The following is a 57671-nucleotide window of genomic DNA, read 5'->3' on the forward strand; positions in this document are numbered from 1 at the left end:
TCCTTTTTGGACGGGCGGGACGCCCATCCCACAATAACAATTAAAATTGTAAGTTATTTAATTCGCGATCCTTAGCTGAGTTAGGGACACGGCACTGCTGTGTCATTGCAGATAGTCGATACAGATCGGCATCGCGATCGCCCCCCGCAGCTTAAAACTTAAAATAGTGTGCAGAATAACGGACTTGTACCCAAAGACAGAGGAAAATATCGCTACCCCAACATAAATGCTTTGTCTATGCAGCCAATTCGCACATTTAACGTTTCCCCGTCGCTACCGACAATTCTCGAACCCCTACGCAAGCTTGCCTACAACTTGCACTGGGACTGGAACGTCGATACCAAAGACCTCTTCCGCCGCCTTGATCGAGACCTGTGGGACTCCAGCAACCAAAACCCGGTGCTGATGCTCGGAACCATATCTCAAGAGCGACTGCAAGAAATGGCAGAAGACGAAGGCTTCATTGCCCAAATGAACCGAGCAGCCCAGCAGTTAGACGATTATCTCAAAAACCGCGCCTGGTACCGCAAACAGCGCGGCACCGAGCAGCAAGAATGCTACGCTTACTTTTCGATGGAATTCGGCTTAGTTAAAGCCCTACCGATCTATTCGGGCGGTTTGGGTGTGCTCGCAGGCGACCACCTCAAATCAGCTAGCGATTTGGGCTTGCCCTTAGTCGGTGTCGGCCTGCTTTACCAAGAAGGCTATTTTTCGCAGTATCTCAACGCCGACGGCTGGCAGCAAGAACGCTATCCGCTCAACGATTTCTACAATATGCCGCTGCACCCAGAACGCAATCCCGACGGTTCGGAATTGCGGATTGAGGTAGACTATCCCGGCCGCAAGGTGTACGCCCGGATTTGGCGGGTACAAGTGGGAACGGTTCCTTTGTACCTAATGGATACAAATATTGAACCTAATAGTCGCTACGACCAAGATATTACCGACCAACTGTATGGCGGTGATAAAACTCTGCGGATGCACCAAGAAATCATGCTGGGTATTGGCGGCGTGAAAATGCTCAAGGCATTGGGGCTGACAGTTACGGCTTATCACATGAATGAAGGCCACGCGGCTTTCATGGCTTTGGAACGCATTCGGATGCTGATGGAGGAATATCACCTGAGTTTCGTAGAAGCGGAACAGGTGGTGGTTTCGAGCAGTATGTTTACGACTCACACGCCGGTGCCGGCTGGGTTTGACTTGTTCGAGCCGGATATGGTGATGCACTATTTAGGTCAGTATCCCAAGATGTTTGGCTTGTCGCAAGATGAGTTTCTGGGATTGGGCCGGGAGAATACTGGCGATTTGTCCGCACCTCTGAATATGGCAATTTTGGCAATTAAAATGTCGAGTTTTGTCAACGGGGTGGCGGCTTTGCATGGTGTGGTGTCGCGCCCGATGTTTCAGGGTTTGTGGCCGGGTTTGCCGCAGGAAGAAGTACCGATTACTTCGATTACCAACGGGGTACACGCTCGCAGTTGTGTGGCGAAGTCTACTCAGGAGTTATACGATCGATACCTTGGCCCGGACTGGGAAATGACCGGTAAGGACGATCGTCTCTGGGACAGGCTTTCGTCGATTCCTGATGAGGAATTGTGGCGCAATCACGAACGCTGTCGATCGGAGTTGGTGGTGTTCGCACGGGAGTGGCTGCAAAAGACTTTGCGCGAGCGCGGTGCGGCCCAAACGGAAATCGAACACGCGCGGGAGGCTCTCAATCCGAAGGTGCTGACGATCGGGTTTGCACGCCGCTTTGCTACTTACAAGCGGGCGACGCTGTTTTTGCGCGATGTCGATCGAATTATGCGGATCATGCGGGATCAAAATCGCCCGGTGCAGTTTGTGATTGCTGGGAAGGCTCACCCGATGGATATTCCGGGTAAGGAATTGATTCGAGATATCGTTCACTTCATCCGCGAGCACGAGACGATGAGCTCGATGGTGTTTTTACCGAACTACGACATTAACGTTGCTCGGATGATGGTGTCTGGCTGCGATGTGTGGCTGAATACGCCGCGCCGCCCGCGTGAGGCTTCGGGTACTTCCGGGATGAAAGCTTCGATGAATGGTTTGCCGAATCTGAGCATTCTAGACGGATGGTGGGATGAGGCTGATTATGTTCGTACCGGTTGGCCGATCGGACATGGGGAATTTTACGAAGATACTAAGTATCAGGATGATGTCGAGGCGAATGCTTTGTACGACTTGATGGAAAAGGAAGTTGTACCGCTGTTTTACAACCGGGATGCTGATGGCATTCCCCGCGGTTGGACGGAGAAAATGAAGGATTCTATTCGCTTGAACTGTCCTTTCTTCAATACTGCTCGGATGGTGAAGGATTACGCGCGGCGGGCTTATTTCCCGGTGAGCGATCGATTCTTCACGATGACTTCTGATAATTGCGCTCCGGCCAAGGAGTTGTCTCACTGGAAGAAGCACGTTCTCGCGAAGTGGCACGATATTAAGATTGAGGCTGTTGATATTTCGCAGGATAAAGAAGTTAAAGTCAATCAGTCGATATCTGTTAAATCTCGGATTAATCTGAAGGGATTGACTCCTGCAGACGTGCAAGTCGAACTTTATCAAGGTTCGGTTGATGCTAACGGCGATATCATTGGTGGCGTGCCGGTGGTGATGGAGTATTTGGGAGAAGATTCTCACAATGCTAGCCTTTATACGGCTGACATTACTTATACTTCTAGCGGTTTGCAAGGCTTGTCGTTGCGGGTTTTGCCCAAGCACGATAATCTCAGCAGTCCTTATGAAGCTGGTGTGATTCTCTGGGCACATTAAAGGAAGGAGGAAGGAAGAGGGAAGAATGGCACGACACGGATTCGGACACGGATACACGGATGAATTTAACTGTGTTTCCCAATTCTCCCCCTCTCCCCCTCTCCCTCTCGCTGTCTCCCCCTCTCTCTCGCACTCTTTATGAAAGTTGGGGTTCGAGGATTGATCAATATCTACAATATACTGGCAGAGTTTCATCAATTCTAGTTGACATTCTGCCAGTTTTCCGTTTTTGTGGCGTTGCTGAATACAGGTATCAATTCCCGATTTCGGAGTTTTTATAAGCCAAGTCTGGTGTTAATCGGTAGGGTGCGTCGCTCCTTCATATTTGATAAAGATTGCACATTGACGGGTGGCGACGCACCAAACAGCAGGCGATCGCTCTTCTTGTGTGTACCACATATACATGGAATATGCTGTATATCCCTCAATAGGAAAGCTGCAGAACAAAATAGTGGTTTCACAATAGTCACACTTTTTCATCCTGCTATTCCATAAAATTGAAGGCAGCTTTGAAACACCTCTAGTTGAGGTTATTTTCCTACACCAGCCGGCTGCTGACGGTTTCGCACTTCCAGAAAAATCAACAAAGCATTAACATCAGCCGGATTCACCCCGCCAATTCTCGCTGCTTGGCCAATCGTCAGTGGTCTTACCTTAGCCAATTTTTCCCGCGATTCCTTCGAGAGAGTTGTAATTGCCATGTAATCCAAATCCGCAGGCAATTGTCGGCGTTCGTGTTTGGCAATGTCATCAATTTGATTTTGCTGTCTTTGCAGGTAGCCGGAATATTTGATGTCAATTTCTGCACCATCTTTCTCAGCCAACTTCAGACTAGAATTGCCTAAATTGTAGCGTTCCAAATCCACATAATGAAAACCAGGACGACGCAACAAATCAGCCAGAGTAATTGAACCTTTAATCGCTTGTTGAGTGTCAGCAAAAATTGCCTTGCCTACTTCCTCGTGTTCTTTCACCCGCGTCGAGTACAAGCGTTCCTTCTCTGCCACAATATTAGCTTGTTTGCGATCGAACAACTCCCACCGGCGATCGTCAATCAAACCAATTTCCCGTCCCAGCGGCGTCAAGCGTTGATCCGCATTGTCCGATCGCAATAATAGCCGATATTCCGATCGCGAAGTCAACATCCGGTAAGGTTCCCGCAAATCCTTCGTGCACAAATCATCGATCAAAGTGCCGATATAACTTTGCTCGCGAGGAAACACAATCATCTCCTGATTTTTCGCAAACCTCGCGGCATTAATCCCCGCCACAATCCCCTGTGCAGCCGCCTCCTCATATCCAGTTGTACCGTTCACCTGACCCGCGCAAAACAGCCCTTCGATCTTCTTAGTCATCAGCGTTGGAAAGCACTGAGTAGCCGGCAAATAATCATACTCCACAGCATAAGCAGGGCGCATCATCTCGCACTTTTCCAAACCCGGAAGAGTCCGCAGCATTTGCAACTGCAAATTTTCTGGTAAACCAGTAGAAAATCCTTGGATATAAAGTTCAGGAATATCTCTACCTTCGGGTTCAATAAAAATCTGGTGACTTTCCTTATCCGCAAACCGCACAATCTTATCTTCAATACTCGGACAATAGCGCGGCCCCTTAGCATCAACCCAGCCGCCGTAGACTGGAGAAAGGTGCAAATTGTCTCTAATTAACTGATGAGTAGCTGGCGTAGTTCGAGTTAAATAACAAGGCATTTGTTCCCGTTCGATCCAAACTTCTGGATCGAAACTAAACCAGCGAACCTCTGTATCTCCCGGCTGCGGTTCTAGGTTGGTGTAATCGAGAGTACGTTTGTCAACTCTTGCCGGAGTTCCAGTCTTCAATCTGCCAGTTTCAAAGCCCAAACGGTTGAGAGTTTCCGTCAAACCAACGGCGGCAAATTCTCCCGCACGTCCGGCGGGCATCGACTTATTGCCTACCCAAATCGTGCCACCTAAAAAAGTGCCTGTGGTGAGAATTACTGCTTTGCATTCAAAAGCGACGCCGAAGTATGTTTCGACTCCGATAACTTCTTCATTTTTGCCCAAAACTAAGTCTGTTACCATCGCTTCGCGGATGGTTAAATTCTCTTGATTTTCAACAATATTATTCATCACAGCGGCGTATTCCCGCTTGTCTGTTTGTGCTCTCAGCGCCCACACTGCGGGGCCTCTCGATGCGTTGAGGACGCGCTTTTGTAAGTAGGTGCGATCGGCCATTTTGCCAATTTCCCCGCCTAACGCATCAACTTCGTTAGTAAGTTGGGTTTTAGCCGGGCCGCCGACAGCCGGATTGCAAGGTTGCCACGCAATTTTGTCGAGGTTGAGGGTGAGGAGAAGGGTGCGACAGCCGAGGCGAGAAGTGGCGAGGGCGGCTTCGCAGCCGGAGTGTCCGCCACCTACTACGATGATGTCGAAACTGTCTTGGAATTGTACTGGTGTTTGTGCGGTCATTCGATTTTAGATTTTAGATTTTAGATTTTAGATTGAATAATAGACATCTGGCAAAATTAGGTTTTAGTCCGGGTAGGACTAGGGCGTGTTTTCTTTCCCTAGAATTGGCTTAAATTGTAGGTTGGGTTGAGGAACGAAACCCAACATTCCAAAAATCGTCAAATCCTCTCCCCCTCTAATATCATAGATAATCTAGATGCACAACAGCTTAAAATCGATGTACGGTAAGTCCCTATACCCTCACCCCACTAACACCATGACACAGATCGCCCTTTCCGACCTTCCCGAAACCATCCAAGCCCTACTCACCCAAGCCATACAAACCGGCGAACCCCTCACCATCGCCCAAAACGATCGGGCTGTTGCCATTATCTCCCCCATCAAAAAAAGTAAACGAGCAGCCTTCGGATCTGTCAAAGATAGCGGCAAAATTATCGGAGATATCATCGAGCCAACCTCTAACATCGTAACTTGGGATGTCCTGTCATGAAACTCTTACTAGATACCCACATTTGGCTTTGGTATCGTCTTGGGAATCCTCGCCTATCAACCACTTTACAAACGGCGATTGCTAACGAAGAAAACGAACTTTGGTTAAGTCCCATTAGCATTTGGGAAACCCTACTACTCGCCGAAAAAGGAAGATTAACCCTAGAACCCACACCAGAAAAATGGATTCAAAAAAGCCTACAAGAACTCGACACAAAAGAAGCAATCCTCACCAATGAAATTGCGATTCTGAGCCGTCAACTAGATATAATACACCAAGACCCCGCAGATAGATTCATTGCCGCCACCGCCGTTCATTACGAACTAACCCTCGCCACCGTCGATCCCAACCTAACCCAAGCTACTTGCCTAAATACTCTCAGCTAATCCAACATTTTGCACACCGCAAACGACTTTGAAGACTCGATCGCTCTCACTAAAAAAACGGTGTTCCTCAATTAAAACTCTTCCTCTCCATTAGTGTAGCTGCTTTCTTCAAACATCAATGTTAATCCAGTAATTTTTACGGGGGGTCGATCTTTGAATTCTACGACAAATGACAACTCCCCACCCATTGCCGCGATATAACTTTGCAAAGTAGATACCAACAAATCCGCACGGCGTTCTAGCCGCGAGACATTTTCTTGACGCATATTTAATAATTCTGCCATGCGAATCTGAGTAAATTTCCTTGCTTTTCGTAAGTCTTGCAAGGTCATTTCTTCAGCCATTAATTCAACCGATCGCTTTTCGACTATTGCTCGTTGTTCGGGAGGCAAATTCTCCATAATAGTCTTCAGGCTAATTGTCATCTGTTTCTTGCTCGATTAACTTATTCTAATGATCGGTAAATCTACTATCTGCTATCTTAATTTGAGTAAATTATGCCTTACATAGCATATTATAGGCAATAGTCGATCGAATAACCATATTTAATATGCACCCTTCGCGCCTTCGCAGTTCGATAGTTCCGTACAATTGCAGTTTTGCGTTATGTTAGACAAAAAAATCTCAACAAGCGTACACAAGTGAAATACTTCTTCTTATCCGACGGCTGGAAAGTTGGGCGCGTCTGGGGCGTAGGTGGCGAGTGGAGTCACGCCGCCTGGAGGCGGGCGCCAGACATCCAACAGCTCAACCTCTGTCTTTCCGATCGCAACGAAAAAATGTGGCTCTACCGCGTAGAAGACGCCGTACTCATGGTAGAAGTCCAACCCGCAGTCCGTCCCGATCCTGCCGATCCCGCCAAAAATATCGGCAACGTCACCCTCACCAGACTGATCGATGCCGAGCAAGTCCTCGAACGCCTCGGGACGATCGCCGCCCGCTGCGAAATGGGCAACCCGCAACTAATGTAATGCTCAACATATTGCAATCGGTTCTAACACTCGATACACTTCTTTAAATAACTTTCATTTTTATGCCTCCACCTTTGAAGGTAGATGGCAGTCGGCAAAAGGCAGAGTTTAAACCCTGCAGGTAACTGCTGGGGATTCAAAATCTGATTTTTCCGTAAAAATAGACATCATCACTTACACCTTGGAGAACCGCAGTCAATGGGACTACCCTGGTATCGCGTACACACAGTCGTCTTAAATGACCCAGGCCGATTGATTTCTGTACACTTAATGCACACTGCCCTCGTGGCAGGTTGGGCCGGCTCAATGGCCCTTTATGAACTAGCAGTTTTTGATCCCACAGACCCAGTTCTGAACCCAATGTGGCGTCAAGGGATGTTCGTGTTGCCCTTCATGACTCGCTTGGGAGTTACGGGTTCTTGGGGCGGTTGGAGCATCACTGGCGAAGGTAACGTCGATCCGGGCTTCTGGTCCTTTGAAGGCGTCGCCGTCGCTCACATCGTCCTCTCTGGCCTGCTGTTCTTAGCAGCAGTTTGGCACTGGGTATTTTGGGACTTAGAACTTTTCAGAGACCCTCGCACCGGTGAACCAGCCCTTGACTTGCCAAAAATGTTTGGCATTCACCTGTTCCTCTCCGGCTTGCTTTGCTTCGGCTTCGGCGCATTTCACCTTTCGGGACTTTTTGGGCCGGGAATGTGGGTGTCCGACCCCTACGGCCTGACCGGTCACGTCCAGCCAGTGGCGCCTTCTTGGGGCCCTGAAGGCTTCGATCCGTTCAATCCGGGCGGCATCGTGGCTCACCACATTGCAGCGGGCGTAGTCGGCGTAATTGCCGGTTTGTTCCACTTGACAGTGCGGCCGCCGGAACGTCTTTACAAAGCCCTGCGGATGGGGAATATCGAAACTGTACTTTCTAGCAGTATCGCTGCTGTGTTCTTTGCAGCCTTTGTGGTTGCGGGTACGATGTGGTACGGTTCTGCTGCAACTCCGATCGAACTTTTTGGCCCGACTCGCTATCAGTGGGACGGCGGCTATTTCCAACAAGAAATCGATCGCAGAGCTCAAGCTAGCTTGGCCGGTGGCCAAAGCTTCCAAGAAGCTTACGAACAAATTCCTGAAAAATTGGCTTTCTACGACTACGTGGGCAACTCTCCTGCTAAAGGCGGTTTGTTCCGGGCCGGCGCGATGGTCAATGGCGACGGTATTGCTAAATCTTGGCTGGGCCATCCAGTATTTACTGACAGCGAAGGTCGGGTATTGTCGGTTCGCCGCCTCCCCAACTTCTTTGAAACTTTCCCAGTAATTTTGACGGACAAAGATGGGGTCGTTCGCGCTGACATCCCCTTCCGCCGTGCTGAATCAAAATACAGCTTTGAACAAAGCGGAGTTACCGTCAGCTTCTACGGTGGTGAACTTAACGGTCAAACCTTTAATAATCCTCTAGATGTTAAGAAGTTTGCTCGCGCTGCTCAAAAGGGTGAAGTGTTTGAATTCGATCGCGAAACCTTGAACTCGGACGGCGTTTTCCGCACTTCGACTCGCGGTTGGTTCACATTCGGACACGTTTGCTTTGCTTTGCTATTCTTCTTCGGCCATATCTGGCACGGTTCTCGGACTATTTTCCGCGACGTGTTTGCTGGAGTTGAGGCTGACTTGGAAGAACAAGTCGAGTGGGGCCTGTTCCAAAAACTGGGCGACGTAACCACCAGAAGACAAGAACCTCTCTAAATTTTGCCAGCCTCTGGGTAGGGGGGAAACTTCCCCGCTACACAAAAACCCGGTTTCTTCAAGAAACCGGGTTTTTTTAGTTAAGAATAAAACCAGCAATTAACTACCAGCCGGGAAGTCCCGAACGTATATTTAGAGGGGATTAATCTGAGCGCTCGGCCCCGTACCCCGTTGGGAATTACTCCTTGGGATGAAAGGTTTGTTGGGTTTTGGTACCGAAACCGACAATTATTCTTTTAAACCCCAAGATGATCGGGAAATACTCTGATACTATATTAGCAAGTGGGGGTGGAACTACCTCACTATAAAAAGCCTTTGAAAAAAAGGAAAAAGAAGCCTGCGGTCTAACTGTACTCAGTTGACCGTCAGGTTTGTTCACGATAAAATAATACGGCAAGGGAAGATAGGGAAAATTTAACATGGAAAGTGTTGCTTACATTTTGATTCTGGCTTTAGCCATAGGCGTACTATTTTTTGCGATCGCCTTTCGGGAACCTCCCCGGATTGGCAAATAATTAGCTATACGCCTGCGGTAAGTCCAAAATATCCTGAACCGGACTGCGGTTAGCCCGCATCATAGTGATCTAATTTGGTGCGGGACTCTTTCACCGCTGTGTGCTAAGTGATTTTTCTAGTCCAGCCATTCATCAGACCCCAAGGGGTTAGATGAATGGCAATTTGCTGGCAATGCCTGTTAAACTCAGCAATCATGCGCTGTTCCTCCTGCCAACACACAAATAGCCGCGTTCTAGAATCGCGTTCAGCCGAATCAGGTCAAAGCATCCGTCGGCGGCGTGAGTGTTTGAACTGCCAGCACCGCTTCACAACCTACGAACGCATAGAATTTGTGCCGATTACGGTGATCAAGCGGGACGGCAAGCGCGAATCTTTTGACAGGTCAAAATTAGTCAGGGGATTGATTCGGGCCTGCGAAAAAACAGGTTTGTCTTCGGGGCATCTCGAAACTCTGGCTGAAGAAATTGAAGCGCAACTTCAAGGTCGATCGCTCCGAGAAATCGCCAGTTCAGAAATAGGGGAACTGGTGCTGTTGCACCTGCGACCCCTCAGCGAAGTCGCTTATGTCCGTTTTGCCTCGGTATATCGGCAATTTCGAGGCATCCGAGATTTTGTAGATACCCTAAATCACCTTCAGAATCCCCTCAACGAAGCTGAAGATACAGAAACAGGGACAAATTTTGACGCAGATTTGCCGGATTCCGAAGCAGTCGATCGAGAAAGCCCAGCATCCTGCGCTAGTCCCAGCTAAGCTCGCTTAAATTAATTTATAGAAATATTTTGGGAGATTGAAAACCTTGTCGCGAGGAAGGCCGGGAGGAATAGCGACTCAAGGGACTCTCTTTCGAGCGAGTGTTCTTTTTTCTCAGTAATAGTGCTGGGTGTGATATGATCGTCATCGGTCTAAAATAGAGTATAACTAGACAACGTAAAAACTTAACTGGATTAGTTGAGTGCGTAGTCACACCTAACGGTGTTGCAGTTTAGGAAAGCTCGCATTTGAACAAAACCTAACTAAAGCTCGGTGACTAATTAAATACGGTAGGACATACCGAAATTTACGCTTCTGGAGAAACCGACCTCTACTTAGACTGGAGTAATCCTGTCGCCAGCAAGTCGGCTCGTTGAATGAAGAATCTCAGTTTATTTATACCTGAGAGTGTCAAAATAGTCTACTTGACTCGGAATGTTAAGATTCAACGTTTTAACACAGAGTATGGAGTAACAGTAATGGCAAGCGCTGGTGTGCAGTTGCACCCGGCAAAAGTTAGCAAAAACTGACTTTAGTAAAAGATTTGGAAAAAAGTTAATCGCTTTTTCACCAAAATCTCGAATATCTGCCGGCACAAACGAAAAACATGAAGGAGAGAAATCCTAGGAAACTATTCGCATGGTCAATCTCAAAACCACAGTCAAAGACATCGGCTTTACTCACGAAGATTTTGCAGCCCTACTTGATAAATATGACTATCACTTTAGCCCGGGCGATGTAGTAGCGGGTACAGTTTTTAGTATAGAACCGAGGGGCGCTCTGATTGATATCGGTGCTAAAACAGCAGCGTACATTCCCATTCAGGAAATGTCCATCAATCGAGTGGAAAGCCCTGAAGAGGTATTGCAATCAAACGAAACCAGAGAATTTTTCATTCTAACCGATGAAAATGAAGACGGACAGTTAACCCTGTCCATCCGGCGCATCGAGTATATGCGGGCGTGGGAAAGAGTGCGACAACTGCAAGCAGAAGATGCCACAGTACGATCGCAAGTATTTGCCACCAACCGCGGCGGCGCACTCGTGAGAATAGAAGGCTTGCGAGGCTTTATTCCCGGTTCTCACATCAGTACCCGCAAACCGAAGGAAGAATTAGTCGCCGAAGAATTACCATTAAAATTCTTAGAGGTAGACGAAGACCGCAACCGCCTAGTGTTGAGTCATCGTCGCGCCTTAGTTGAGCGCAAGATGAACCGCCTCGAAGTCGGGGAAGTCGTCATCGGTACAGTACGCGGTATCAAGCCTTACGGTGCCTTTATCGACATCGGCGGCGTCAGCGGCTTGCTGCACATCTCGGAAATTTCGCACGATCACATCGATACGCCTCATAGCGTTTTCAATGTTAACGACGAAGTGAAAGTGATGATCATTGACTTGGATGCCGAGAGAGGCCGGATTTCTCTCTCCACCAAGCAGTTGGAACCGGAGCCTGGAGCGATGGTCAAAAATCGCGAATTGGTATACGAAAAAGCTGAGGAAATGGCAGCTAAGTTCCGCGAGAAAATGCTGGCTCAAAAGCAAGCTAAAGCAGGCATAGACATTCCTGTAGACTCGATCGATGCTGATGATGACCTCTCCGACGAACTCGAAGATGTGCCCTCAGCAATGGAAGAGGATCTGCCGGAAGTAGCACCTGAAGTAGCACCCGAAGCAGCACCCGAAGCAGCACCCGAAGCAGCACCCGAAGCAGCACCTGAAGCAGCACCCGAAGCAGTATTAGATGTAGAGGAAGAAATCCCTCCTGCGACGGAAGAATAACATCACAGTTAGTGTTATTAAAAGAGGGAAAATTCCCTCTTTTTTTTTGCCTTAAACGTCCCAATTACCAATCATTAATTACCAATTAATATCAATTCTGAAAAGTACGCGCGCATTTGTAGGGAAACGGAATTGCCCATAGGTGTCAACTTAACGTTAAACCCATAGTCCGGCAAGGGTTGAAACCCCTGGCGGACTGACGGGATGACTAACGAACTTGGCGAGCTAACAGCTTAAGTTGACACCTATGGGCATTGCTGTCTCCCTACTTAGTGGTTGACAATTAGCAATTACCAATTAGCAATTACCAATTACCAACAATTTAATATGTTCCTGCTGGCAGATGCACCGATCGCACTTTAAATTAAAACAAGTGGCAGCGCGATCGATCTTCCTAAATAAACCTAGCCTTTATGCTGCTAATTTGTTAAGATTTACAAACATCAGGGACATCCGCACAAGTGCAAACTCATCAGCATTCTCAGGCAAAAACAAACTAGACAAGCAAATTACACAAAATAATACTTAGAAATTTCTTGCCATGAGGCTCAAAGGCAAGTGAGTCATGAAAATCGAACTATTAAAAGAAAAATTAGAACAGCTCAAAAAACGTCCCAATTCGAGCAAAGGAACGATCGACCAAATCGAAAACTGGTTAACAGGTTCCCACATTTTGCAGAGATTGAGAATTAATCCATACTACGTAGCAGGCGATACAGTCAAGAATGTTAAAAAAATTACTTCCGAATTTCTGCACGGAGTGAAAGCCGGTGCCTTCGACTTGCACTGGGATATTCACTGCCCCCACTGCAACATGATTACAGAAGAATTTAAAGATTTGGCAGACACATCAGAAATGTCTTTTTGCCCGATGTGCGATCGCGAGTTTAAAATTGATTTGCTCGATCGCGTGGAAGTTACCTTTTCCCTGAACAAAGAAATCGAAGATCCGCAACTGCGGCCCGTCTGCGCTCCCCCTCCCGTACTTCAGAGCAAACTGCAACTGGTAACGCCTTTATACTGCACCGAATCGGAGATTGTTACCTTAGAAAACGGTCGATATCGCTACTGCTGTCCCTTGACTTTAGCTAAAGGGATTTTAAAGGTTGAAGGCGAAGAAACAGAAACCATACAAGAAATTCAACTCCAGCAGTTGGCCGGCCCAGATTTTGACAAACAAGAGCTGGCCGTGCGTCCCGGAAAAGTCAAGATAGAATTAACTAATACGGAACACAATTTGTCGGGGCTGATTTTGCATTCCGATGAATTGCCAGATGAATTGACAGTAGAGCAACTGCCCCTGCGGCTGTCAGGAATGCAACTGCTTCATCACCCGGATTATAAGCGTTTGTTCGGCGATCGAGTAATCTCGGAAAGAGAGCGAGTCAAGATTCGGGCAATTACTATTATGTTTACTGATATTACCGGTTCTACCAGAATGTACGAAACACTGGGAGATACCAAAGCTTACAATATTGTGCGCGATCATTTTGAAATTTTCTTTGAGTCGATCGAGAAATTTGGCGGAAAAGTCATTAAAACCATTGGCGATGCCGTCATGGCTTCCTTTATCAGCAACGAACAAGCAATTATGGCTGCCGCTGGTGCTGTAGCCTGTTTGAGAGAGTATAACTCCACTCGCCAACAAGCAGAGTGGATTCAAGTCAGGATTGGCATTCACCGAGGTACGGCTTTGCTGGTAAATCTTAATAATTCGATCGACTATTTTGGCTCGACAGTCAACAAAGCCGCCCGCATTCAAAATCTTTCTAAAAGTGACGAAGTTTCGTTTTCCGAAGAAGTTTATCATGACCCAGCATTTTTAAGTGCATTAAAAGCTGCTGGAGTCTCCGAAATTCAAAAACGAGTAGAAGATTTAAAAGGAATACAAGGCGCACAAGTCGCTTATACTGCTAGAATTAATACGGAATCAGTAATCGCACTTTCTGCTACACTGGCGGGTGAAAAAAGCTAAGTAGGCAAGCAAATAAATACTACTTGGTTATTACCAGCCTCTAGTAGCGATCGCCCCAACAGGATATAGCATTGTTCGATCGCGCTCAGCTCGTGGCTCCCACAGTGTAGCTCATGCTTAAGGGAGTTGCGTTAGGATGGCAAGTTAACCGAGTATCAAAATAGTCTAAATTAATTAGTCGTACAGTTGCCAGATACGTAAGCTCCTAAATAACTGAAGTCCAGGACTTCACATTATGACTTCTCCTCAATTATCTCCAGAAAATACACCCGAATCGATCGCACCAGCCGCCCTCGACAGCGAACAATTAGCCGAAACCGATGCCCCCTTTCCCATTGTTGGGATTGCGGCCTCAGCAGGAGGGTTGGAAGCATTCACGCAGTTACTGAGCCATTTACCGAGCGATACGGGTATGGCGTTTGTGCTGATTCAGCATTTAGCCCCCGATCACAAAAGTCTGCTGAGCGAGATTCTCGCGAGAACGACGCAAATGCCTGTTAATGAGGTAAAAGACGGCATAGCTGTAGAGCCCAATCAAGTCTACGTTATTCCGCCCAACACCAAGATGGTGGTATCTAACGGCGCGCTGAAACTATCGCCTCGCGAGAAGATTTATGGCAAATATATGCCGGGAGATGCGTTTTTTACCTCATTGGCAGTCGATCGCGGGCACAAAGCAATCGCCGTAGTTTTATCCGGGGGAGACGGAGACGGTTCACTGGGGCTCAAGGCAATCAAAGCAGCCGGAGGCATGACTTTTGCTCAATGTCAAGACACAGCAAAAGTCGATAGTATGCCGAATACCGCTGTTGCCACAGGCAATGTCGATTTCGTTCTCCCACCGGAAAAAATTGCCGAGGAACTGGCAAACTATAGTCACAATCCCCTTCTCACTGGCCCGCTTCCCCTGACAAAAGTTGAAGAATCGCCCGAACAGGAAAATGCCCTGGCAAGTATTTTTGCGCTGCTGAAATCGACCACAGGCGTAGATTTTAGCCACTACAAACCCACCACGATCGCTCGACGCATTCAGCGACGGATGGTACTGTACAAGCTGGAAACCTTGAATGATTACGCCCAACATCTTCGACACCATTCGGCTGAAGTCACAGCCCTATATGAAGAAATCCTGATCCACGTTACCAGTTTCTTCCGCGATCCCGAAGCCTTTGAAAAGTTAACAGAACTGGTTTTCCCCAGGATTACCCAAAATAAATCGGCCGAAACTCCGATTCGGATTTGGGTGGCGGGATGTTCGACAGGTGAAGAAGTTTATTCGATCGCGATTTGCTTGTTAGAGTTTTTGGGGGATCGAGTCATCCAGCCATCGATCCAGATTTTTGCCACAGACATTAGCGAACAGGCAATTGGCAAAGCGAGGTCTGGCGTCTACTCAGAAAACCAGATGGTAGATGTTTCACCAGAACGACGTAGTGCCTACTTTATTGCCCAAGAAGAAGGTAGCTATAGAATCAGCAAGGCAGTCCGCGAACTGTGTGTATTTGCCCGACAGGACTTAGGTAGCGACCCGCCTTTTTCCAATCTCGATTTAGTTAGCTGTCGCAATGTCCTGATCTACTTGGGAGAGTCATTGCAAAAAAAAGTGATGCCCATTTTTCATTACAGTCTTAACCCAAATGGCTTTCTGTTGTTAGGCACTTCTGAGAGTACCGGAAAATTCTCATACTTGTTTACTTCAGTGGAAAAAAAATATAAAATTTATGCCAAAAACTTGACGGCGACTCGTCCGACTTTTTCGTTTACGCCTAGTTCCTATCCCGTAGCTAAAGCACGTGAACAGCAGGGAGTGAAGGAAAATTTGACAAATAGCTTTGATTTACAGCGAGAAACAGACCAACTGATTTTGAATCGCTATGCCCTAGCAGGTGTGGTTGTCAACGAGCTCATGAACATCCTGCAAGTACGGGGAGACATCAATCCTTACTTGAGACTGGCCTTCGGAACGGCCGACTTAAACTTGCTGACAATGGCAAGGGAAGGCTTGCTAGTTGAGCTTCGCACCGCCATTTATCAGGCACAAACGGAGAACGTGACCGTTAGGAAAGAAGGGGTATCGGTTGTTGAATCGGCCCGACGATCGACTATCGTCAATTTTGAGGTGATTCCGTTCCAGCCACAGGCGGTCGAAGGACGCTACTTTTTGGTGGTATTTGAAGAGGCTTCACCCCCGGTGCTTAACTTCAGCACTCTCCCTTCTGAAAGCTTCGATCAAGCTGATTTAGTGCGCGAAATTGAGCTGCTGAGGCAGGCACTTGCAACCGCTTACCAAGACAAAACTGCGGTGCAAGCGCAACTGCAAGCGGTGATCCAGGAACACGAAACTCTCAACCAAGACATCAAAATTGCCAACGAAGAAATCCTATCGAGCAATGAGGAGTTGCAAAGCACCAACGAGGAGTTAGAAACTGCCAAAGAAGAGATTCAAGCCACTAACGAGGAACTCACTACCACTAACGAGGAACTTCGCAGCCGAAATATTGAACAAAGCCGGGTCAATAACGATCTGATAAATTTGCTTTCCAGTATCAATATCCCTATTTTAATGCTGACAAACGATTTACAGATTCGACGCTTTACGCCAACGGCACAGCAAATTTTTAGTGTGATTCCCACAGATGTTGGACGACCTTTTAGCGACATCCGCTCAACTCTGAACGTTCCTGACTTGGAACAGATGATTTTGGAGGTGATTGATACTCTCCAGACGAAAGAACAAGAAATTCAAACTTTATCGGGATATTGGTACAACCTCCGCATTCGTCCTTACCGAACAACGGAAAACCAGATTGACGGTGTGGTGATGGTTTTGCTCGATATTGATGCTCTTAAACGCAGTGCCAGAACCTTGGAGGAGGCGCGAAATTATGCTGAAACCATTGTGGAAACGGTGCAAACGCCTTTAGTTGTCTTAGATGCTGATTTCCGAGTGAATAAAGCAAATCGATCGTTTTATGAATTGTTTCAGGTTTCACCGTCAGAAACAGCAAAATATTCGCTGTTTGAGCTAGGCAACGGGCAGTGGAATATTCCCCAATTGCGATGGATTTTGGAAGATATTCTGGTGAGTGATGTTAAGCTTGAAAACTTTGAGTTGGAGCACCTGTTTGAGCAGATCGGGCAGAAAATCCTGCTGCTGAATGCTTGTAAACTTGAACGAGAAGACCAAGCTTTAATGATTCTGTTGTCGATCGAGGATATCACGCAGCGCAAGCAGTTTGAGACAGTACGATCGCAGTTATTACTGCATGAACAGTTGGCCCGCCACCAGGCAGAAACAGCCAACCGTAGTAAAGATGAATTTCTGGCGAATCTCTCCCACGAATTACGCAATCCCCTGACTCCGATCCTGGGCTGGGCACAAATTCTGCGTTCCGGGAAACTGAAGGAACCAGCCGTTACTAAGGCTTTAGAGGTGATCGATCGCAGCGCGAGGGCGCAATCTCAGTTAATCGAAGATATTCTGGATATTTCCCGGATTACCAGTGGCAAGCTTCAACTGTGCATTTGTCCGATCGATCTGCGGTTAGTGGTGCAAGCCGCGCTGGAGGGGGTTCAATTATCAGCCGAAGCAAAAAACATTCAAATTGTTTCGGAGTTGATTTCTACAACTGTTTTAGGGGATATCAATCGCTTGCAGCAAGTTGTGTGGAATCTTCTGTCTAATTCGATTAAGTTTACTCCGGCGGGAGGACGAGTGGAAATCCTGCTATCGGCGATCGAGAATCATGCTCAACTTCGAGTCAGGGATACCGGAAAAGGCATTGAGGCACAATTTTTGCCGTATATTTTCGATCGTTTCCATCAAGGCGATTCCACCAGCACTAAGACTAATCAAGGGCTGGGATTGGGTTTGTCGATCGTGCGTCACCTGGTTGAATTGCACGGGGGAACGGTGCAAGCCGAAAGTCCGGGTGAGGAACAAGGAACTACAATGACTGTGAGATTGCCGTTGCGATCCCTACCGCCAGAGTTGACATCGGCGATCGATTTAAAGTCAACTGATTTGGTAGAGCCTTTAAACGCCTCTAGCGATCGCGTCCCCTCTCTCAAAGGTTTGCACATCTTAGCCGTAGACGATCTGATCGATACCCGCGACTTCTTACAATTTGTGCTTGAAGGCTACGGGGCGGAGGTTTTGGCTGTTGAATCTGCCAGAAGTGCGATCGCTGCTTTGACTGAAAATCCGGGCAGATATGACGTGCTCATCTCCGATATCGGAATGCCAGAGGAAGATGGGTATTTCTTAATTCGAGAAGTGCGAGCTCTGGCTGCGGAAGCCGGAGGAGAAATCCCAGCCGCGGCGCTGACTGCCTATGCGGGCGATAAAGAACGCGAAAGGGCGATCGAAGCTGGTTTTCAAAGACATATGGTTAAGCCCATCCAGCCGGTTGTACTAGGATTAATGGTGGCTAATTTAGTAGGAAGATTTTAAATATTTTGGAGTTGTGATTTATGATGTTTGAGATTAGATTAGGCAGTTAAACTCTTGTCCCCCGGAGATCCCCCTAAATCCCCCTTAAGAAGGGGAGTAGGGGTTGACTTTGAGAAGAGTCTTGTCCCCCCCTTCTTAAGGGGGGCTAGGGGGGATCTCCGGATCGAGATTAGGAGGATGATGATCAAATTAAACGACTCGAATTTCCACCTACCTTACAACCCAAAACTCATCCCTATCGCCAAGGAACTTCGGAAAAATCCAACTCCAGCCGAAAAGAAACTTTGGGAAGATTTTCTGAGAAATTTCCCTTTTAGAGTTTTGAGACAGCGACCCATCGACAATTTTATTGTAGATTTTTATTGTGCTGCTTTAAGATTGGTAATTGAGGTTGATGGCGAGAGTCATTTTACTGAACAGGGGAAACAATATGATGCGGAAAGAACAGGGATTTTCGAGGGGTATGGACTGCAAGTTGTCAGGTTTACGAATGTTGATGTGTTGCAGTGTTTTGAGGGAGTTTGTCAGGAGTTGTTGAGTGCGTGCGATCGTCATTCTTAGGGCCAGATATCCCCTAACCCTCCTTAATAAGGGGAGGACAAGAGTACGATATATCTCGTAATAGTTAAGGCCAGATCCCCCCTAGCCCCCCTTAATAAGGGGGGGACAAGAGAGTTATGTTGCGCTAAAAACAATTGCTAAAAATAGCGCAATATGGGAAGATAGAAAAAAATATAAAAATTACGGAGTTCAGATTCTTGGTAACTATTAAATGTCGGGGCATTACCTTCTCGAATATCCAAGCCGTAATCTTTGACAAAGACGGCACTCTAGAGGATTCTCAAGAATTTTTGAGATTGTTGGGAATTAAGCGATCGCGCCTCGCAGACGCTCAAATTCCGGGCGTTGGAGAGCCTTTACAAATGGCTTTCGGCATCGAAGCTGGCAGCATCGACCCCACGGGTTTGCTAGCCGTCGGTAGTCGCAGGGAAAATGAGATTGTGGCGGCGGGATACATCGCCGAAACCGGCCGGGGATGGCTGGAATCTTTAACTATTGCGCGCCGCGCTTTTGACGAAGCTGACGAAATGTTTAAAAAGAGTGCTGTTTCTCCTTTATTTGTCGGCAGTTTGGAAGTGCTGAAATATCTTTCGGAAGCGGGTTTAAAATTGGGAATTCTTTCGGCTGCTACAACAGAATCGGTGCAGAAATTTGTGAAACACCACGGCTTAGCCGAGTGGATTCAGTTAGAAATGGGAGTTGATTCAACGCTTCATAAACCCGATCCGAAATTGTTTTTGCAAGCTTGTGAGAAACTCGGAGTAAATCCCGCAGCAACTTTGATGGTGGGAGATTCAGCGGGCGATATTCAGATGGGTAAAAATGCGGGCGCGGCTGGCTGTATCGGGATTTGTTGGGGAAAGGCTGAGGTTAGTCATTTGGAAAATGCTGATGTGGCGATCGCATCTTTGGATGAAATTAAAATTTTAACAGATTGAGGTAGGGAAACGGCAATGCCGTTTCCTCCAAATTAGGACACGGCATTGCCGTTTCCCTACAAATCAAGACACGGTGTTGCCGTTTCTTCCAAATTAGGACACTCCAAGAGCCCATTGGTGACAACTTAACGTACAACCGATAGTCCGGCAGGGGTTGAAACCCCTGCCTCAAAGCTAAAGTCCTCTTAAGAGGACTGAGAAGAAAAATTTAAGATTCATTAGTCCTCTTAAGAGGACTTTCGCTATTAGACAGGGAATTCATTCCCTGGCGGACTGAGGGGCGGACGGAAGGATTGGGCGGACTGACAGTTTAAGTTGACACCAATTGGCATTGCCGTTTCCCTACAGCTAACAACGCAAACCCAGAATTACGACATCTCTTTCAACGCCGTCAAGTTCCGCAACTTGTGGCAGATATCCCCAGCGCTGAAAGCCAAATTTCTCAAACAATCTTACACTCGGCTGATTGTGAGCAAAAATTATTCCTATGAGAGTTTTAAGCTTCAATTCTGGACTCCGCACAATTGCCGATTGCAATAAATTTTGTCCGATTCCGCAGCGTTGGCGATCGGGTGCGACGTAGATGCTAACTTCTGCTGTATGCTGATAGGCAGCGCGTCCGTAGAAAATCTGCAAACTCAGCCAACCAACAATATTTTGTTCTGATTCCATTACCCAAATCGGCCAGGAATTGGGGGAGTGTTCTCTGTACCACGGGAGGCGGCTTTCGACTGAGACTGGTTTTAAATCTGCGGTGGCCATTCTGCCCGGTATTGCTGCGTTATATATTTGGACAATTGCTGGCAAATCGCTTTCTTCTGCGTCGCGGATTTTCATCGTTGGGTTAACTGTTGACTGTTGACGGTTAACTGATACCAATTTAAGGTGAAGTTGCACATATCTCGATCCCCCTAAATCCCCCTTAAGAAGGGGAGTAGGGGTTGACTTTGAGAAGAATCTTGTCCCCCCCTTATTAAGGGGGGCTAGGCAGGGTGGATTAATTGTCCCCAAGTAAATTATAATAGTCGAGCGCGAGCGGATCGAGTCCGCTCGCGCTCGACTATCCTACAGAGTGCATCAACAATGAATTTAATTGAAGCAATTAAATCAGTACCTGACCACCGACATCCGAGGGGGATTAGGCATCCCTTATGGCTGATACTCATGATAATTTTATTGGGCAGTTGTACGGGATATTGGGGATATAAGCCCTTAGCTGAATTTACGAAAAATCATCGCTCAACTCTGATAAAACTCTTTCACCTCCCACCAGATATTCGTTTTCCATGCGACTCTACTTTTAGAAACATCATTCTCTCATTAGATTTTGAGGTAATTGCCGTCCTTTTTAATATATGGGCAGGGGAAACATTATCGATAGCACCAGGAGAATTGATGGCAATTGATGGAAAAAGTATTAAAAGCACAAGTGTTGGCGGTAATAGTTCTTACCAAAATTTTGTGAGTCTAGTTTCTGCATACAGTCACGATCGCGGCTGGGTAGTCCGACATAAAGTAATGGAAAATCAGGAGCGAAGTGAAATCGAAGTTGTCGAAGAACTCGTGCAAGAACTTGCGGGTTCTCAAGTAGTAATTACTGCCGATGCACTGCACACTAAAAAAAAAACTATTCAGTTAATTATTGATGGAGGTAATGACTACATAATTACCATCAAAAAAAATCAATCTAGTTTGTTTAAAGTGGCTCAAAAATTAGTCGCATCTGTGGGCGCGATCGATTCAGCTCAAACCTCAGAACGCTTGCATGGCCGCACCACAACTCGCTCTACGACAATTTATCCCGTATCTACTCAGTTATTACCAGCGTGGGCGGGTGTCAAACATATAATTGCTATCAAAAGAACTGGCAGTAGGTGGGAAGGCAAAAAAAGTCGTCGTCGGTTAGTTGATTTCCATGAAACGCATTATTATTTAAGTAGTAAGGATTGGTCGGCAAGCCAATTTGCGTCGGCAATTCGAGGACATTGGTTAATAGAGAATCGGCTGCATTGGGTTAAAGATGTGACGTTAAATGAGGATAACTGCATCCATCGAGGTGGCAATGCACCTGCGAACTGGGCAATGGTCAGACAATTTTTACTATCTCTAGCTCGGATGCTCGGTACAAATACACTTCCTGAAGCTTTGAGATTTATGGCCAATCAACTTGAATATGTTAGCGAATTACTTTTCGGTTTATCTCATCAAGACAAACCAATTAAATCTGGCGCGTGCTCGTCAGCAAATAGCCTAGCCCCACTGGTTTACTCTTTTGACAATTAATCCACCCTGCTACTCCCCTTACTAAGGGGGATTTAGGGGGATCGAGATATGTGCAACTTCACATTAAATTGATATGAGATCGGGATTGCCGAATATATTGCGGATTGGTACACTTGTACAGTAAGTAGTACAAATGTCAAGTAGATGAATATTGTTTCTTTTAGCGAAGCGAGAAATAACCTCAAGGCTGTTTTAGACAGAGTAGTGGAAGATAGGGACTATACCATCATCACTAGGCGGGATGCGGAGGATGCCGTGGTGATGTCGCTAGAGTTCTTTAATAGTTTGCTGGAAACAGTTCATTTACTCAAATCTCCCGCCAATGCTGCCCATTTGGAGCGTTCTATTGCTCAGTTTAAGCAGGGGAAAGTGGTAGAGCGAAATTTGTTGGATGACTAGAAAGTTAGCATGGACGGATGAGGCTTGGGGCGATTATTTATATTGGCAAGGGCAAGACAAGAAAACGTTAAAACGAATTAACAAGCTAATTGAGGCAACCATCCGATTGCCGTTTGAGGGGATCGGAAAGCCAGAACCACTGAGGGAGAACTTGGCTGGTTTTTGGTCGCGGCGAATTGATGATACGAATCGATTAGTTTATGCTGTGGATGACGAGTATCTAACGATTATCTCTTGTCGATACCACTATTCTGATTGACCAAGAATGTCTTGATGGTACCCGCCACGTGATTTATCCGTGGAATCAATCCAAAATCTAAAATCTAAAATCCTCAAGAAAGAGCATTTATCTCGCGCAAGTCAATTCTTTAATCTAAAATCTAAAATCTAAAATCGATTGACATCCTCCTTAGCAGGCTGTAGCTAGGGTGCGGCGTTTTTGTTTAATAGGAAAGTCGGCGATTATTTGAGCAGTTTAATTGTAATTTAATGACGATAGCGAGTTGCTATTTAACGGGCGATCGTAACTTTTGTCACGCTATGTAAGTTTTGCAGGATAAACAGGGATGAGAGGGTACTCCTTTGCATGGCAATTGTTATGCAGTGATTGATTGTTTAGTAGTGCAGCCACAAAATAACGCGGACTTTTTATTTAAATTGCATATTCGTCGAGGCGGGCGGGACGCCCAACCCCTACTCCCCACAAGAGTTTTATTGTTTTTTGACATACAATTTAAATCCACAACAGCTTATCCCAACAGAATAGTTTTCAAAATACTCCTTGTAAACTGGATTCATGTTTTTTGGTAAGCTGCGTGGCTCTGACAGCGGAACTGGGAGCATCTCATATTTGTAAAAATACTTCTTCTGGCTCCTTCCTTCTTCCTTTTTCCTCCTGGCTCCCAACTCCAATTTCTAGCGGAGGGCTGCTTTCATTGAGATGCTCCCTATTTACGAACAGTTATTCTGGCATAGAAACTGGCTGAACGTATTGAGAATTAGCGCGCACATAACAGCCTTGTCTTGTCAGCATCCAGGGTTGACCGTTCGCCATCGTAATCGCATTTACTCCCCTGAGTTCAGCAGCAATTGTATCTCTATCCGCGCGGTAAAGTTGTTGAATTGCTCCGTTTGGGGTCTTGCGGCAGTTGAGTTGTCCATCTCGCGACGTGACTCGCCAAGCAGGCCAAGTTGCCGAGCCAGCAGTTTCAGTCAACCAAGTATTAGAATTGCTAGAAGTATAGTTGCCACTTGCATTAGGACGCGGTAAAGATTCGACTAAATTTACTTTAAATGTCTGGCCAATAGAAGGACAATTTTCTCCTGCTTTCACCTTCCAAGTAACTTCGGCTCCCAATTGGCTGCTCCTTCCAACTTGACGCCTAACAATGGTAATATCCCCAGAACAAACCATTTTTCGGCCAGGGCCCGTCGCACTGTCTTTGAAAGTCCCATTGTAATAGTAAGAGCCCGCTGCTCCTTCGGAACGGGTAATTTGAATATTGCCCAAAAATTCCCGATTGCCTACTTTGGTCAAGTAAAAACCTCTGCGATTGTTCCCTTTTTCTGACAGGTTTAAAGTAGTTTTACCGTTGGGATTAACATAAGTGGTAGCGCTAGCAGCCGCGCACCAAATTAATGACACAACTCCTGTGGATAACAAAATGGAAAGTTTTTTCACAGCAACACCTTGTATGATATGAATCTCTACTTTATTTGTAGCTGTTGGTGAAGATATTTGACCAGTCACTCAAATGAGTGACACTCATTTGAGTAACATTCTAACGACATACGGGCCATCCCCCATGATTACCACTACAAATTCGGCAACTACGGGGGATTGGCACTACTGCGTAATTCCGAAATATCAACTCTGCATAACTTCACCTTGTTTCACCTTGTTTCACCTTGTTTCAACTCTCTTCACTTGTATGCACCTGCATCACCATGCCTGCAAGCTTCCACTTCTGACTCATTGCAAGTTCCAATAATTAGCAGCAGAATAAATTTAGATACGTAAGTAAGGGAGTTCCAATCACCGCTAAATACTGTAGATTTTACGGGTACTTCCCGGTGAGTCAAGTTGGGATTCCAAACACTAGGGCGATGTTTACAGATAGCAGATTTCACATCTAAGAAGGTTTGTAAAGAAATGTAAAAGCTCCTGATCGCCGATTGGTTTGACAGAAAGTAAGCTTTTTAAGCTGAGTCGGGAAAAAAAATCGTCTTGATTCAGCGCAAAAATGAACTTGACAAACACAAATTAATTGGCTCGAAACTTAAATCATTGTTGAAGGGAGAATGAATTATGGCTGACGGTCAATTAGGAGTTATATTAAAGATGGCTCAAACAATTAATCCTCAAATTGAGAGCGATCGACATTTTGAAATAGACTTGGCAAAATTGCGCCAACTGCCAGCAGGAACATTAGGGTGCGAAGTGGCGCGATTTCTAGACGAACAAGGCTTTGAGCCGATCGCATCGGGAGACTGGATTGGTGCGAAACCACGACGTGTGGCACGTTCTGACTGGTCTTTCAGCTTCAACAGAAGATGAATTGGTACTTCAAGCGTTTACTCGCGCTCAAGTATTTCGTCCTTCTTGTGCGATTTTAGTGTTAGTTGGACCCATCGGCGGGTTAAGTTGCGCGATCGGACAAACTATCAAAGGCTTAAAACACGGAAAATTAGCCACTCAGTTAATTAATTGGGACGTTGCATCTGATTGGGAAAATCCTTTATCTGAAGTTCGAGAAAAACTCGAAATTCTACCCTTAATTGATTAGATTTTAACTCGTTACCTGATTGCAAAAATATGCAAAGCAAAAGTTACAAACCGGAAATTAGCCTGAGCCCACGCGAAAGAGCGATCGCGCAATTAGTAGCCCAAGGCCTGCCCAACAAATGTATTGCCAAAAATTTAAATATCAGTCACTGGACGGTTGCTACTTACGTGAGGCGGATTTTTATCAAACTCGGTGTTTGTTCCAGAACTGCGATGATTGCACTGCTGATCCAAGAAAATTTGCTCTGGGACTGATCGATAAGTCAATACGCTTCAGTTAAGCCCGATCCCCCCTAGCCAAGGGCGGACACTCTTGGCACCGCCCCTAGGTCGGGGGGGACAAGAACTTACTCAAAGTCTCCCTTCTTAAGGGGGATTTAGGGGGCTCTGCGAGGAATAAACAGTTTTAACCCAAGCGTATTGATCAATAAGTAGGGTGCGTCAGATATTAAGAACGGGCCGGAGAGCCCGTTCTTATTTGCAAGCGTTAATTTTTTTCTATGCCAAAGCCACAGAAGAAGAAGAATGTCTCAGAAAACTCAGCAATTCTCGATTCACCGTTTGCGGCGCTTCCTGCTGAATCCAGTGACCGCAGTGAGGAACTAATTTCAACTTAAACGGAGCCGTAATTAATCTGTCTAAACCTTCTACAAGTTTGTGGCTCAAAAACGCATCTTCTTCTCCCCAAAGCACCAAAGTAGGCACTGTCACAGGTTCTAATTTCTGCCCCAAATTCCAAAGCCTCTGCGGGTGAAACATCTGCCGGTAATAATTGATAGCGGCGGCTAATACTCCCGGCTTTTCTAAAGCAGTCTGATAAATCTTAGTTTCCTCAGCGCTAAAAGATCCTTTGCGAACAGCTTGTCCTTGGAAAACATTGTGAACAAAATCTTTCAAGTTTTGCCGGATCAACAATTCCGGAATGCCGGGAACCTGAAATGCCAAAACGTACCAACTGCGGCGGATTTGATCTAAATTGCTCGCCATTTCCTGCATGAATCGCTGCGGGTGCGGAGCGTTTAAAATTGCCAAGCGGTTGAGTTGTTCAGGGAATTTTTGAGCTAAGTGCCACGCGATCGCCCCTCCCCAATCATGACCTACAACGTGAGCTTTTGTATAACCGAGGCTCGAAATCAAACCGCGAATATCCGCGCTCAGCGTATCTAAATCATAGCCGCTTTCCGGCTTGTCGGAATCGTTGTAGCCCCGCAAATCCGGCACTACCACCTTGAAATGACGCGCTAAGGCAGGGATTTGATGACGCCAAGAGTACCAAAACTCTGGAAACCCATGCAGGAGGAGAACGAGCTCGCCTTCTCCTTGAGAAACACAGTGCAGGCGGATGTTGTTGGTTTCGACAAAGATGTGTTGCTGTTGGGAATCTAAAGAATTCATAGTTGGAAAGTTAGACTTATTTTCGGGAAGTACAGAACCCGCCGACTGGTAGCAGGCTGAAACGGCCCAATGCTGTTAATTTTTCTACTTTTATTGTAGCTGCTTTTCCAGGCCAGCCGCTGCAATCTAATTAAACTTAAAACTTATCAGGTTTTGGGGTGTCCTGTGTTTTAGGCGTAACTACTGAGCTTAACTTTCTCACCTTAAATGTATTGTTTTAGCAGCGGCGCAGGCGATTCAATAATAGCACAATTTCGTCCGTTGCCGATCGCATTTTTGCAGTCGATAGGTCAGATTGATTGACGATAATGCTAAACACCAGCGGCTCGTAATTCGGAACTTCGATATATCCCGACAGCGCCGAAACTCCGCTCATAGTTCCTGTTTTTGCTTGCAAATTTACGCGGTTTGGTGTAATATTAAAGCGATTTTTCAAAGTGCCGCTCTCGCCAGCGATCGGCAGTGACTGGCGGTAAATAGATGCAGCAGGTGAATTGGCCATAAGTCTCAAAGTTTGCACCAAGGCTTCTGGAGTAATTAAATTGTGCCGAGACAAGCCGGAACCGTCGGCTAATCTGTAGCTGTTTGGATTTACTCCTAATTGAGTTAAAACTGTTTTTAACTCTTTCAAACCCATTTCACCTGTATCCTCTTGTGGCACAGGCATCTTGCCTGTGAGTGTTTGTGGCAGGGGCATCTTGTCTGTAACTTTCCCCAACAATCTCAATAAAACTTCTGCATAAAGATTGTTGCTTACTCGATTAGTTTCTCTCACCAATTCCGCCAGCGGTGGCGATTCAACAGTCGCTAATTCTTGATTTAAATTGCGAGAAGCCGATGCAACTAAAGCCTGTTTAACAGGAATTCCCTCAGCCGCCAGGGCTTGTTGAAAATACTGCAAAAAATTATTAGCGGGGTTGACAACTGCGACATAAGCTGATTCAGGTTCTGCACCAACTTTCAACTGTCCGCCCACTCGAATTATAGGTCGATCGAACTCCCGGCCAATTTCAATAAACTCGGATTCGTTTTGGGCGACTGTTACTGAATTGTTCTGAAGTTGCCACTGATTTGCCAGCTTTGCTTCGACAAAAGTAACTTTCAGAGGTTGCCCCAGAGCCTGTGGGGACAAGAGAAGGTCGATCGCGTTTTGATTGAAAATTAAACTGTTAATTGGCGCTCCGTAGCCAGCTTGCGCGTCTTCCCATTCCCAATTCGGATTGACTGCACTACCTTGAAAATAGCTGTCATCGCCAATCAACTGGTTAACTTGACTGATTCCCCGCTGCTTCAACTGCTGCGCCAAAGATTTCAACTGAGCCTCAGCAATGCTCGGATCTCCCCTGCCGGCAACGTACAAACTGCCATTTTCGCCGCTGTAAACCGATGTCTTAATCCGAAAATCTGCACCGAGTTTCTGCAAAGCAGCGGCTGTAGTTAGCAGCTTGGCATTTGATGCTGGAATAAAATATTTTTGGGCGTCGCGGCTGTAGAGAGTAGTAGTAGAAGATAGAGGTTGAATCAAAATGCCCCAGCGCGATCGGCTAAATTCGGGACGGTTGGCGATCGCATCTACTTGTGCCCCCAAATCCCCAGGACAAATATCCCCAGCAACCGCCTGGGTTTGAGCTGCAACCGCCGACGGACGCCCCAGAATTAGGACTAACAAACTAAGCGCAATTCCTTGGATTTTCAAAGTGCCAGTTCCTTAACAATAACTATTAAAATTAAATGCGCCCGATCTTGGAAGTTTCACCGAATCAAGTCAATATTAATAATAATAACGCATATGAATTCTCGGATTGAACAGCGCCTCTACAGGTTTTCCCCCTTTGAGATGCTCTTCCATAATCAACGGTACATCACTAGGTTTAACTCGACAATACCAAATTTCGTCCGGGGTAACTCGTACAGTCGGGCCAGTGGTGCACTGTCCCTGACAGCTACTGGCCTCAACTTTCACCCCTGCAACTTGTTGAGCTTCAAAAGCAGCTAGCACTGCTGCTGAACCATTTTTCAGGCAAGATTGATACTGGCAAACCAATACACAGCGCGCTTCTGGTTGGGAGTCTGGTTCTGTGGCTGGAGATTCTGGCATTGGTAAGGATTTATCCGCTCTTTAATATATCTTAACAATCTTTTGACATCCTCACCGGCCTGAAGGCGCGGTGATTCCCTACCAGTCGAACAGAGTTAACTGTTCGTACTTTAGACGGGTTGACAGTTCATCGGGAACTGCCTCAATTGAGGTCTTACACTCCCTCCCTGCCCATTTTGAGTCGTGGATATGCCCTACCCCGACTTGTTCTATATTTTTTGAGGCGTTGTCGTCTCTGTCGTGAAGAGTGCCGCAATTCATACAGACAATTTCTCTCACCGAAAGGTCTAACTTGCCCCAGCGGTAACCACAATCCGAACAAACTTGGCTGGTTGGTTCCCATCTGCTGATGACAACAAACTCACGTCCAACTTTCTCCGACTTAGACTCACACATTGTTCTGAATTCCCGCCATCCAGCGGAGCTGATTGCTCTGGATAATTTGCGGTTCTTCAGGAGTCCGGAGACGTTTAAATCTTCTAGGGCGATAACTTGGTTCTCGTTTATCACCTTAGTCGATAGTTTATGCAGAAAGTCCTTGCGGATATCTCGCAGTTTTGCTTTGAGTTTCGCCACCTTCAATCGCATCCGTTCACGCCGCTTTGATGTTTTAGAGCGTCGTGATAACTTGCGTTGAGAGCGTCGAATTTTACGGTCTAACTTTGAGTAGCTGGGGCTTGCCACTCGCTCTCCCGTGCTGAGCGCCGCAAAAATTTTTATGCCCAAATCAATACCCACTGCTGGGTTAGAAGCTAGCTTGGTTTCGGGCTGCACCTCAACAACAAAACTAAGGAAGTAGCGCCCTGCGGTGTCTTTAATAACGGTGACTGAACTTGGTTCAGACGGCAGAGGTCGCGACCATTTAGTCTTAATACACCCAATTTTGGCTAAGAAAACCTTGGCAGCTTTGATGCTAAATCCCCCTTTTCGGAAACGGGCTGACTGTCTGTTTGTCCGCTGCTTAAATTTAGGGGGATTAACCTTTTTGCCTTTTCTTTTTCCCTTAATAGATGCGAAAAAGTTGTTCCAAGCTACACCTAAATCAGCAATAGATTGCTGTAATGGGATATTAGAAACCTCGCTCAACCACTCACGCTCTTGGGTCTTTTTGGCTTGAGTAATGCATATTTTTTGCAAATCTCCATTGCTAGGTAGTTTCTCCGATTTCTTACACAGTGCCAGAGCGTCGTTCCATACGACTCTCACACAACCTTCATAGCCTTGCCAGGTCTTTGCGTTGTTGCTCGGATGGATAAATTCGGTACTGGTAGCGTGATTTCATGCTAGTATTGTACACCATATATCCGTACAAACTCATGAAAAAACGATTAGATTTTAGGCTCGAAGACTTTGAATTAGAGATACTTGAAAAATATTGTGTGGCGGTTGGCAGAACTAAGTCTGATGTTCTTAGAGAGTTAATTAGGAATTTGAAAACCAAGAAAAAGCCGTCCTAGAAGGACGGGGCTTGAATCCCATTAATTTTGGTCAGACCGATCGCTCGCCGGAGTCCGGCAAAGGGCAGAATTTTATAGTGCGATCGAAAAAAACAGCAAAATTCTGGCATTCAAGCTTTTTCCTTCCTTCTACTTTCTAACGAATCCCTTCAGCAGAGCTGCCTTTCTTCAGTCTGTGCCGCCCTTTCCCTATATGATCGATTTAGAGCAACAACTCAATCAACCCCTAATCATGCCAAAAACAGTAGCCGATGTAATGAGCCGCGACCCGATTTTGGCGCGACCCGAAATGCCCTTGAACGAAGCGATTAAAATTTTAGCCGATCGACGCATTAGCGGTCTTCCCGTCGTAGATGAGAATGACTTGTTGGTAGGAGTCATCTCCGAAACCGACTTGATGTGGCGGGAAACCGGCGTAACTCCGCCCGCTTATATCATGGTGCTCGACAGCGTGATTTATTTGGAAAATCCATCTCGTTACGAGCGAGAACTCCACAAGGCTTTAGGACAAACAGTAGGAGAAGCGATGAGTAAAGAACCCGTTACCATCGGGCCAGATCAATCTGTCCAAGAAGCTGCCAAACTGATGCACGATCGCAGCATCCACCGATTGCCGGTGCTTGATACTGCGGGCAAAGTAATCGGCATCCTCACTAGGGGAGATATTATTCGCTCGATGGCTGCCGAATCTTAAATTAACTGTTGCAGTTCCAGGAGTGTATCAGAAAATGAGTCGATCACTCCTTAAATCTCGCTTGCTTTTGGCAATTACCAATTACCAAATCTAAAATCTAAAATCTAAAATCTCAAATCCGATGAGCATTACCCCTGAGTCTGTCGAACAATTGCTGAATTCCGAGGATTTTGGCGAAAGACTGCGAGCAGTCAACCAACTGCGACAACTAGAACCCGCGAGCGCCTATAAACTAATTCAAATTGCGATCGGCGATAATAACGTCCGGGTTCGCTACGCAGCAGTCAGCCAATTATCAACCCTCGGCACGCAGAATCTACCGAACGCTTTAGAGGTACTGCGAAACAGCCTGAACAACGACCCCGAACCCGACGTGCAAGCAGCCGCCGCCGATGCTTTGGGCGCATTGAAATTAACCGATGCTTTAGAAGATTTGCAGCAAGTTTATAGCAGTACCTCTGAATGGCTGGTGCAAATGAGCATCGTTGCTGCTTTGGGAGAAATGGGAGATCCGAAAGCCTTTCCCATGTTAGAAAATGCCCTGACTTCTGAAAACGAATTGATCCAAACCATTGCGATCAGTGCATTAGGTGAATTGGGAGATAAACGGGCGCTGCCGCTGCTGCTTCCCTACACTTCCAATGCTGATTGGCAGATCCGTTACAGAGTAGCTCAAGCTTTGGGGCGGTTGGGCGGTGCAGAAGCACAGACAGCTTTGGAAATTCTCGCCAAAGATGAGGTTGAGCAAGTTGCTCAGGAGGCTAAAGCCGGACAGGAAAATAGTTTGAAATCTTGAGATTGCTTTCGTTCGCGAACAAGCCTGCGCGGTTGTGAATTTTGAATTAATTTAGAATTTTTTGTGAAGATTCTACTAAAAACTCTGTTCGCGATCGCACACAGAATTCAGAAACCCGGTTTCTTCCTATATTTGTCGTTCCTCTCTGCAAAACTCGTAGAAACCGGGTTTCTAGCCAGCCAGCCAGCGGGCTGGTTGCGTAGCGTAAACCATACTAATCAGGAAAAATCTAAAATCTAAAATCTAAAATTGTATTGATGCCAGGGGCGATCGCAAATTCCTTTGAAACTCTCCTTAAATTCGAGCGTACTCTTCCATTTCCCAATCATAGCCAGCCTCTTGACATCCCCAGTTTGAGAACAGCTATAATCAAAATAAATACAGCAGCGGCAGGGATTAACACAATTATTGAATTGTGCCGGGCCAGCTAGCGATCGGGGAAACTATCGTTAAGAGGGTAAGTCATCTACCAGCAAAAAAAACTCTTAAAACTCTTGAACGTCCCCATGCTTGAACAACTACAAAATTCCGGTTATCAGTCCTCTGACATTGTAATAGGAGAGCGATCGGTCTCTCAAGTTGCACCAACTTCAACCACCAATCAAAACTTTATTAATAGAGTTTTAGAACTTACCAACATCGAACGCAGCAAATTAGGTTTGTCCCCGCTAACCTTAAATACTCAGTTACTAAATGCGGCGGAAAATCACAGCCAAAACATGGCACTGCAAGACTTCTTTTCGCATACAGGCAAAGATGGTTCGTCATTCACCAGTCGCATTACTGCAACGGGCTATCAATTCTCAGCAGCAGCAGAAAACATCGCTGCGGGTTCTTCTACACCCGAACAAGTTGTATCATCTTGGATGAACAGCAGCGGCCACCGGGCTAATATTCTTAACCCCAATCTCAAAGAAATTGGGATTGGTTACTATTTCTTAGCCGACGATACAGGCACAGAAAATTTCAATCACTATTGGACGCAAGTTTTTGCGACTTCTCTTGACGGTAGTGTCAATCCCGCGCCGACACCGACACCGACTCCCACACCGACTCCCACACCAAACACTATATCTATTACTTCGCCAATACCCAATGCTACAGGGGACGGCAGCCCGACGACAGCACCCAAAAATACAGCCAGCGACGGCAATTATTTCCTCTCAGATAGTGCGGATAATCAAATACCGACAAATGCTGCGGGATTGCCAATTTTTGCCCTTTCCGGCAAAGACAATATCACGGGGGGAGAAGGTGTTGATAGCATTAATGGAATGCAAGGTGCGGATACAATTAATGGCGCAGGAGGCAATGACAGCTTATCCGGCGGCAAAGAATCCGATTTAATTGATGGCGGTGTTGGCGATGATTTTATCAGCGGCAACAACGATAACGATCGACTAATCGGATCTGACGGTAACGATACTATTCGCGGCGGCAAAGAAGATGATGTCTTGATTGGCGGTAACGGATCTGATTTGTTGGCGGGCGATCGCGGGCAAGATATTCTGACGGGCGGCGACGGAAATGATACGTTTATCTTGGCAGGAGGTTTGTCTGCTTCGGCTACTTTAATTAGTGCCGATGTAATTGTCGATTTGGGGGCTGGGGATAAAATTGGTTTGACTGACGGTATCGGGTTTGCAAACTTGACTTTGGAAGCTGTGAGTTTGCAGTTGGATGGAGGGGCAAGCATCGCTTCTACGGCGATTAAGTCTGGTAGTAATTATTTGGGAATCGTGCAGGGTGTAAGTGAAAGTCAGCTTACGGCGATCGTTTTTGTGAATGGGTAACGGGGAATCGGTAGTGTAAAATTTCACTTATGCAGCTTGTAAGGTGCGTCAGTTGGTAGGGGGATTTGATGGGTAGCCCAGATTGTCGAAGCTGACGCACCCTACTACTTCAGTTGTTATAGCAATTCTCCAAAGTCTTGCTACAAACTGCATGATTACTAAGAGGATTTTGTATGAAAAAAGTAGCCGTGTTTGGCAACGCTGGAGGCGGTAAATCAACTCTCAGCAAGAGATTATCAGAAATCACTGGTTTGCCACTTTACGCCTTGGATAAGATTAAATATCAATCTGGGGGCGCTGAGGTTCCAAATGAAGAATATAAGCGTACCCATGAGAAAATTTTGCCTACTGACCGATGGATTATAGACGGTTTTGGTTGCATGGAAACCGTCTGGGTTCGACTCAACGAGGCAGATACTCTGGTTTTTGTCGATCTGCCCCTATACGTGCATTTCTGGTGGGTGACTAAACGGCTGATTACAGGTAAGTTTATACCGCCAGAAGGCTGGCCCCAAAAGAGTCCGATCTTGAAGAGTTCAATTAATAGTTACCGCGTTCTTTGGTTGTGTCACAAGTATTTGACTCCCAGATATCGCGAGTATGTCGATCGCGCTCAAAATACCAAAAGTGTTTATCACATCAGATCCACTGAAGAGATTTCACAATTTTTTGCATCGATATCGCAAATGACAGTTGACGGTTGACAGTTGGCAGTTGGCAGTTGTTAATGACTAATGACTGCTGACTGCTGACTGCTGACTAATGACCAATCGATGCTACTGCCGATCGCAAATTGCCTTGAAACTCGCCCAAAATTCGATCGCACTCTTCCTTCTCCAAATTAGTCCAGTGCATCATCAAAGCTAACTTAACAGACTTGCCACTTTTTTCGAGCAAAAAACCCGCCTCATCCCGGTTCAAATCAGTCAAATCCTGCAACATCCGCACAGCCCGATCGCGCAATTTCTTATTAGTAACCGCCACGTCAACCATCCGATTGCCGTAAACCTTCCCCAGCTTCACCATTACCCCAGTCGAAATGATATTTAAAGCCATTTTTGTGACTGTACCGGCTTTCAAGCGCGTCGAACCCGCCACTACCTCCGGGCCAACCAACAACCGAATATCAACATCAGCCTCAAAATTCACTTGTTCGACGGGTACGCAAGCCATAAACACAGTTTTCGCCCCCCGCTGGCGCGCCGCCTGCAAAGCGCCCGCCACAAACGGCGTCGTACCCCCAGCCGTAATCCCGACAACCACATCTAAGTTGGTAATTTGACGGTGGGCGATCGCCTCAGCCCCATCCTCAGCCCGATCCTCCAAATCCTCCGAACTCCGCACCAAAGCCCCCGCACCCCCGGCAATTATGCCCTGTACGAGTTCTGGCGGCGTGCAGAAGGTGGGGGGACACTCGGCGGCATCCAGCACCCCCAAACGCCCGGAAGTACCCGCACCGACGTAAAACAGGCGGCCTCCTAGACGCAGAGACTCGGCTGCAATGTCGATCGCTTGGGCTAACTCTTCGCGGGCCTGGGCGATGGCGCTTAAGGTTTGGGCGTCTTCCCGGTTGAACAAGTCCACTAATTCGATCGAACTGAGTTGGTCTAAATTCTCGCTGTTGGTATTCACCTGTTCAGTCAGCAGATGGCCCCGTTCTTCCAAATTCTTCATGTTTTTTTATTAGTCATTAGTCATTGGTCATTAGTCATTGGTCATTAGTCAACAGTCAACAGTCATTAGGTGTACACAATAGGGTACGCATTGCCGGCCCGCTGGTTAGCTTGGTGAAGTCGTGACTCAAAAGCTCGAAATTTGCGCTTGCGGGCGATCGGCTAAATCTACTTCCGACAGAGAGGCAATTACCCATTACCCATTACCAATAACTGCTGACTAATGACTAATGGCTATTACAAAAGTCCTTCGAGTCGGCGGCGAATAGAATCCAGTTCGTTTTGGGAAACCTCAGAATCCGGATCGGAATCGGGTTCGGACTCCGGCTGCCACTGAGTCTGTGTTACATTGTTTTCTGGCGGAATCTCCAGCGCCCCCGCCGGTATCAGTTCCCAATCATAATCAACACTGTTACAGAACTCCTTAATTTCCTCATCGTCGATCGCCTCGACAGTGGGCTCGGGGAAATCCTGAGCTTCCAACATCACGCCAAAGCGGGTGGCGTCGTCTTCTGACTCAAACATCAGAACTTTATTGCGATCGCCGAGTTGAATGGTATGAATTCCCTCGTTCTCGGTGCGGGCATTGAAGAGTAAGACGAACACTCGCATAAGTTTTAAAGACCTTCTTAACCACCGTTTTTTTATCTTAGGAGCGATCGGGCGATTTTAGATTTTAGATTTTAGATTTTAGATTTTAGATTTTAGATTTGACCCCTGATCTTGCACGCGCGGGGATCGAGAGGATTTAGGGGAGTTGGAGGACTTGGTATTAGGTCTTGTTGCGTGTTTTGATTAAGTTTGGTAAAGGTTCTTGGACTCTGCCCCGCAGTGGGGGGCGTGAATCTTGAAATTCGATCCTGTGCGTTGGCGTAGCCCCCGTAGGGGCGGGCAACGCTAACGCCCGATCGGCACTTCCTACCTCACTTGTGAGTCTACCAAAGGCAGAAGCCACCCAGGCGGATCGCAGAAATTATACCTGTCTAAAATCGGCTGATTCCCTTAATTCCTGAATTCTCTGATTTCTGAGAAACACCCATGACTAACTCCGACGATAACAAAAATCAACTCGCACCCCGTCCCCACCGCCGCTGGTGGCGTCTGCTGCTGCTTAGCGGTACGGGATTGACCATTCTCGGCTTGGTTGGGGTTGCCGTAGCACAGGCGTGGGTGCGGGAAAAGTTAGCTCCTTTGGTGGAAACTGAAGTCAGTCAGTTGCTGAAGCGGCCTGTGCAACTCGGACGTTTGGAGAGATTTTCTCTGAGAAGTTTGCGGTTTGGCCGATCGACTTTACCTGCAACTCCTACAGATCCCGATTACGCTTCTACAGAAGCAGTGGAAGTGCAATTTTCAATTTGGCCGCTGCTGTTCAACCGCACTCTCAAATTAGATATTACTTTAGTTAAACCCAACGCTTATATCGAACAGGATGCTACAGGCCGCTGGGTTAATCTTCCCACTGCCGAGCGGAAATCTCCGGGTTTATTTAAAACTGAACTTGAGGCAATTCGAGCTGAAAATGCCGCCGCAGTTTTGGTGCCGAGTCCCGCAGTTGGACAGAAAACTTCGGCTCCGATTTCTGTGAATTTGAAAAATGGCAGTGCTCTATTTCGCGACCAAAATCAGCGCATTCTCTACGAACTAAACGGTCAGTTTACTAATAGCGATAATTTTATAGTGAAAGCAGATTCTCTGTTACCTGCGGCTCAAACTAACCTACAGTTGCAAGGTCAAAATTTGCCTTTGCCCGACCTCGATCGCTTGCTGAAATTTCCCGGTATTTATTTACAAAAAGGTCTGGCTAACGGCAATTTGACCGTGCAATTGCGAGACAATAAAGTATCGGGGATTACCGGAACGGCTAGTTTTGGAGGAGTGCAAGCGAGTATTTCTCCCTTAAAACAAATTATACAAAATAGCAGCGGTCAGTTGCGGTTTCAGGAAACTAATTTGATAGTCGATAGTCTGGCGGCTAATTACGGTTTAATTCCCCTGAGAATAGCAGGAACAGTTGCAACAGGAACTAATTTTAATCTCCAACAAGCTAGCTTCAATCTGACAACTAACGTGCAACCAGTCGCTTTGGCAAGTGTTGTCAGTGCGGTGGAAACAGAGTTAGGGAAGAAAGTAGTATTACCCGTGGCTGTGGCGGGGGAAGTGAAGGCGGATGCCAAGCTGACTGGAACAGTTGCAATGCCGGTGCTGACTGGTACGATCGCCTCGACAAAACCCGCTACAGTCGATCGACTGCAATTAAACAATATTAGCACTAATTTCAAATTGGAACGGGGGAGAATGGCTCAAACCCCAACTCCCAATTCTCAATCTTCTATTCCCCCGTTTTCCTCTTTAGCTTTGACTTTGAGCGATATTTTGGTAGTGCCGACGGCGGGGGGTAAAATTGGCGGCAAAGGTGAAGTCGATCTAGCTTTATCAAATGAGAATTCGCGATCGGGTTTAGTGTTTGACTTCCAAGCTGAAAACGTACCAGGAGACGCGATCGCCCAAATTTACGCTCTCCCAATTCCTGCTACTATTAATATTGGCAATGTCTCTGCAAAAGCTCAAATTTTCGGCCCGTTAGACAACATTCAAACGAGAGTTCAATGGCAAGCACCGCAAGGAACTTTCCCTGCTGCAGGCGAAATTCGAGCCGGAGGAAATTCGGCGGATTTGCAAAATACGGTTGTGAAAATTGGCGACGCTTCTGTGAACGTGGATGCTGCGTTAACAGGCCGTCAGTGGCAAGCTTTGATCGAGGGCAATGGTGTGGATCTCAACAGTTTGCAGCAAGTCCTGCCAGACCTTAATTTGCCTCCTGAACTGGCCGGTTTGTTCAGCGGAACCGCCGAAGCTGCGGGAACTCTGGACAATTTGAGTTTAAATGCGATCGCTGCGATGGGCAAAGGAAGGCTGAATATTGCTGACAGTATTGTTGATGTTGATGCCGAACTAGAATCGGGAAGGTGGCAAGTTTTTGGCAACACTGAAAAAGTTGCTGTCAATCAATTAATTGATATTGGCTTGCCGTTTTTAGCACGGGAAACGACCGCAAATCTAGACAATCTAAAATCCAAAATCGAAAATCTAAAATCGTTAGGCGGGCAGCTAGCAGGTGAATTTCAAATCGCGGGCAATGTTGACAATTTGACTGCCGGCGGAATCAATGTTAATGCCAACGGTAGACTCAATTTTGCCGACAGCAATGTCAATTTACAAGGAGAATTAGTAGCGGGAAACTGGCAAGCAACAGCACAAACCGATCGCACTTCCATCAGCCGCTTAGTAGATTTAGGATTGCCGATTTTAGATGTGGCTTCAGCATTCAATCCCGAAAATCAGCAATCTGCCAATCTCAACAATCTAAAATCTAAAATCCAAAATCTAAAATCGATCGACGGACTGCTATCGAGTCAATTTACAGCATCGGGAAGTCTTGACAATTTGACTGCTAGCAGCATCAATGCCAGCGGCAGCGGCAGACTCAATCTTGCCGACAGTGATGTTAATTTTAAAGGAGAATTGGCAGAGGGAAATTGGCAGGGAACAGCAGAAACCGATCGCACTTCGATCAGCCGCTTGGTAGATTTAGGATTGCCGCTGTTAGATGTTGGCTTAGCTTTCACTGCTGACAATCCCCAAACAGTCGCCAACCTCAACAATCTAAAATCCAAAATCCAAAATCTAAAATCGATTGACGGACAAATATCCAATCAAATTCAAGCCAGCGGCAATCTTGATAATTCAACCGCCGCCGATATTTCTGTCAACAGCAGCGGCCAACTCAATATAGGCGACGGTACTGTTGCTTTTAGAGGTAAATTAGAAGACAGACGCTGGCAAGCTTTCGCCGATGCCGATCGAGTTATTCTCAGTCGTTTAGAACAAACGGTTCGCAATCTCCAACTATTTCCGCTAACGGCGACTTTGCCTGAAGGATTTGACGGCAGAGTTAACGGCCAATTCCAAGCAGCGGGCAGTTTGGATAACTTGACAGCGAAGGGAATTAGTGCTAGCGGAGAAGGAGTGATTTTGGTCGATCGACTAGGGGCGATCGATACTACAGCCAAATTGGAAAACGGCAACTTGCAAGCATTGCTGGAAACGAACGGAATTGCCGTCAGTAATTTAGAACAAACCCTCAAACAAACAGGTTTGCTGACAGCGGATTTACCGCCAGAAATTAACGGAACCCTCGACGGCCAAGTCCGCATTTTGGGAACAGTAGATAATCTAACCGCCAACGGCATCACCGCCAACGGCGACGGACAAATTCGACTCGCCAACGGCGGAGGAATTGTCAATGCTAAAGGCAGCGCGGCATCGGGGAATTGGCGCGCGTCAATCGAGGGCGAGCAAATTGCTCTAAGTCGCTTCCAGCAAGCCTTTGAGTCGCAGCGACAAAGCTTGCAAACCGGAGGTGTAGTCTCTGGTTCCCAAAATCTCCCCCAGCTTGCAGGACTGTTTAACGGCAATATCAATTTATCCGGCCCGATTGGGACGGGCACGGGGGCGCCGCCCCTACAAAATGTTCGCGCTGGCGGCAGTTTCCGCATCTCGGAATTGCCGTTTCTGAAACAACCTTTTGAGGCAGTATTTAATTGGGACGGCAAACGGGTGGAAATTGAGAACGCCACAACTCCCGGTTTGACAGCAAACGGCTTTGTTAACGTCGAACTCGAAGGTAGAGGAGGGCCCTCAATTTCCAACTTAGATTTGGATGTCAGACTCGCCAACTTTAATCTGGAAGCTTTACCAGCAGAACAACTAGCATTTTTGAGACCAATTGGTCTCAAAAATGCTTCAGAGAATAATCTTCCCCTGCGCGGCAATGTCGATTTTACCGGCCGCCTCAGCGGAACCCTCGCCGCCCTCAGCTTAGTGGGCGACGTGGAAGTGCGGGATTTAGCAGTAAATCAAATCGCTTTTGACCCGGTACTGGCGGGGACTGTGAATGCGGATGCTGGGAAAAGTGTAGATTTGCGTTTGGCCGGCGCCAGCGACAGAATTGAAGTAGCTTTAAATCAATCTTTTCTGCCGACATCTTTCTTAATTCAACGCGGGGAATCCGTGGCTAGGGGCCAAACCGAGGGAGAAACTTTGCGAGTTAATTTAAGCGATTTTCCCCTCGCTGCTTTGAATCTATCACCCGGTAAAGAGGCGGGTTTGGGGCCGATAACTGGTACGGTTTCGGGACAAGTAAATGTGCCCGGTTGGAAGATGCCGTTAAATCCGGCGACTTTGCAAGCAAGCGGACAAATTGCGATCGCCCAACCGGCGATCGGCTACATTAAAGGTGACAGTTTCCAAGCCGAATTCAGCTACGCTAACGGCAGCGCCACTCTCACAAATGGCATATTCCGCCAAGGCAGCGGTCAATACTTAATTTCCGGCAATGTTCAAACAGGGCCAAACCCGCAATTTGCTGGGAAAGTTAACGTCCAGCAAGGCAATTTGCAGCAGGTTTTAACCGCTTTGCAATATTTCAATTTAGGCGACTTGGCGAGAGGCCTAAAACCTCCCGTTTACGGTGACAGTGGCGACGTGCAAACTGTGGCAGTGGGAGAACCAGAATCCCCGCTAATCGAACAGTTGCGCCGTTTGGCAGAAATTGAAATACTTTTGCAGCAGCAGCAAGCAGTGGAAGCATCAGAAAAATTGCCTCCCTTATCCCAATTGCAGGGCACTTTTGGTGCGGAAATTGCTGTCGCCGGTTCTTTGCAAACTGGTGTGCAAGCTCAATTTAATGTGAAAGGTGATAACTGGCAGTGGGGAGAATATGTCGCTGAAACGTTCAGCCTTGAAGGCAGTTTTCAGGACGGAATCTTAACTGTTTTGCCTCTGGAAATTCGATCGGGAGAAAGTGCGATCGGCTTTTCGGGACAACTCGGGCAAAAAGCTCAATCCGGGCAGTTGCGGGTAGAAAATGTGCCCGTCGAAGAGTTAGCAAAACTGGTGGAATTGCCTTTTGTGGATGTCACAGGAAATTTGAATTTGCGGGCGAATTTGGCCGGCAGTTTGGAAAACCCGCAAGCCACCGGGGAATTGAGTTTGCTTGAGGGTACGCTAAACGGAGAACCGATTAAACAAGCCGACGGCAGTTTTAGTTACAGCAACGCCCGCCTGAATTTTGGCGGCAGCGCTTTGGTAACTCAAACCGAACCGATTGAAGTGCAGGGAAGTTTGCCTTTTGAGTTGCCGTTTGCAGCCGTGAAGGCTGACAGCAATCAAATCGATTTGAGGGCGAATTTGCAAAATGAAGGTTTGGCAATTATTAATGTATTGACTCCGCAAGTTGCGTGGGTCAGCGGCAAGGGACAGGTGCAAATTCGCGTGGGAGGAACGCTGGAAGACCCTGTAGCGCAAGGAATTGCGAATTTTGAAAATGCAACCGTCCGCGCGCAAGCCTTCCCAGAACCGCTGACAGGGCTGACTGGGACGGTGCGCTTTGAGGGCGATCGTATTCGGGTAGAGGGAATTCGGGGACAGTTGAGTCAGGGAGAAGTTGTCGCCGCTGGCGTGATTCCGCTGTCTGTGCCGTTTGCGGAGGGCGATGTCGATGCGGATAATCCTTTGGCTGTAAATTTAGACAAGTTGGCAGTGAACCTCAGAGGATTGTACAGCGGCGGCGTAGTCGGTCAAGTGCAGGCAAGGGGCACGGCTAGGCGTCCGCAGTTGAGCGGTAATATTGAACTGTATGACGGCGAAGTATTTCTCCGAAGTCCCGGCGGTGGCACAACTCAGTTAGCTTCTTCCTCTTCTGCTTCTGATTCTGATTCCACATCTTCTGCTTCTCCTGCGACTGATGTTTCTGCTTCCCCTACGACTGAGGTTTCTCCTTCCCCTGCGACTCCGACTTCCCCTTCCTTTGAAGTTGGATTGAACGATTTGCGGCTGAATTTGGGCCGGGGAATTCGGGTAACGAGTGCGCCGATATTGAGTTTTCAGGCGACTGGGGGTTTGACGGTGAATGGAACTTTAGATGACCTTCGCCCGGAGGGTACGATTCGGTTGACTTCCGGGTCTGTGAATTTGTTTACAACGCAGTTTAGACTCGATCGAGGATACCCGCAGACAGCTACCTTTGTACCAACACAAGGACTCGATCCGACGCTGGATGTGAGATTAGCAACTTCGGTGCAGGAAGTAACGCGGTTCCGCATTCCCGGCACATCTGTAGCCTCTGAAATAGCAGACGAACCGACAACTTTCGGCAATGTGCGGAGTGTCCGAGTTCAAGCGTTAGTGCAGGGAAGGGCTTCTCAGTTGGGGGAAAATCTGGAGTTGAGGAGTTCTCCGAGTCGATCGGAAATAGAAATTGTAGCGCTATTAGGCGGCAGTTTCGTGGAGACTTTGGGACAGGGAGATAGTACACTGGCGATCGCAAATTTAGCCGGTGCGGGTTTATTGAACAACCTTCAATCTGCGATTACTAACGCCACAGGATTAAGCGAATTTCGCTTATTTCCCACTCGAATTAGAGGCAACGAAGCACAAAGTGCTAGTTCCAGTTCAGGTGCGGGTTCTCTCGGTTTAGGTTTAGAAGTTGGGTTTGACATCACGCGGAATATTTCAGCATCAATCATTCGAGTTTTGTCAGCAAATCAACCGACAGAATTTACTGTGCGCTATCGATTGAGCGATAAACTTTTACTCAGGAGTTCCAGTAATTTTCAAGGAGACAACCGCGTCACCGCTGAATATGAATTGAGGTTTTAGGCATCAGCCAACAGCCAACAGCCAACAGTTACCAATTTCTCAATAATTTGCTATAATAGTAACAGCAGCAAATTGATACTGCTAACCCCACACACAAGGTTATAGGAGTTAAGTCAAATGGCAAACAAACTCCAAGTTAATACACAGTCGATCGGCTACAGCGACTTTTACTGGAACCGCTTTAGTCCGAGAGTGGCGACTATCAGCAGTGTCCGCAACGCCAATCATTGGGAGGGCGGATTTCTCACCTATATTGCATTTCCCACAAAAGTAGAAGCTACAGCAGCAATGAAACATTTGCTATTGAATCAAAAAGCTGCTGATGTCGATATGCGGAAAGCCAAGCGCATGAAAGCAAAAGGCATTCGGTGGGAACTCAAAATTCGGGGTTTAGCTTTTAATGAAGTGCTGAAGCTTGCGACGATGGATATAACTGGAAAGCTAGTTATGTCACCTGCAACTACTACTGAAGCCACAGGCTGATAATTGAAAAACTTCGTAGTTGCGCTAAGCGTGAAAGCGCAACTACCAACCTAAAAATTCCTAAAATATTGCATTTTCCTTCTTCCTTCTTCCCTCTTCCCTATTCCTTCTATAATATGCGTTTCATCAGCCCCAAAACAGATTTTGCATTCAAAAAAATATTCGCTTCTTCCGAACATCCAGAAATTTTAATCAGCTTCCTAAATGCAATGCTGTATAACGGAGAACCAACAATCCAAGAAATAGAAATCATTGACCCTTATTCAGCAGGAAGCGTTACAGGATTGAAAGACACTTACCTGGATGTCAAAGCCAAGATTACCGGGAACAAAACCGTGATCGTGCAAATTCAGCTACTCAACGTCGCCGCCTTTGAAAAACGGGTAGTGTACAATGCAGCGACAACCTATTATACTCAACTCAAAGCTGGAGAAGGTTATTTAAAGTTAAATCCGGTCATTGCTTTAACTATCACTGACTTTATCTTATTTGAAAACACCGAAAAACTCATCTCTAACTTTGAATTCACAGAAACAGAAGAAAAATTCGTCTATCCCAACTGCGAGTTAAAATTAGTGTTTGTCGAGTTACCGAAATTTAAAAAAGAATTGAATGAACTCGAAAATCTCCCGGAAAAATGGATCTACTTTATGAAAAACGCGCCCTCTTTGGAAGCAGTACCAGATACATTGGGGTCTGTTGAAGAGATTAATACCGCGCTGGGAATTGCCAACAGAGCAAATTTGACCCTCGACGAATTGAATGATGTAGACAAGCGAGAAATGTTTATCCAAGACCAAATCGGGTCTGTGATGAAAGGGATAGAAATTGGTCTACAACAGGGGATTGCACAGGGAATACAACAAGGAATCGAACAAGGAATCGAACAAGGAATCGAAAGGGGTAAAATTGAGGGGGAAATAGGATTAATTATGCGTCAGATAGTGCGGCGGGTGGGTGAGGTTACAGTGGAAGTTCAAACTCGCATCCAGGGGTTATCTGCGGAACAGTTAGATGATTTGGGAGAAGCTTTGTTGGATTTTAGGAGTAAAGAGGATTTGATCGCGTGGTTGGACTCGGCGGGATGAACTGAGGAGTTATATCATGTCCGATCGATTAACCATAATATCCCGGTCGGGGCGGGTTTTTGAGATTGTCAATTATTGGCAGATATTGTTGGTGAACCCGCCCATACCTGATTTCGGGCGAAGCGAAGCGGAGGGAATTGACCGGACATGATATTAAACTGAGAGTCAGGGATTTTTAACGCGGATTTGGTATAATTCCCAATCTTCCATTCATTTAAACTTTAGTATCTGCGGGAACTTCCCTCTGTACCAGCGTCCAACCTAACAGCGCTAAAATAAGACCGAGGATAAGAAATCCTAAATCCCAAGCTAACTCGTTGATACCGGGTTTGACGTGGTGGATTCCCAAAATTTGATGGTCAACAATGCCTTCAACAAAGTCAAACAATCCAGCACCAATTAATATTGAACCGAAAAAAGTTTGAGTTGACAAAGGAACATCTTTGCGCTTCACAGCACGCCACAAACAGAAGATTCCCGCTACTGTTACCAACCAATCCGCAGCGTGAAACAATCCATCTCCGAGGGTATTTAATTCTAAACCGGCAACGGTAGAATCGGTTTTAACGCTGCTAAACATATGGTGCCACTGGAGGAGTTGGTGCAGCACAATGCCGTCAAAAAAGCCGGCTTGACCGATACCGAGGAGAATTCCTGCGATAATTAGAGGTCGGCGGTTGTTAACAGCGGTGGCTGGTGCGTTTGTACGATCGTCCAATAGAAAACCTCACATCCTTTAACTGCTGAGCCTGGGTCGGTGAAGGGATTTGCCAGTACATTTTTTAGTTTTGCTGGGGAGGAGGGGCGATCGCATCATCCGCGAGAGAGATTTCTGGACTTGATGGGGGCTACAATTAAATCGGTTGAGCATTTGAGATCATTTTCGTGAATTAATTCTGATGATTTATTACGCCTGTAGGGGCGGGTTCACCCTAACTTATCAGACACCACAAAAAATATTGTAAACCCGCCCCCACCACCGGATTCTCGGTGAATTTCCCCATCTAGTTTAGATTAAATCCGCCAATCAATTAGAGTAATTCATTGGGCGGGGGCGGGTTTATTTAGATTGTTATTGAGGGACATAGATATTGGTGAACCCGCCCCTACAGAACCTTTGTCTATGCAAATACTGCTTCTACGGCTTTCGGCAATGCGATCGGCACGAAATACGCGACTGGATACAAATAATCTTCGCCTGATTCATCAATAACTCGGATAAATTGATGTTCCGCAGCGCGATTATCCGGTATTATTTGGTAAATTTTTCGCACTTCCAAGGATGCTTGATAGTCTTGATTGTTAATGCAAACTACAAATTGTGTTTCTAAGTTATGGGGATTCATGACTCCTCCTATAAAATATATTTGATTTTGATTTCTTTTTTTCCAATGCCGTGTGCTTCGTACCAATGTAGCTCAGCTTCGCAGGCTGTACCATCAGCAAGGATAATTGTTGCAATTCCTTTGAGTTTTCTCCAACGTCCATTACCATAATTTTTCTGCAAACGTTCCACTTCCCGAATTGATTTACCTACTGCTATTGTTTCAATATTAGTAATGTTTCCGATAATTTGAAAGTTCATTCGACATCAAACATTATGTTAACAATTAGTATCACTGGTAGCCTTTTAGCCCAGTCCGGTGAGTGTCTGGTATACGAAACGTAGAATTGGCGAGGTTTCGTGGTTCAAGCTTTGGTTATTATAATCTTCACGAAACCCCAAAACGCTTAGATGCTAAACTTTATAAGTCTCGACGTGAGAGAAGAAGAGCAGCAACCGCGCCACTCCCCTTGATTCTTATATACTCTTGTGAATCCTGTGTTTCAACCCCTTCGGAACGATACAGCCACTGAGCTAATAGCCCAGGAAGGTTGCCAATTTCTGCATTAGAAGCTAATTTTATTTGACTAGCAGACAGCCAGCGACCGCTCAGACGCCATCCCACGCGATCGCCAAACTCTTGCCAAATTTTCTGATCAGATTTCCTAGTTCCTCCTACACTTTCGTAGATATTCTTTTGCACTGAAAAGCCAAAGCGTCCATGACTATATTTTACCCAAAGTAGGTCAATGGTTCCCAAGTCTTCAACAGGAAAGCTATTAATATCTGAATTCATGAGGTAGCCAAGCGATGTGCTATTCGCTACTTCTAGCATTTTTTTAGTGGTTTCCTCATCCGCCTCTTTCCATTTTCCGCTAGCCAGTAAATCACGCAACTTGGTATAGTCTACTCCGCGATAGGATTTGAGAGGAGTATCAGCCTCAGTCGAAATAGTATTAACTACAGGCGTAGATTGTTGAGATAATGGAGATTGCGATCGCTTTTCAACGCTGGCACCAACAGAATTATTTTGAGACGACACCTCATTTTCTCTCCTTGACACAGCAATTTCTTTAATTCCATTAATAGCATCGATATCGCCTGGAGATGCAGCTAATACGCGAATCCACCACTGTTCTGCTATATCCAAATCTTTGTTTACGTGTTGTGCACAATAAGCATCAACTTTCATTTGAGCAACATCATGTACACTTGCATATTGCGGGCAAATAATTAAGTGCGACTTCGCGAGCGGCTCTGCAATAACGTAAGGTGTTTGTCGCACTTTTTCACTTTTGTGTTGCCGGATAAGTTCAGGAACTCGTGAACTCAAATAATGATCCAATCGCTCAACAGTGGCACATTTACCTTGAACACCTAACCCGTCCAGCAGTGCTTTTGTGAAAATACCCTGCTGTAAATCTTCAATTTCATAGGACAATTCATTAGGACTGCAAGAAAAAAAGGTAATAACTCCTTTTTGTCGCGCAACTTCAGCGGCTTGATTGCCGATTCCTTCTCCTGATTTACTCCCTTGATCCCGACAAGCATCCAGAATCAAAATAACATTATCAGCCCCGCAGCGGCGCAGGCGTTCTGTCACGAAATTAATTGGAATTGCCGTATGTTCAATATCTTCCGGATCGCCATCGCAAGGCATCAAATAATCATAGCCGTTATGGCGCCTCCCGTGACCGCTGAAAAAGAACCAAAAGTTATCTCCATCCCTCATAAAAGGTTTTTCAAACATTGTCCTCAAAACTCGCTTCAGATTAATAAAAGAAGGACGAGTTGATTTACCTTTAATATCAGGCGAGTCCTCGGAGAAGAAAAGAACTTTATCGAAGCCCCCCTGCTTACGAAGAAATTCCTGCATTAACTCTGCATCCCGCTTGGCATACTTCAGCGGTTGCAGGAAATCATATTTATTGATGCCAATTGATATCGCCAAATTCTTTCCCATCTCACCTTAAGACTTGCGTTTAAATCTCAACAATACAGTTCTGGTATCTGCAACTTTAGCTCCCAGACCGACTAAACTGAAAGAACCCTCGGCGTTAATCGCAACGGATAACTCAATTTCAGATAACTCGATCGATTTCATGTCAGCTTCCGCATCCGCACGGGTGAACATTTGATCTACCGTTTGCATGAAGTCAACCAATTCTTTTTCTAATTTCTTGATACTGACATTGTGAAGTCGCAAGCTATCAACCGCTTTTGCCGCCTGCTTTTGGGTCGGTTCATTTGGCTGCGCGTCCCAAGTATCACTCCAATCCACACCTATATGTCCCCCATTCTTCGCACCATCAGAACCAGGTGCATCAGGAGACTGATCCGAAGTATCGGCAGTCACAATCCAAATCGTTTCATCTGGCATAAGTGTTTAAGACTCCAAACTATCGAGATATTTTTGCTAAATGCGATCGCGCACAATAACTTTATATTCTACCTAAAATTTATCAACTGTTAAACAAGCCCCGGATTTATCTCTGGAATGGGCATCTTGCCCGCCCACAATGTTAAATTTTAATACTAAAAAATCGATCGCCCTTACCCCCAAAACTACATAACGTGACATACAAGTTCGTAGACGTAAGCCGGGGCGTAGCCATCGTACTTCTATCAAAAATCCTAAATCCCAAAACCTCATTGTCCAAACAGACCCTTTCTATGGCAACCTGAAAAACAGCAGACACATTTTTATAGACCTTAGTAACAGAACACTAGCAACCAGTTATGCAAACTCTGCCGAACCCCACTAAAACCCCCACCACCGAACCAACCTTCGACACCACCATCAAACGCCGCAAAACCCGTCCCGTCAAAGTCGGTAGCGTCACCATCGGCGGCGGCAACCCCGTAGTAGTTCAGTCGATGATTAACGAAGACACCCTCGACATCGACGGTTCAGTCGCCGGAATTCGGCGCTTGCACGAGATTGGCTGCGAAATCGTCCGCGTCACCGTGCCCAGCATGGCCCACGCCAAAGCTTTAGCCGAAATCAAGCAAAAACTGCACGCCACCTACCAACCCGTGCCCCTCGTCGCCGATGTCCACCACAACGGCATGAAAATTGCCCTGGAAGTGGCCAAACACGTAGACAAAGTGAGAATCAATCCCGGACTTTACGTGTTCGAGAAGCCGAAAGCCGACAGAACCGAATACACCGACAGCGAATTCGCGGAAATTGGCGAAAAAATCCGCGAAACCCTGGAACCTCTGGTGATTTCCCTGCGCGACCAAGGCAAAGCTTTGCGAATCGGCGTTAATCACGGTTCCCTCGCCGAACGGATGCTTTTTACCTACGGCGACACGCCCGAAGGGATGGTGGAATCGGCCCTGGAATTCATCAAAATTTGCGAATCCCTCGACTTCCGAAATATCGTAATTTCCCTGAAAGCCTCCCGCGCGCCGGTGATGGTTGCTGCTTACCGCTTGATGGTGCACCGGATGGACGAACTCGGCATGGATTACCCGCTGCATTTGGGCGTGACGGAAGCAGGAGATGGCGAATACGGCCGCATCAAATCCACCGCAGGCCTCGCACCTTTGTTAGCTGACGGTATCGGCGACACCATCCGCGTCTCGCTGACAGAGGCCCCAGAAAAGGAGATTCCCGTTTGCTACAGCATTCTGCAAGCCTTGGGACTGCGGAAAACGATGGTTGAGTATGTCGCTTGTCCTTCCTGCGGTCGCACTTTGTTTAATTTAGAGGAAGTGTTACACAAAGTGAGAGAGGCGACGAAGCATCTCACCGGTTTGGATATAGCAGTAATGGGCTGTATTGTCAATGGGCCTGGAGAAATGGCTGATGCTGATTACGGCTACGTCGGGAAGCAACCGGGTTATATCTCGCTGTACCGGGGCCGGGAAGAAATTAAGAAAGTCCCGGAAGACCGAGGTGTGGCAGAATTGATTGACTTGATTAAATCGGACGATCGCTGGGTCGATCCTTAATTGCTCTCGTTAGCGCAGCCCTCGGAGAGGATCGCCCCTAATGCGTGTTTTAAACCCGGAGATCCCCCCTAACCCCCCTTAGTAAGGGGGGGACAAGAGCGATCTAAGTCTTTGTTAAGGGGGGACAGGTGAGGTTAAAGTCAACCCCTACTCCCCTTCTTAAGGGGGATTTAGGGGGATCTAGGCTTCGATACAAACGAGAAAGACAGAGGGTTTCACTCTTAAGTTGATACCGCAGAACTCAGCAAAGTGGAATAATATATGTACGCCAACTACGACCGAGCCTTGCCTGTGTTAGATTGAGCGTAATTATTCTGAACTCTTTTTCTCCCGCGCGTCAGACAAATGGTTATAACAAAACGAGGGCTTGTTCTAAGTGCAGCAGCGGTGGTACTCACTGCTGTAACTCTTGCGAACACTGGTTGCAGTTCTAAATCTCTGGCTTCTTTTCGGGGAAGCCCTAAAGAGTTAGTTGATGAAGTTTGGCAAATTATTGACAAAAGTTATGTAGATGGCACTTTTAACCAGGTTGACTGGAAAGCGGTGCGGAATGATTATTTGAACCGGACTTATACCAGCGACGACGAAGCTTACAAAGCAATTCGGGAAATGTTGAAGAAGCTGGATGATCCTTATACGCGGTTTATGGACCCTCAAGAGTTCAGAAATATGCAGGTTGAAACTTCTGGGGAACTGACAGGAGTTGGGATTCAGTTGACTCAAGATGAGGAAACCAAAAAGTTGGTGGTGATTTCGCCGATCGAAGATACCCCTGCTTTTAGTGCTGGTATTCTGGCAAAAGATATTATTACTAAGATTGACGGCAAGAGCACAGAAGGCATGGATACGAATCAGGCGGTAAGTTTGATTCGCGGTCAGGTGAATACTGAGGTGACGCTGACTATTTTGCGGGGAAACAAGGAATTAGACTTTAAACTGAAACGCGCTAAAATTGAAATTCATCCTGTGCGGAAGTCGGTGCAGAAAACTCCCATCGGAGAAGTCGGCTATATTCGCTTAAACCAGTTCAGTGCGAATGCTGCATCGGAAATGCGATCGGCAATTAAGGATTTGGAACAGAAAAAGGTAACGGGCTATATTTTAGACTTGCGTTCCAATCCCGGCGGGTTGCTGTACGGAAGTATTGAAATTGCTCGGATGTGGCTCAAAGAAGGTACGATCGTCTCGACGGTCGATCGAGTCGGTGAGGCTGATAAACAAACGGCAAATAAGGGAGCGATCACAGACAAACCGTTAGTTATACTGGTAGACGGCGGTTCAGCAAGTGCTAGCGAGATTCTATCCGGTGCTTTGCAAGACAACAAACGCGCGGTTTTGGTGGGAACAAAGACATTTGGTAAAGGTTTAGTTCAGTCAGTACGAGGCGTGGGAAATGGTGCCGGTTTGGCGGTGACAATTGCCAAGTATTTTACTCCCAACGGCACTGATATCAACAAGGCCGGGATTGAACCGGATTTTAAGGTAGAACTCACCGAGGCTCAAAAACAGGAATTGAGGCGCGATCGCGATAAAATTGCTACGACGGCCGATCCGCAATATGCGAAAGCTATGGAAGTTTTGACAAAGCAAGTTACTGGTAAAACAGGGAACAATAAGGCGGAGGCGAAACCGAATGCTGCGCCAGCTAAGCCGAATGCGGCGCAAGCAAAACCGAGTGCGGCACCGGCTAAATCCAAGTAGTTTTTAGTCACAAAAACTTCAGTAAAGAAGGAGTAAAGTCCTCACTACGAACCAGGTTTGTAGTGAGGACTTTAGTCCTTCTTATCTTCAATCTTCAATCTTCAATCTTCAATCTAAAATCTAAAATCTAAAATCTAAAATCTAAAATTAGGTTGGTTGGCATTTGCCGGCGCGAATTAAACCGATGCGGCGGGCGATGGCATCTTCGGCCGAATCGTAAGGGCCCCACTTTTCAATAATACTGGGGTTTTGTTCTTCGAGTTGCGCGATCGTCTGCGAGGGCTCCGCCAACGGCAAAATCTCGCAATTACCGGCAGGACGTTTGATAATATAAAATTTGGGTGTTTCTGTCATAGCTAAATTCGTCAAATAAAAGCTGGATATTAACTAGGCAATGGGATCATTATATCAAATAAGTAAACGGCAATGCGGTGTCCCAAGTGTGCCTTAGCATTAAACTCGCAGTCAGAAAGTAGTTGAAACCCCTACCGGACTGCGGATTTAACCGCCGGGAACTAATAAGAATTAAAAAAAACTAACACTTTCGGAAGATGTCACAAAATTTATCTATGATAAAAATATAGACATTTGTCTAAACAGTGCATTAAATCCTTTCAAAAGCACCCAAATATTCTAATCAATACCAAAAAAACCATGCAATTTCTACCCAAAACCATCCCCGAAATTCAACCAGAAATCATATCAGTTAAAGAATCACCGCCAGAACTTGTTACTTTCGATGTCGGGGGGATGAAATGTGCTGGTTGCGCGAAAGCTGTGGAACGCCAACTCATGCAGTATTCAGGCGTAATTTCAGCTTGCGTTAACTTAGCCGTAGAAGTCGCGACGGTTGAGTGTCAACCGGGGACTGTCGATGCAGAAGCTTTAGCGAAAAAGTTGACTGATAATGGATTTCCCTCTCAGTCTCGTTTAGGGGAAAATCAGCGGGAAGCAGAAGCGGCAACAATTGAACGGCGACGGCAAGAAATTCGACAGCAAATCAAGCAATTGACGATCGCCCTAATCCTAATTATTCTATCCGGTTTAGGTCACGTACTCGGCACAAAAGCCCCAATTCTCAGCAATATTTGGTTTCACTGGGGACTCGCCACCCTAGCTTTGCTGCTACCGGGCCGCCCGATTATCGTTGATGGGTGCCGCAGTTTGTGGCGAAATGCACCCAACATGAATACTTTGGTGGCTTTAGGCGCTGTCACAGCTTACACCGCTAGCAACGCGGCGCTGCTGTTTCCACGGATGGGATGGGAGTGCTTTTTTGACGAACCGGTGATGCTGCTGGGCTTTATTTTGTTGGGCAAAACTCTCGAACAGCAAGCCAGACGGCGCGCTGCATCAGCTTTGCAAGCTTTAATCGCATTGCAACCAGCGAAAGCCCGCTTAGTAGATTTTAAACTCGCAAATTTAGATTTGCGATCGGAAGAATTGCCTTTAAATTCGACATCAGAGGTCTACGATCCACAATACATTGAAATTCCAGCCGATCGCGTCCGAGTCGGAGAATGGCTGCAAGTTTTGCCAGGGGAAAAAATACCGGTAGATGGTGAAATCTGCGAAGGCAAAACAACGATAGATGAGTCGATGCTGACTGGCGAATCGATGCCGGTTTTGAAGCAACCGGGAGATACAGTTGCGGCGGGAACTATCAATAAATCCGGGGCAGTTGTGATGCGCGCAAGTCGCACCGGTAAGGAAACAACTGTAGCTCAAATAGTGGCTTTGGTACAGGCAGCCCAAACTCGCAAAGCGCCGATTCAAAATTTAGCTGATACTGTCGCGGGATATTTTGTGTATGGGGTAATGGCGATATCGGTTTTAACTTTCCTATTTTGGTATTTTGCCGGCACTCATATTTGGCCTTCTGTGCTTTTAGGACAGGGGGCAATGAATATGGGGCATGGGGCAATGAATATGGGAAATGAATTGCCAATTATCCATTATCAATCCCCTTTGCTGTTAAGTTTGAAATTGGCGATCGCAGTTTTAGTCATTGCTTGTCCTTGCGCTTTGGGATTGGCTACCCCAACTGCAATTTTAGTCGGTTCTGGCATCGGGGCGGAGCGCGGACTTTTAATTCGCGGTGGTGATGTTTTAGAACGGGTGCATCAATTAGATACGGTGGTTTTTGACAAGACTGGCACTCTGACAACCGGGAATCTTACACTCACAGATTATTTGCCGATTTTCCAGAATTCGGAGTGGGATTTGAACTCAGATATTAATGTTGGCAACAGGCAAGATGCCTGTTCCACAATTGATGGGGTTTCTGGCAACAAACAAGATGTTTGTTCCACAATTGATGGGGTTTCTGGTAACAGGCAAGATGCCTGTTCCACAATTGACTCAAAACTGCTGCAAATTGCGGCGGCGGTGGAAAGGGGCGCTTCTCATCCCATCGCGGCAGCGATTTTGCTGGAAGCTCAACAGCAAGGTTTGCCGCTGCTAGCTGCTGAGGATTTCTGCACGGAACCGGGCTTGGGGGTTTCGGCTTTGGTGGAGGGCCGGCGGGTGTTCGCGGGGAATGCGGAGTGGATGAAGGAGCAGGGGGTCGCTGTGGCGACGGAATTGTCGGAGTCTTTGCAAGGCAAAACGGCGGTTTACGTGGCTTCTGGGGGCGTTTTGCTGGGGGTAATCGGGCTAAAAGATACTCTGAGGCCGGATGCTAAGGCGACGGTGGAACGTTTGCGGGGCATGGGATTGCGGGTGATGATGCTGACGGGGGATACGCCGTCTGCGGCGGCGGTGACGGCGCAGCAGCTAGGTTTGGCGGCGGCTGATGTTTTGGCCGGGGTGCGGCCGGAGGGGAAGGCGAGGGCGATCGCGACTTTGCAAGCCCAAGGCTGTAAAGTGGCTGTGGTGGGGGATGGTATCAATGACGCCCCTGCTTTGGCTCAAGCTGATGTCGGTATTGGTTTGCACTGCGGCACTGATGTAGCAGTGGAAACTGCTCAAATTGTGCTGATGCGAAATGCTTTGATGGATGTTGTTGAGTCGATCGAGCTGGGGCGCGCTACTTTTAATAAGATTCGCCAAAATTTATTTTGGGCTTTTGGTTACAATACTCTGGGAATTCCGGTAGCCGCAGGTATCTTGCTGCCTGCAACCGGAATTCTACTCAGTCCTGCGGCGGCTGGAGCATTTATGGCGTTTAGTTCTGTTAGCGTGGTGACAAATTCTTTGTTTTTGCGCCGGGGATTTCGAGCTTAAGTTTAGGGATTGCATATAAAAGTCGGAGGCCATCGGTCATTAGCTAGAAACTAATGACTAATGGCCTCATACCAAGACGGATACAAGCCCCCCACACCAGGAGTCGAGACCAAAGAAGTTTCGACGTTAGTTCGAGGCCCCAGATTTATCTGTGGAGTCACTCTAAAATCTAAAATGTAAACTCGACTGACTGATGGCTAGAGTGCCATACTTTCCAAAAGTCGCCAGTTATTGTTGTTCATAATTGAACGACTCACTAGCTCGAACATTTGACGGCAGTGGTTGTTGGTTTGCAGGGGCAGTTCTTCGTTTTTAATCACGAAGTTCATGCGAACCTCTGAGTCGCTGGCCGTGTTTTTCTCAATTAGGACTTCTGCGGTGACAAGTTTGGCAATGGAAACTTGACCGGGAAGCTCGCGAGCCATGACGGAATCTCCTGTATTGTAGATAATATCAAGATTGCATGACTCTAAAATTTCAATCAGGGATTGACGGAGACGGTCGATCGGAACGGCAACGATAAAAAAACCAGTATAGCGAGCCATAGACAACTCCAGCCGTGAGGCATTTAGACTTTATTATCATACCGAACCTAGAACAGATGCACAGAACAATATGGATTTATTTTATTCAGGTGGAAAGTTAGGGCAATGAAAGGCAAACTTATCGTGTTTGAGGGGGTTGAAGGTGCGGGTAAAACTACGCAAATGCAGCGCTTGATACAGTTCCTGCAAGTAAGTTGCTTTCTGAGAGTCCGCTTGGTGGCTACTCGCGAACCGGGGGGTACTGAGCTGGGAAGGGGACTGCGACATTTGCTGCTGAAACAAGATGGGGGCGAATCTGTATCCGATCGAGCAGAATTACTCATGTACGCTGCCGATCGCGCTCAACACGTCGAAACTTTTCTCAAACCCGAGTTATCGAAAGGAACGATTGTTTTATGCGATCGCTTTACTGACTCTACGATCGCTTATCAGGGCTACGGCCGCGGTCTTAATTTAAATTTAATTAAGCAGTTGAATGACATTGCCACCGGCGGCTTGGAAAGCGATCTGACTTTGTGGCTGGATATTGATGTGGAGGAGGGTTTGGCGAGGGTAAGGGCTCGCGGAGGGTGCGATCGGATCGAGCAAGCGGATTTGAAGTTTCACCGCCTTGTGCAGCAAGGTTTTTCGGAGTTAGCCGAGGCAAATAAATCTCGAATTGTTCGCATAAATGCCGATCGGCCTGAATATGAAGTCGCTCAGGAAATTCAAGCTATTGTAACTCGCCGGTTAGAAGCTTGGGGATATTTAAATAATAGCTGGTAAAAGTATAGTCATTTATAGACATGGGAGGCGTTAAGCCCCTCCCCTTTCACTTTTACTTTGAGCGGATTGACCCGCCTCGGCTGAACTACGCAGCTCCCTATCCCATCGCTGAACGCATTTGGGATTGCTTTTCTGAGAATATTAAAAGATCCGTTGACATCGGAATTAATTAGTTGACCAGTCGATGTTTTGTACAAGCCTCGTTTGACCCGTTTCCCAGTAAAGACAGGTTCTTTTTCTGTTTTCCCGTAAACAGGAATTGGGTCTAATCCCAAAAAGTTTGCCCGTGACGTGAAAGATTCTTCCTGCACGATTACCTGAATTCCAACCAAGAAAGCTTTGTATTCCAACATCTCAATTAATCGAGCGTGAGGAATACTGACAAAATTTTGGTTAGTCTGCTTTCCTAGGTTAATTTCAGTTTTCCACTGTGCGTTTTTGCCAATTACTAGCGTCCCAATTTGTTGTGCGACCAAAATATCGACAATCCTACGACTGGTATGATGCAAATAATTATCTACTTTTTGGTGGCGACAGCGGGTTAAGCGTTGAATACGTAACGAGGTTTTGCGACTCCCTTTTAATTGGGATTGTAATTGTGCTTTACGCTTGTTATAGAACTGGTTGATCGATTTTAATTGTCGCCCGTTAATCAACAGTGGAATAAATCCTGGTTGATTTGAAGTTAGCGCCACTAAATTATCCAGTCCCAAATCAATACTAGCTACAAAGCTGTCGTTACTAGCGGTGGACTCCGGTTCATCATAAATCACCTCAATTACATAAGAATCACACTTGGGAACCAACCTAACTTGACAAATCCGATCGGGATTTACTTTCGTTTTGACTGAAAGTTCAGTACCAGAAAGTTTAATGACTCCTTTCTTCAACTCTTTGCTGCTAATTGCTTGAATGGTGTAGACGAGAAGGTTTCGCCCTTTGGTTTTGTCTTTATACTTTGGCAATTTCGGGCGACCAGTAAATTTTGAAGAATCAGCTTTGTAAGTTTTAGCTGCTTCAAAAAACGATTTCCAATTCTTGTCTAACACCATCAAGATTTGCTGGCTTACTTTAGCAGGCAAAGCCTTGTATGCTTCATGAGACTTCATCAAACGGTTCATTTCGTTGTAATTGACATAGCCCCATCCATAAATAAAGCTCTGACGAATGACGTAATTGGCGGCATTGTAGAGGTTTTTGGATTTAAAGGCTAGTTCGTCAATTTCAGTAAAACGGTGTTCCGTCGATTTAATGATGTGCCTCTCTGTTAGCTGCATTTGAGACTTTCGTTCTTTGATGTGTGCGTATTCCTTGTCAACTCATAGCGATATGATACCATTATTGTTTATAATTGCTTATAAACTCAATGAAGATTTACAATACCAATTCTGAAAAATAGCGCTAGATAATCTGTAGAGACACGGCAATGCCCTGTCCGGCTCCGGCAACTTACAATTTAACATTCTTAACTCAAAACAATTATTGAGCAGTCCGTTAAAACACAATAACCTTTTGGTATTATAGCAACCACCCCGACGCTTAAGATGTTATTAATTGCTGAAGCCCTAGATTTTATTCCTTCATCCTTCATCCTGATATCCGTTACATCTGATATCTTGCACCATTCTCAATTACTTGTTTAGGAACAGGCAAGATGCCTGTTCCACAAGAAAATTCACTCTTTGTGGAACAGGCAT

Annotated in this window: 47 protein-coding genes; 29 read left to right on the top strand and 18 right to left on the bottom strand. The window is 46.5% G+C overall.

The features are described 5' to 3' along the window. Window positions 1–237 precede the first annotated feature (237 nt). Window positions 238–2796 carry an alpha-glucan family phosphorylase gene (glgP, locus tag QT987_RS17735; protein ID WP_333242407.1) on the top strand — a complete coding sequence of 853 codons (2559 nt, stop codon included), beginning with the start codon at window positions 238–240 and terminating at the stop codon, window positions 2794–2796. A 530-nt stretch (window positions 2797–3326) separates the two neighbouring features. On the opposite strand, the gene mnmG is transcribed toward glgP, so the two are convergent. Next, the gene (mnmG, locus tag QT987_RS17740; protein WP_333242283.1) at window positions 3327–5243 is read right to left on the bottom strand and encodes a tRNA uridine-5-carboxymethylaminomethyl(34) synthesis enzyme MnmG; all 1917 of its coding nucleotides are present in this window, start codon (window positions 5241–5243) and stop codon (window positions 3327–3329) included. 196 nt (window positions 5244–5439) lie between these two features. Between mnmG and QT987_RS17745 the strand changes: the two genes are divergently transcribed. Next, on the top strand, window positions 5440–5733 hold the full coding sequence (locus QT987_RS17745; protein WP_333242286.1) for a type II toxin-antitoxin system Phd/YefM family antitoxin: 294 nt from the start codon (window positions 5440–5442) through the stop codon (window positions 5731–5733). Next, on the top strand, window positions 5730–6119 hold the full coding sequence (locus QT987_RS17750; protein WP_333138798.1) for a PIN domain-containing protein: 390 nt from the start codon (window positions 5730–5732) through the stop codon (window positions 6117–6119). The genes QT987_RS17745 and QT987_RS17750 overlap by 4 nt, the downstream gene beginning before the upstream one ends. Window positions 6120–6190: 71 nt before the next feature. Here QT987_RS17750 and QT987_RS17755 read toward each other — a convergent pair whose 3' ends face one another. Beyond that, window positions 6191–6544 (bottom strand): transcriptional regulator, encoded by a 354-nt coding sequence (locus QT987_RS17755; RefSeq protein ID WP_333242289.1) that lies wholly within the window; start codon window positions 6542–6544, stop codon window positions 6191–6193. 216 nt (window positions 6545–6760) lie between these two features. Between QT987_RS17755 and QT987_RS17760 the strand changes: the two genes are divergently transcribed. From QT987_RS17760 to QT987_RS17800, 9 genes are all read left to right on the top strand, one after another. Beyond that, entirely contained in the window at window positions 6761–7090 is a 330-nt protein-coding gene (locus tag QT987_RS17760) for a hypothetical protein (RefSeq protein ID WP_039887994.1), read from the top strand. A gap of 198 nt (window positions 7091–7288) precedes the next feature. Further along, window positions 7289–8818: a photosystem II chlorophyll-binding protein CP47 gene (psbB, locus tag QT987_RS17765; protein ID WP_333242292.1), complete on the top strand. Its 1530-nt coding sequence runs from the start codon at window positions 7289–7291 to the stop codon at window positions 8816–8818. Window positions 8819–9237: 419 nt separating this feature from the next. After that, window positions 9238–9333, top strand: coding sequence for a photosystem II reaction center protein T (locus QT987_RS17770; RefSeq protein ID WP_006635641.1), 96 nt, complete (start codon window positions 9238–9240; stop codon window positions 9331–9333). A 194-nt stretch (window positions 9334–9527) separates the two neighbouring features. Beyond that, on the top strand, window positions 9528–10085 hold the full coding sequence (gene nrdR / locus QT987_RS17775) for a transcriptional regulator NrdR (RefSeq protein ID WP_333242409.1): 558 nt from the start codon (window positions 9528–9530) through the stop codon (window positions 10083–10085). Between the two features lie 639 nt (window positions 10086–10724). Further along, window positions 10725–11864 carry a 30S ribosomal protein S1 gene (locus QT987_RS17780; RefSeq protein ID WP_333242295.1) on the top strand — a complete coding sequence of 380 codons (1140 nt, stop codon included), beginning with the start codon at window positions 10725–10727 and terminating at the stop codon, window positions 11862–11864. Window positions 11865–12429: 565 nt separating this feature from the next. Then, the gene (locus QT987_RS17785) at window positions 12430–13839 is read left to right on the top strand and encodes an adenylate/guanylate cyclase domain-containing protein (RefSeq protein WP_333242298.1); all 1410 of its coding nucleotides are present in this window, start codon (window positions 12430–12432) and stop codon (window positions 13837–13839) included. Window positions 13840–14074: 235 nt separating this feature from the next. Beyond that, window positions 14075–18292, top strand: a complete 4218-nt coding sequence (locus tag QT987_RS17790) for a chemotaxis protein CheB (protein WP_333242301.1) — start codon at window positions 14075–14077, stop codon at window positions 18290–18292. A gap of 177 nt (window positions 18293–18469) precedes the next feature. Then, entirely contained in the window at window positions 18470–18853 is a 384-nt protein-coding gene (locus tag QT987_RS17795) for an endonuclease domain-containing protein (RefSeq protein WP_333242304.1), read from the top strand. Window positions 18854–19050: 197 nt separating this feature from the next. Further along, window positions 19051–19791 (top strand): HAD family hydrolase, encoded by a 741-nt coding sequence (locus QT987_RS17800; RefSeq protein WP_333242307.1) that lies wholly within the window; start codon window positions 19051–19053, stop codon window positions 19789–19791. Between the two features lie 348 nt (window positions 19792–20139). Here the strand turns inward: QT987_RS17800 and QT987_RS17805 are convergent, their stop codons facing one another. Then, entirely contained in the window at window positions 20140–20628 is a 489-nt protein-coding gene (locus QT987_RS17805) for an N-acetyltransferase family protein (protein ID WP_333242412.1), read from the bottom strand. Window positions 20629–20874: 246 nt separating this feature from the next. Between QT987_RS17805 and QT987_RS17810 the strand changes: the two genes are divergently transcribed. The 3 genes from QT987_RS17810 (at window position 20875) to QT987_RS17820 (ending at window position 22732) form a co-directional block, all read left to right on the top strand. Further along, window positions 20875–22074, top strand: a complete 1200-nt coding sequence (locus tag QT987_RS17810; RefSeq protein WP_333242310.1) for an ISAs1 family transposase — start codon at window positions 20875–20877, stop codon at window positions 22072–22074. 144 nt (window positions 22075–22218) lie between these two features. Then, window positions 22219–22473 carry a type II toxin-antitoxin system prevent-host-death family antitoxin gene (locus QT987_RS17815; protein ID WP_333242313.1) on the top strand — a complete coding sequence of 85 codons (255 nt, stop codon included), beginning with the start codon at window positions 22219–22221 and terminating at the stop codon, window positions 22471–22473. Next, entirely contained in the window at window positions 22466–22732 is a 267-nt protein-coding gene (locus QT987_RS17820) for a Txe/YoeB family addiction module toxin (RefSeq protein ID WP_333242316.1), read from the top strand. Before QT987_RS17815 ends, QT987_RS17820 begins: the two co-directional genes overlap by 8 nt. A 702-nt stretch (window positions 22733–23434) precedes the next feature. On the opposite strand, the gene QT987_RS17825 is transcribed toward QT987_RS17820, so the two are convergent. Further along, complete coding sequence (locus QT987_RS17825; protein ID WP_333242319.1) at window positions 23435–24223, bottom strand: hypothetical protein; 789 nt, start codon at window positions 24221–24223, stop codon at window positions 23435–23437. A gap of 558 nt (window positions 24224–24781) precedes the next feature. On the opposite strand from QT987_RS17825, the gene QT987_RS17830 reads away from it, so the two are divergent. From QT987_RS17830 to QT987_RS17840, 3 genes are read left to right on the top strand one after another with little or no spacing between them, the layout of a single operon-like run. Then, entirely contained in the window at window positions 24782–25030 is a 249-nt protein-coding gene (locus QT987_RS17830; protein WP_333242322.1) for a hypothetical protein, read from the top strand. Next, window positions 24972–25259: a Coq4 family protein gene (locus QT987_RS17835; RefSeq protein ID WP_333242325.1), complete on the top strand. Its 288-nt coding sequence runs from the start codon at window positions 24972–24974 to the stop codon at window positions 25257–25259. Before QT987_RS17830 ends, QT987_RS17835 begins: the two co-directional genes overlap by 59 nt. A 29-nt stretch (window positions 25260–25288) precedes the next feature. Further along, window positions 25289–25513 carry a helix-turn-helix transcriptional regulator gene (locus QT987_RS17840; protein ID WP_333036912.1) on the top strand — a complete coding sequence of 75 codons (225 nt, stop codon included), beginning with the start codon at window positions 25289–25291 and terminating at the stop codon, window positions 25511–25513. A gap of 243 nt (window positions 25514–25756) precedes the next feature. On the opposite strand, the gene QT987_RS17845 is transcribed toward QT987_RS17840, so the two are convergent. From QT987_RS17845 to QT987_RS17860, 4 genes are all read right to left on the bottom strand, one after another. Next, the gene (locus QT987_RS17845; RefSeq protein WP_333242328.1) at window positions 25757–26653 is read right to left on the bottom strand and encodes an alpha/beta hydrolase; all 897 of its coding nucleotides are present in this window, start codon (window positions 26651–26653) and stop codon (window positions 25757–25759) included. Between the two features lie 217 nt (window positions 26654–26870). After that, entirely contained in the window at window positions 26871–28343 is a 1473-nt protein-coding gene (gene dacB, locus QT987_RS17850) for a D-alanyl-D-alanine carboxypeptidase/D-alanyl-D-alanine endopeptidase (RefSeq protein WP_445299708.1), read from the bottom strand. Between the two features lie 81 nt (window positions 28344–28424). Beyond that, a complete protein-coding gene (locus tag QT987_RS17855; protein WP_333242334.1) occupies window positions 28425–28751 on the bottom strand; it encodes a (2Fe-2S) ferredoxin domain-containing protein in 327 nt (108 codons plus the stop codon). Between the two features lie 78 nt (window positions 28752–28829). Next, on the bottom strand, window positions 28830–29957 hold the full coding sequence (locus QT987_RS17860; protein ID WP_333242337.1) for a transposase: 1128 nt from the start codon (window positions 29955–29957) through the stop codon (window positions 28830–28832). A gap of 444 nt (window positions 29958–30401) precedes the next feature. Here QT987_RS17860 and QT987_RS17865 point away from each other — a divergent pair, with 444 nt between their 5' ends. The 4 genes from QT987_RS17865 to QT987_RS17880 all read left to right on the top strand — a co-directional run bounded on the left by QT987_RS17865 (window position 30402) and on the right by QT987_RS17880 (window position 34195). Beyond that, complete coding sequence (locus tag QT987_RS17865) at window positions 30402–30902, top strand: CBS domain-containing protein (RefSeq protein ID WP_333242340.1); 501 nt, start codon at window positions 30402–30404, stop codon at window positions 30900–30902. A gap of 121 nt (window positions 30903–31023) precedes the next feature. After that, window positions 31024–31698, top strand: coding sequence for a phycobilisome degradation protein NblB (gene nblB, locus QT987_RS17870; RefSeq protein ID WP_333242344.1), 675 nt, complete (start codon window positions 31024–31026; stop codon window positions 31696–31698). 506 nt (window positions 31699–32204) lie between these two features. Next, the gene (locus tag QT987_RS17875; protein WP_333242349.1) at window positions 32205–33491 is read left to right on the top strand and encodes a CAP domain-containing protein; all 1287 of its coding nucleotides are present in this window, start codon (window positions 32205–32207) and stop codon (window positions 33489–33491) included. A gap of 173 nt (window positions 33492–33664) precedes the next feature. Next, window positions 33665–34195 (top strand): adenylate kinase, encoded by a 531-nt coding sequence (locus QT987_RS17880; protein ID WP_333242350.1) that lies wholly within the window; start codon window positions 33665–33667, stop codon window positions 34193–34195. 55 nt (window positions 34196–34250) lie between these two features. Here QT987_RS17880 and murQ read toward each other — a convergent pair whose 3' ends face one another. Then, complete coding sequence (gene murQ / locus QT987_RS17885; RefSeq protein WP_333242354.1) at window positions 34251–35165, bottom strand: N-acetylmuramic acid 6-phosphate etherase; 915 nt, start codon at window positions 35163–35165, stop codon at window positions 34251–34253. A gap of 236 nt (window positions 35166–35401) precedes the next feature. Continuing rightward, window positions 35402–35776, bottom strand: coding sequence for a DUF3110 domain-containing protein (locus QT987_RS17890; protein WP_333056206.1), 375 nt, complete (start codon window positions 35774–35776; stop codon window positions 35402–35404). A gap of 426 nt (window positions 35777–36202) precedes the next feature. On the opposite strand from QT987_RS17890, the gene QT987_RS17895 reads away from it, so the two are divergent. The 3 genes from QT987_RS17895 (at window position 36203) to QT987_RS17905 (ending at window position 44454) form a co-directional block, all read left to right on the top strand. Next, window positions 36203–42883: a translocation/assembly module TamB domain-containing protein gene (locus tag QT987_RS17895; RefSeq protein WP_333242355.1), complete on the top strand. Its 6681-nt coding sequence runs from the start codon at window positions 36203–36205 to the stop codon at window positions 42881–42883. A gap of 117 nt (window positions 42884–43000) precedes the next feature. Beyond that, window positions 43001–43366 carry a hypothetical protein gene (locus QT987_RS17900; protein WP_333242363.1) on the top strand — a complete coding sequence of 122 codons (366 nt, stop codon included), beginning with the start codon at window positions 43001–43003 and terminating at the stop codon, window positions 43364–43366. Between the two features lie 116 nt (window positions 43367–43482). Continuing rightward, window positions 43483–44454 carry an Rpn family recombination-promoting nuclease/putative transposase gene (locus QT987_RS17905; protein ID WP_333242364.1) on the top strand — a complete coding sequence of 324 codons (972 nt, stop codon included), beginning with the start codon at window positions 43483–43485 and terminating at the stop codon, window positions 44452–44454. Between the two features lie 214 nt (window positions 44455–44668). Here the strand turns inward: QT987_RS17905 and QT987_RS17910 are convergent, their stop codons facing one another. From QT987_RS17910 to QT987_RS17930, 5 genes are all read right to left on the bottom strand, one after another. Next, window positions 44669–45172, bottom strand: a complete 504-nt coding sequence (locus QT987_RS17910) for a DUF2243 domain-containing protein (RefSeq protein WP_333242365.1) — start codon at window positions 45170–45172, stop codon at window positions 44669–44671. A 403-nt stretch (window positions 45173–45575) separates the two neighbouring features. After that, window positions 45576–45800, bottom strand: coding sequence for a hypothetical protein (locus QT987_RS17915; protein WP_333242366.1), 225 nt, complete (start codon window positions 45798–45800; stop codon window positions 45576–45578). Between the two features lie 8 nt (window positions 45801–45808). Then, a complete protein-coding gene (locus QT987_RS17920; protein WP_333242379.1) occupies window positions 45809–46039 on the bottom strand; it encodes a hypothetical protein in 231 nt (76 codons plus the stop codon). 160 nt (window positions 46040–46199) lie between these two features. Next, entirely contained in the window at window positions 46200–47741 is a 1542-nt protein-coding gene (locus tag QT987_RS17925) for a GUN4 domain-containing protein (protein ID WP_333242381.1), read from the bottom strand. Between the two features lie 6 nt (window positions 47742–47747). Next, a complete protein-coding gene (locus QT987_RS17930; RefSeq protein ID WP_333242384.1) occupies window positions 47748–48158 on the bottom strand; it encodes a Pepco domain-containing protein in 411 nt (136 codons plus the stop codon). 359 nt (window positions 48159–48517) lie between these two features. On the opposite strand from QT987_RS17930, the gene ispG reads away from it, so the two are divergent. Beyond that, window positions 48518–49738 (top strand): (E)-4-hydroxy-3-methylbut-2-enyl-diphosphate synthase, encoded by a 1221-nt coding sequence (gene ispG / locus QT987_RS17935; RefSeq protein ID WP_333242385.1) that lies wholly within the window; start codon window positions 48518–48520, stop codon window positions 49736–49738. A gap of 345 nt (window positions 49739–50083) precedes the next feature. Next, the gene (gene ctpC, locus QT987_RS17940; protein ID WP_333053137.1) at window positions 50084–51439 is read left to right on the top strand and encodes a carboxyl-terminal processing protease CtpC; all 1356 of its coding nucleotides are present in this window, start codon (window positions 50084–50086) and stop codon (window positions 51437–51439) included. A gap of 147 nt (window positions 51440–51586) precedes the next feature. On the opposite strand, the gene QT987_RS17945 is transcribed toward ctpC, so the two are convergent. Next, a complete protein-coding gene (locus tag QT987_RS17945; protein ID WP_333242386.1) occupies window positions 51587–51793 on the bottom strand; it encodes a DDE transposase family protein in 207 nt (68 codons plus the stop codon). Window positions 51794–52093: 300 nt separating this feature from the next. Here QT987_RS17945 and QT987_RS17950 point away from each other — a divergent pair, with 300 nt between their 5' ends. After that, complete coding sequence (locus QT987_RS17950) at window positions 52094–54664, top strand: heavy metal translocating P-type ATPase (protein ID WP_333242387.1); 2571 nt, start codon at window positions 52094–52096, stop codon at window positions 54662–54664. Window positions 54665–54861: 197 nt separating this feature from the next. Here QT987_RS17950 and QT987_RS17955 read toward each other — a convergent pair whose 3' ends face one another. Continuing rightward, on the bottom strand, window positions 54862–55209 hold the full coding sequence (locus QT987_RS17955) for a hypothetical protein (protein ID WP_190659999.1): 348 nt from the start codon (window positions 55207–55209) through the stop codon (window positions 54862–54864). Between the two features lie 105 nt (window positions 55210–55314). Here QT987_RS17955 and tmk point away from each other — a divergent pair, with 105 nt between their 5' ends. Further along, window positions 55315–55974, top strand: a complete 660-nt coding sequence (gene tmk, locus QT987_RS17960; RefSeq protein ID WP_333242388.1) for a dTMP kinase — start codon at window positions 55315–55317, stop codon at window positions 55972–55974. Window positions 55975–55982: 8 nt separating this feature from the next. Here tmk and QT987_RS17965 read toward each other — a convergent pair whose 3' ends face one another. After that, window positions 55983–57251: a transposase gene (locus tag QT987_RS17965; RefSeq protein WP_333242390.1), complete on the bottom strand. Its 1269-nt coding sequence runs from the start codon at window positions 57249–57251 to the stop codon at window positions 55983–55985. Between the last annotated feature and the right edge of the window lie 420 nt (window positions 57252–57671).

Source organism: Microcoleus sp. SVA1B4 (genome assembly GCF_036700545.1).
In the GTDB taxonomy this organism is placed as follows: domain Bacteria; phylum Cyanobacteriota; class Cyanobacteriia; order Cyanobacteriales; family Microcoleaceae; genus Microcoleus.

Bases quoted from the DNA above. Each gene is read 5' to 3' on its own strand.
- QT987_RS17790 (WP_333242301.1), top strand. From the start codon at position 14,075: ATGACTTCTCCTCAATTATCTCCAGAAAATACACCCGAATCGATCGCA.
- QT987_RS17830 (WP_333242322.1), top strand. From the start codon at position 24,782: ATGGCTGACGGTCAATTAGGAGTTATATTAAAGATGGCTCAAACAATT.
- QT987_RS17955 (WP_190659999.1), bottom strand. From the start codon at position 55,209: ATGGCTCGCTATACTGGTTTTTTTATCGTTGCCGTTCCGATCGACCGT.
- QT987_RS17875 (WP_333242349.1), top strand. From the start codon at position 32,205: ATGCTTGAACAACTACAAAATTCCGGTTATCAGTCCTCTGACATTGTA.
- QT987_RS17840 (WP_333036912.1), top strand. From the start codon at position 25,289: ATGCAAAGCAAAAGTTACAAACCGGAAATTAGCCTGAGCCCACGCGAA.
- QT987_RS17930 (WP_333242384.1), bottom strand. From the start codon at position 48,158: ATGCCAGATGAAACGATTTGGATTGTGACTGCCGATACTTCGGATCAG.
- QT987_RS17805 (WP_333242412.1), bottom strand. From the start codon at position 20,628: ATGAAAATCCGCGACGCAGAAGAAAGCGATTTGCCAGCAATTGTCCAA.
- QT987_RS17865 (WP_333242340.1), top strand. From the start codon at position 30,402: ATGATCGATTTAGAGCAACAACTCAATCAACCCCTAATCATGCCAAAA.
- murQ (WP_333242354.1), bottom strand. From the start codon at position 35,165: ATGAAGAATTTGGAAGAACGGGGCCATCTGCTGACTGAACAGGTGAAT.
- QT987_RS17795 (WP_333242304.1), top strand. From the start codon at position 18,470: ATGATGATCAAATTAAACGACTCGAATTTCCACCTACCTTACAACCCA.
- QT987_RS17745 (WP_333242286.1), top strand. From the start codon at position 5,440: ATGCACAACAGCTTAAAATCGATGTACGGTAAGTCCCTATACCCTCAC.
- glgP (WP_333242407.1), top strand. From the start codon at position 238: ATGCAGCCAATTCGCACATTTAACGTTTCCCCGTCGCTACCGACAATT.
- nrdR (WP_333242409.1), top strand. From the start codon at position 9,528: ATGCGCTGTTCCTCCTGCCAACACACAAATAGCCGCGTTCTAGAATCG.
- QT987_RS17915 (WP_333242366.1), bottom strand. From the start codon at position 45,800: ATGAATCCCCATAACTTAGAAACACAATTTGTAGTTTGCATTAACAAT.
- mnmG (WP_333242283.1), bottom strand. From the start codon at position 5,243: ATGACCGCACAAACACCAGTACAATTCCAAGACAGTTTCGACATCATC.
- QT987_RS17855 (WP_333242334.1), bottom strand. From the start codon at position 28,751: ATGCCAGAATCTCCAGCCACAGAACCAGACTCCCAACCAGAAGCGCGC.
- QT987_RS17925 (WP_333242381.1), bottom strand. From the start codon at position 47,741: ATGGGAAAGAATTTGGCGATATCAATTGGCATCAATAAATATGATTTC.
- QT987_RS17945 (WP_333242386.1), bottom strand. From the start codon at position 51,793: ATGACAGAAACACCCAAATTTTATATTATCAAACGTCCTGCCGGTAAT.
- QT987_RS17900 (WP_333242363.1), top strand. From the start codon at position 43,001: ATGGCAAACAAACTCCAAGTTAATACACAGTCGATCGGCTACAGCGAC.
- ctpC (WP_333053137.1), top strand. From the start codon at position 50,084: ATGGTTATAACAAAACGAGGGCTTGTTCTAAGTGCAGCAGCGGTGGTA.
- tmk (WP_333242388.1), top strand. From the start codon at position 55,315: ATGAAAGGCAAACTTATCGTGTTTGAGGGGGTTGAAGGTGCGGGTAAA.
- QT987_RS17755 (WP_333242289.1), bottom strand. From the start codon at position 6,544: ATGACAATTAGCCTGAAGACTATTATGGAGAATTTGCCTCCCGAACAA.
- QT987_RS17815 (WP_333242313.1), top strand. From the start codon at position 22,219: ATGAATATTGTTTCTTTTAGCGAAGCGAGAAATAACCTCAAGGCTGTT.
- QT987_RS17780 (WP_333242295.1), top strand. From the start codon at position 10,725: ATGGTCAATCTCAAAACCACAGTCAAAGACATCGGCTTTACTCACGAA.
- QT987_RS17965 (WP_333242390.1), bottom strand. From the start codon at position 57,251: ATGCAGCTAACAGAGAGGCACATCATTAAATCGACGGAACACCGTTTT.
- psbB (WP_333242292.1), top strand. From the start codon at position 7,289: ATGGGACTACCCTGGTATCGCGTACACACAGTCGTCTTAAATGACCCA.
- QT987_RS17905 (WP_333242364.1), top strand. From the start codon at position 43,483: ATGCGTTTCATCAGCCCCAAAACAGATTTTGCATTCAAAAAAATATTC.
- QT987_RS17770 (WP_006635641.1), top strand. From the start codon at position 9,238: ATGGAAAGTGTTGCTTACATTTTGATTCTGGCTTTAGCCATAGGCGTA.
- ispG (WP_333242385.1), top strand. From the start codon at position 48,518: ATGCAAACTCTGCCGAACCCCACTAAAACCCCCACCACCGAACCAACC.
- nblB (WP_333242344.1), top strand. From the start codon at position 31,024: ATGAGCATTACCCCTGAGTCTGTCGAACAATTGCTGAATTCCGAGGAT.
- QT987_RS17880 (WP_333242350.1), top strand. From the start codon at position 33,665: ATGAAAAAAGTAGCCGTGTTTGGCAACGCTGGAGGCGGTAAATCAACT.
- QT987_RS17845 (WP_333242328.1), bottom strand. From the start codon at position 26,653: ATGAATTCTTTAGATTCCCAACAGCAACACATCTTTGTCGAAACCAAC.
- QT987_RS17785 (WP_333242298.1), top strand. From the start codon at position 12,430: ATGAAAATCGAACTATTAAAAGAAAAATTAGAACAGCTCAAAAAACGT.
- QT987_RS17810 (WP_333242310.1), top strand. From the start codon at position 20,875: ATGAATTTAATTGAAGCAATTAAATCAGTACCTGACCACCGACATCCG.
- QT987_RS17890 (WP_333056206.1), bottom strand. From the start codon at position 35,776: ATGCGAGTGTTCGTCTTACTCTTCAATGCCCGCACCGAGAACGAGGGA.
- QT987_RS17750 (WP_333138798.1), top strand. From the start codon at position 5,730: ATGAAACTCTTACTAGATACCCACATTTGGCTTTGGTATCGTCTTGGG.
- QT987_RS17895 (WP_333242355.1), top strand. From the start codon at position 36,203: ATGACTAACTCCGACGATAACAAAAATCAACTCGCACCCCGTCCCCAC.
- QT987_RS17950 (WP_333242387.1), top strand. From the start codon at position 52,094: ATGCAATTTCTACCCAAAACCATCCCCGAAATTCAACCAGAAATCATA.
- QT987_RS17820 (WP_333242316.1), top strand. From the start codon at position 22,466: ATGACTAGAAAGTTAGCATGGACGGATGAGGCTTGGGGCGATTATTTA.
- QT987_RS17920 (WP_333242379.1), bottom strand. From the start codon at position 46,039: ATGAACTTTCAAATTATCGGAAACATTACTAATATTGAAACAATAGCA.